Source organism: Bacteroides sp. OF03-11BH (assembly GCF_003604005.1).
Taxonomy (GTDB): domain Bacteria; phylum Bacteroidota; class Bacteroidia; order Bacteroidales; family Bacteroidaceae; genus Bacteroides; species Bacteroides ovatus.
In genome coordinates this window covers 1-50,240 of the sequence record NZ_QTMW01000042.1, presented here as the reverse complement: position 1 = coordinate 50,240, position 50,240 = coordinate 1, and the positions used below count along the sequence as shown (strand labels likewise).

At 41.5% G+C, this 50,240-nt stretch carries 30 protein-coding genes and 1 pseudogene; 11 read left to right on the top strand and 20 right to left on the bottom strand.

Translation table 11 applies throughout. From position 1 onward, the window contains the following. Positions 1-165: 165 nt before the first annotated feature. The gene (gene cysK / locus DXA54_RS22085) at positions 166-1,113 is read left to right on the top strand and encodes a cysteine synthase A (RefSeq protein ID WP_004317446.1); all 948 of its coding nucleotides are present in this window, start codon (positions 166-168) and stop codon (positions 1,111-1,113) included. Positions 1,114-1,353: 240 nt separating this feature from the next. Here the strand turns inward: cysK and DXA54_RS22080 are convergent, their stop codons facing one another. The 7 genes and pseudogenes from DXA54_RS22080 to DXA54_RS28820 all read right to left on the bottom strand — a co-directional run. Continuing rightward, positions 1,354-3,648 (bottom strand): glycoside hydrolase family 3 N-terminal domain-containing protein, encoded by a 2,295-nt coding sequence (locus DXA54_RS22080; RefSeq protein WP_120080678.1) that lies wholly within the window; start codon positions 3,646-3,648, stop codon positions 1,354-1,356. A 112-nt stretch (positions 3,649-3,760) separates the two neighbouring features. Continuing rightward, positions 3,761-5,023: a hypothetical protein gene (locus DXA54_RS22075; protein WP_120080676.1), complete on the bottom strand. Its 1,263-nt coding sequence runs from the start codon at positions 5,021-5,023 to the stop codon at positions 3,761-3,763. A gap of 20 nt (positions 5,024-5,043) precedes the next feature. Continuing rightward, positions 5,044-6,720: a SusD/RagB family nutrient-binding outer membrane lipoprotein gene (locus DXA54_RS22070; RefSeq protein ID WP_120080674.1), complete on the bottom strand. Its 1,677-nt coding sequence runs from the start codon at positions 6,718-6,720 to the stop codon at positions 5,044-5,046. A gap of 11 nt (positions 6,721-6,731) precedes the next feature. Beyond that, complete coding sequence (locus tag DXA54_RS22065; protein WP_120080672.1) at positions 6,732-9,920, bottom strand: SusC/RagA family TonB-linked outer membrane protein; 3,189 nt, start codon at positions 9,918-9,920, stop codon at positions 6,732-6,734. A gap of 20 nt (positions 9,921-9,940) precedes the next feature. Beyond that, positions 9,941-10,756 (bottom strand): family 16 glycosylhydrolase, encoded by an 816-nt coding sequence (locus DXA54_RS22060; RefSeq protein WP_120080670.1) that lies wholly within the window; start codon positions 10,754-10,756, stop codon positions 9,941-9,943. 421 nt (positions 10,757-11,177) lie between these two features. Beyond that, positions 11,178-15,149: a hybrid sensor histidine kinase/response regulator transcription factor gene (locus DXA54_RS22055; RefSeq protein ID WP_120080668.1), complete on the bottom strand. Its 3,972-nt coding sequence runs from the start codon at positions 15,147-15,149 to the stop codon at positions 11,178-11,180. 96 nt (positions 15,150-15,245) lie between these two features. Next, positions 15,246-15,431, bottom strand: a pseudogene (locus DXA54_RS28820) (helix-turn-helix transcriptional regulator); the annotation flags it as partial. A 331-nt stretch (positions 15,432-15,762) separates the two neighbouring features. On the opposite strand from DXA54_RS28820, the gene DXA54_RS22050 reads away from it, so the two are divergent. Then, positions 15,763-17,487 (top strand): hypothetical protein, encoded by a 1,725-nt coding sequence (locus tag DXA54_RS22050; RefSeq protein WP_008646743.1) that lies wholly within the window; start codon positions 15,763-15,765, stop codon positions 17,485-17,487. A gap of 436 nt (positions 17,488-17,923) precedes the next feature. On the opposite strand, the gene DXA54_RS22045 is transcribed toward DXA54_RS22050, so the two are convergent. The 12 genes from DXA54_RS22045 to DXA54_RS21990 form a co-directional block, all read right to left on the bottom strand. Beyond that, positions 17,924-20,326 (bottom strand): glycoside hydrolase family 3 N-terminal domain-containing protein, encoded by a 2,403-nt coding sequence (locus DXA54_RS22045; RefSeq protein ID WP_004312243.1) that lies wholly within the window; start codon positions 20,324-20,326, stop codon positions 17,924-17,926. A 263-nt stretch (positions 20,327-20,589) separates the two neighbouring features. Then, positions 20,590-21,069: a pyridoxamine 5'-phosphate oxidase family protein gene (locus DXA54_RS22040; protein WP_004312244.1), complete on the bottom strand. Its 480-nt coding sequence runs from the start codon at positions 21,067-21,069 to the stop codon at positions 20,590-20,592. 84 nt (positions 21,070-21,153) lie between these two features. Next, a complete protein-coding gene (rnr, locus tag DXA54_RS22035) occupies positions 21,154-23,310 on the bottom strand; it encodes a ribonuclease R (RefSeq protein WP_004312245.1) in 2,157 nt (718 codons plus the stop codon). Between the two features lie 240 nt (positions 23,311-23,550). Beyond that, positions 23,551-24,699: an FISUMP domain-containing protein gene (locus DXA54_RS22030; RefSeq protein WP_118160984.1), complete on the bottom strand. Its 1,149-nt coding sequence runs from the start codon at positions 24,697-24,699 to the stop codon at positions 23,551-23,553. 35 nt (positions 24,700-24,734) lie between these two features. Beyond that, complete coding sequence (locus tag DXA54_RS22025; RefSeq protein ID WP_120080666.1) at positions 24,735-25,868, bottom strand: fibrobacter succinogenes major paralogous domain-containing protein; 1,134 nt, start codon at positions 25,866-25,868, stop codon at positions 24,735-24,737. Between the two features lie 3 nt (positions 25,869-25,871). Continuing rightward, positions 25,872-26,912 carry a BACON domain-containing protein gene (locus DXA54_RS22020; protein WP_120080663.1) on the bottom strand — a complete coding sequence of 347 codons (1,041 nt, stop codon included), beginning with the start codon at positions 26,910-26,912 and terminating at the stop codon, positions 25,872-25,874. Positions 26,913-26,919: 7 nt separating this feature from the next. Next, positions 26,920-28,236: a DUF4302 domain-containing protein gene (locus tag DXA54_RS22015; RefSeq protein WP_120080682.1), complete on the bottom strand. Its 1,317-nt coding sequence runs from the start codon at positions 28,234-28,236 to the stop codon at positions 26,920-26,922. Positions 28,237-28,248: 12 nt separating this feature from the next. After that, on the bottom strand, positions 28,249-29,145 hold the full coding sequence (locus DXA54_RS22010) for a putative zinc-binding metallopeptidase (RefSeq protein WP_120080661.1): 897 nt from the start codon (positions 29,143-29,145) through the stop codon (positions 28,249-28,251). A 21-nt stretch (positions 29,146-29,166) separates the two neighbouring features. Beyond that, on the bottom strand, positions 29,167-30,735 hold the full coding sequence (locus DXA54_RS22005) for a RagB/SusD family nutrient uptake outer membrane protein (protein ID WP_004312250.1): 1,569 nt from the start codon (positions 30,733-30,735) through the stop codon (positions 29,167-29,169). A 23-nt stretch (positions 30,736-30,758) separates the two neighbouring features. Further along, positions 30,759-34,349, bottom strand: coding sequence for a SusC/RagA family TonB-linked outer membrane protein (locus DXA54_RS22000; RefSeq protein WP_165863280.1), 3,591 nt, complete (start codon positions 34,347-34,349; stop codon positions 30,759-30,761). 152 nt (positions 34,350-34,501) lie between these two features. Beyond that, the gene (locus DXA54_RS21995; RefSeq protein ID WP_004322945.1) at positions 34,502-35,665 is read right to left on the bottom strand and encodes a FecR family protein; all 1,164 of its coding nucleotides are present in this window, start codon (positions 35,663-35,665) and stop codon (positions 34,502-34,504) included. 62 nt (positions 35,666-35,727) lie between these two features. After that, on the bottom strand, positions 35,728-36,330 hold the full coding sequence (locus tag DXA54_RS21990; protein ID WP_004312254.1) for an RNA polymerase sigma-70 factor: 603 nt from the start codon (positions 36,328-36,330) through the stop codon (positions 35,728-35,730). 44 nt (positions 36,331-36,374) lie between these two features. On the opposite strand from DXA54_RS21990, the gene DXA54_RS21985 reads away from it, so the two are divergent. Together DXA54_RS21985 and DXA54_RS21980 are read left to right on the top strand one after the other, a co-directional pair. After that, positions 36,375-37,382, top strand: a complete 1,008-nt coding sequence (locus tag DXA54_RS21985; RefSeq protein ID WP_004302697.1) for an NAD-dependent epimerase/dehydratase family protein — start codon at positions 36,375-36,377, stop codon at positions 37,380-37,382. Further along, the gene (locus tag DXA54_RS21980) at positions 37,373-38,338 is read left to right on the top strand and encodes a phosphatase PAP2 family protein (protein WP_004312256.1); all 966 of its coding nucleotides are present in this window, start codon (positions 37,373-37,375) and stop codon (positions 38,336-38,338) included. The genes DXA54_RS21985 and DXA54_RS21980 overlap by 10 nt, the downstream gene beginning before the upstream one ends. 90 nt (positions 38,339-38,428) lie before the next feature. Here the strand turns inward: DXA54_RS21980 and dusB are convergent, their stop codons facing one another. Then, complete coding sequence (gene dusB, locus DXA54_RS21975; RefSeq protein ID WP_008646729.1) at positions 38,429-39,424, bottom strand: tRNA dihydrouridine synthase DusB; 996 nt, start codon at positions 39,422-39,424, stop codon at positions 38,429-38,431. A 124-nt stretch (positions 39,425-39,548) separates the two neighbouring features. Here dusB and DXA54_RS21970 point away from each other — a divergent pair, with 124 nt between their 5' ends. From DXA54_RS21970 to cas2, 7 genes are all read left to right on the top strand, one after another. Next, positions 39,549-40,838: a peptidase U32 family protein gene (locus tag DXA54_RS21970; protein WP_120080659.1), complete on the top strand. Its 1,290-nt coding sequence runs from the start codon at positions 39,549-39,551 to the stop codon at positions 40,836-40,838. A 45-nt stretch (positions 40,839-40,883) separates the two neighbouring features. After that, a complete protein-coding gene (locus DXA54_RS21965; RefSeq protein ID WP_004302689.1) occupies positions 40,884-41,285 on the top strand; it encodes an acyl-CoA thioesterase in 402 nt (133 codons plus the stop codon). Continuing rightward, entirely contained in the window at positions 41,282-42,406 is a 1,125-nt protein-coding gene (dprA, locus tag DXA54_RS21960; RefSeq protein WP_004322956.1) for a DNA-processing protein DprA, read from the top strand. Before DXA54_RS21965 ends, dprA begins: the two co-directional genes overlap by 4 nt. Before the next feature lie 883 nt (positions 42,407-43,289). Continuing rightward, entirely contained in the window at positions 43,290-47,822 is a 4,533-nt protein-coding gene (gene cas9 / locus DXA54_RS21955; RefSeq protein ID WP_120080657.1) for a type II CRISPR RNA-guided endonuclease Cas9, read from the top strand. Next, positions 47,819-48,832 carry a virulence RhuM family protein gene (locus DXA54_RS21950; protein WP_009001197.1) on the top strand — a complete coding sequence of 338 codons (1,014 nt, stop codon included), beginning with the start codon at positions 47,819-47,821 and terminating at the stop codon, positions 48,830-48,832. Before cas9 ends, DXA54_RS21950 begins: the two co-directional genes overlap by 4 nt. After that, positions 48,825-49,757: a type II CRISPR-associated endonuclease Cas1 gene (gene cas1, locus DXA54_RS21945; RefSeq protein ID WP_009001196.1), complete on the top strand. Its 933-nt coding sequence runs from the start codon at positions 48,825-48,827 to the stop codon at positions 49,755-49,757. Before DXA54_RS21950 ends, cas1 begins: the two co-directional genes overlap by 8 nt. Beyond that, positions 49,757-50,089: a CRISPR-associated endonuclease Cas2 gene (cas2, locus tag DXA54_RS21940; RefSeq protein ID WP_009001195.1), complete on the top strand. Its 333-nt coding sequence runs from the start codon at positions 49,757-49,759 to the stop codon at positions 50,087-50,089. Before cas1 ends, cas2 begins: the two co-directional genes overlap by 1 nt. Positions 50,090-50,240 lie beyond the last annotated feature (151 nt).

The following is a 50,240-nucleotide window of genomic DNA, read 5'->3' as shown; positions in this document are numbered from 1 at the left end:
ATTACCCAATGCTCATTTCCAATAAATTACACTCTTTTCGTAACTTCTTCTGGCAAGAAGTCAGATATATGTGGTATGAATTTACCATATATATGGTATTTACCCTGAACAGAATCCGCACTATCTTTGTCATATATTAAAACAAGAGAAATTTAAAACAGATATATGGAAAAGATAGCAAGAAAATTGACGGATTTGGTAGGTAATACTCCGTTATTGGAACTTAGTAACTATAATACAAGTAACGACCTGAAAGCTCGTCTGATTGTAAAGATTGAATCTTTCAATCCCGCAGGAAGCGTGAAGGACCGCATAGCATTGGCTATGATTGAGGATGCAGAAACGAAAGGAATTTTGCATCCCGGAGCAACTATCATTGAACCGACCAGTGGGAATACCGGTGTGGGATTGGCTTTTGTTTCGGCAGCTAAAGGCTATAAACTGATTCTGACGATGCCCGATACCATGAGCATCGAACGGCGTAATCTTCTGAAAGCTTTAGGTGCGGAATTAGTATTGACTCCTGGTGCAGATGGTATGAAAGGAGCCATTGCCAAAGCTGAAGAACTGAAAGCGGTCACTCCGGGAGCTGTCATCTTACAACAATTTGAGAATCCTGCTAACCCTGCCATGCATTTACGGACTACCGGTCTGGAAATATGGAGAGATACCGAGGGGAAAGTCGATATCTTTGTGGCCGGAGTAGGTACTGGCGGGACAGTTAGCGGTGTAGGGGAAGCGCTGAAGATGCGTGATCCGAGTATAAAGATCGTGGCAGTAGAACCTTCTGATTCTCCGGTACTCTCGGGAGGAAAACCAGGGCCGCATAAGATTCAGGGAATTGGTGCAGGGTTTGTTCCTAAAACGTACAAGGCTTCTATCGTAGATGAGATTATTCAGGTGCAGAATGACGATGCCATTCGTACGAGTCGTGAATTAGCCAAACAGGAAGGTTTGTTGGTAGGCATATCTTCAGGAGCAGCCGTATATGCTGCTACGGAACTGGCGAAGCGACCGGAAAATGCAGGGAAAATGATTGTTGCATTATTACCCGATACAGGCGAACGTTATTTATCTACCATTTTGTATGCTTTTGAGGAATATCCTTTGTAATAATGCCGCTTTCCTTCAGATAAAAACAACCGCTCCTTTGGGCTCAAACGATTGTTTTTTCATTGTAGACATACGGTCGTTTGGATCAAGAGGAGCGGTTGTTTAAATTTGGTTGAACAGCCGTTTGAGGCTGTTCAACTGGTTAGATGATAATTTGAGTTTACCACAAAGTAACGCAGTGTCTCATAGAGTTATTGTCGGGAGTGTATACATTAATAATGTGCATTTACTTATAAATGCCTACTTATAAGTAATAGTCAATACTTGATTTCCGCATTGCATACGGAAATCCCCTTGTTCCAGTACCCATTGCCCGTCAGAATTGACAAAAGCCAAGTCACTGCCTTTGATGGATAGAGTGACAGTTTGGGTTTCGCCCGGTTGTAGTTCCACCTTTTTGAAGGCTCGTAACCGACGGTTTTCGGGAGTAAGCGAAGCCACAAGATCACTGCTGAATAGCATGACAACTTCTTTTCCGGCATATTTACCAGTATTAGTTACATCTATGGAAAAGTGCAAATCATCTCCTGTGGTAAACGAAGATTTGTTCGTTTGGAAGTTGCTGTATTCGAAAGTGGTGTAGCTCAATCCGTATCCGAAAGGCCATTGAACGGAGACTACCGCATTGTAGTCATAAGCTCCTTCCATTTTGTCCATCTCTTCACTCACCCGATAATCGTAGGTAGTCAGTGCTGCTTCGTGTCGCGGATATGTGTAAGGCATCTTGGCACTGGGGTTCACGTCTCCTGCCAGAATGTTCGCTAATGCATCGCCACCATAGTTTCCGGGTAATAGAATGTCAATAACAGCATCAGCCAATGGCTCCAACTCGTTGATAATGCGGGGACGACCCTCATTGAGTATCAGGATGATCGGTTTTCCTGTAGCGGCAAGTGCCTTTACCAGTTTGCTTTGGTTGGCAGAGATGGTAAGCTCGGAAAGATTACCGGGTGTTTCGCAATATGAATTTTCACCGATGCAGGCGATAATGATATCCACGTTGCGGGCGGCGGCCACAGCTTTCTCAATCTCCGGTTCATTTTCTTCCATGTAAGCACCTTCGGGTTTGTAGGTTACGCCCTGTTCCAGACGGACATGATCGGCTCCGAATTTGTTACAGATTGCTTCGTAAATGGTGTTATATTTGTCGGCAAATCTATCGGTCAGATGTCCTTGCCACGAATAGCTCCAACCGCCGTTCAAGCAACGCATAGAGTTGGCGTTCGGACCGGTTACCAGTAGCTTTTTCCCTTGAGGAAGCGGAAGAATATTATCTTTATTTTTTAACAATACTTCCGATTCTTCAGCTGCATGAAGTGCGATAAGTGCATGCTCCTTGCTGCCGAAGAGAGGATAATCTTTCAATAAAGTGTTCGGATGATCGAACAGACCCAGACGGAATTTAAGTCTAAGCACCCTGCGGACGGCATCGTCAATACGGCTCATGGGCACTTTCTTCTCTTGCACTAACTCTTTTAGTAGTGTACAATAATTGAGATCATACGGTTCCATAGCCATGTCTATACCTGCATTGATTGCCATTTCGATGGCTTCTTTTTTGTTTGCCGCCACATGTTCGCGGGTATAAAGATTGTTGATGTCCGCCCAGTCGGTGATTAACATTCCGTCCCATCCCAAGTCTTCTTTCAGCCATTGTGTAAGGAGTTCGCGGTCGGCGTGCACAGGCTTTCCGTTGATGGAACCACTGTTGACCATTATAGTCAGTGCACCAGCTTCCACACAAGCCTTGAACGGTGCAAAACATTTCTCACGCAGTTCGGAAACCGATATATAAGCCGGTGTGCGGTCTTTACCGGTACGTGGCATGCTGTATCCCATGTAATGTTTCACGGAGGTGGCGATTCGGTCGGCGGGAATATGGTTAGGATCATCTCCTTGGAAGCCTCGGACGGCAGTGCTGCCCATAATGGCATTGACTAAACAGTCTTCTCCATAATTCTCCCATACACGCGGCCAACGGGGATCACGTGCCATATCGACGGTGGGGGAGTATGTCCAGGGACAATTGCTAGCCCTTGTTTCATAAGCCGTTACACGTGCTGCTTCGTAGGTCAAATCCGGATTGAAGGCAGCACCCATATTGATATTTTGAGGAAAGAGCGTTCCGCCCAATGTATAGGTAGTACCATGATTCTGATCCAGTCCGTAGATACATGGAATACCAATCTCCGTCATCGACAGTTCTTGTATTCGACTGATAATCTCGTTCCACTTTTCAGGGCTTTGTGCTACCGGGCCGGGAGCATTTAGAAACGAACCTACCTTGTATTCAGCAATCGCTTTGTGGAGTTTTGCCTCGTCCAATTGAAATTCACCATTTATCGTCTCTCCTAATACATCAATGGCAAGCTCGGTCATCTGTCCAATCTTGGCATCGAGGTCCATCTTTGATAGAAGCTCTTCCACTTGTTGTTCTATTTTAGCGTCTTCAGGAATGGCAGTGGGAACTGCCTGTTTGGAACAGGCAGTCATTGCGATAGATGCGGTCATTAATATAATATTTCTTAGTTTCATTATGATTTGTTTTTAAGTAGCATCGTTTATGTAATCTGTCATTCAGAGGGCTTTAACCCGAAGAATGACAGATACTTATGGTATGAATGATTTTTAAACTTACTTAGGAACATTATTTCACGGTTACCAGGTCTACATAATAGCCATGACCCGTACATAAGAATCCGTCTTCAGTTTGAATCTTATTCAGTATCTCTTGTGTCAGTACCAGTGTGTATTCACCGTTTTCCGTAAATTCTATCTTATCTGCCAGGCCAGTCCACCAACCTGTGGCAAGTTGCATCTGATGATATTCGGCAGTTGGTTCTATGGAGTAGACTACTTTCAGTGTTGATCCGGCTGTGATACCGGCAAACACATCTTTTGGAATCAGACCGAAACTCTTGTTGGGGTCACCGTCCGGCTTATCCCACGAAACGTAATGGTGTCCTGACCAAAGCGTTATTTCGGTAGATACGGTCACAGTCTGTTCGGTAGTCGTAGCATTGTCGTTCAAGAACTGCACAGCCTCTCCGCTACGGGTTTTGCCTGTCAGCGTATAGCTTCCATCAGACAAATCCGGACAAGTCAGCGTAACTTCCGTAGAAGATTGATTGCTGAATTGAGACACTGTCTGTCCGCCGATAGTTAGAGAAGCGATGTTTTCAAGATTGATACCGGAAATGGTCCAGTCCACGTTGGCAGTAGCCCGGTTAGCCCCCGAAATGACAAGGGAAGCATTGGTCACTTTCACCATGTCGGCTCCATATTCATTGCCGGCGGCATCTTGCAGAACGATACGGTAATCGCCTTCGCTTACGCCTGTCGGAACGATGTATTCCAGATAATTCTCGTCTGCCGATTCAACATAAGTAGGATCGGTGATCGTGTTTCCTCCCAAGAGGATGGCTGTTACGTTCTGTAAATTACTGCCATATAAACGGGCAGTCTTACCGGGAGATACAATTCTCTCAAAAGCTACTTCTTTAGATTGAGGGTCATCAGCCAATGGATTGACCACCACCAATCCTTCACGGGAAGTCTTCTTCCCTTTCACAGTTTCCACTTCTATTTTCAAATTATACGTACCGGCTTTCAGACTACGGTTGATTTCTTTGTCGGAGTCGGTACCCGATTCTACTTCCTGTCCATCAATGAACCAGGTTACTGTGGTGTAATCTTTCGGAGTCACGGTCAGCGCGATGGATAAGTTCGCATCCCGGCTGATGTTGGCGAATGTAGCCAATTGGCCGTTCGTCCTGTCAGGGAATACTGGGGCAAGGATATGCGGATCATCATTTTCTGTCACCGTAGCGAACGGTTCTTCCTCGGTGCATGCAGTAAATGTGGAGCCTACAGCGAGTAGGGCAAATAGTGCAATATATATCTTTTTCATAATGGATGATTGTTTAATAGTTAGTTTTCAGTATCCCACCACAGAAGGCTGTGCCAATTGTCTGTTCCTCCCATGCGCTCGATGGCTTCGTTGTAGCTCTTTTTATTATAGGAAGATTCCAATACAGGATAGCAGAGACGTACCGGAATTTCCGTTCCACCGGTGAGATATTGTCCGAACCCATATTCTGCCGGTGATTTCAACTTCGGATAACCGGAACGACGCACGTTTGCCCAACATTCGGCAGGATTGGTAAAGTGAAGAATCCAGGCCTGTGTATTGATAGCTTCAAGTTTCTGATTGTCCGTATGTCCGAACGTCCCTCTACCTTGAATGAATGCATCAAACTCTGCATCAGTAGTAGCCGTGCAACCGTAGTTGTCTGTCAGGAAATCCATAGCTGCACGCACTCCTTGCTTGTAAAGATCTTCTGCCGACACACTGCCGACATTCCATTTTTTCACGGTAGCTTCCGCCATCAGGAATTTCACTTCTGCAGAGGTCATCACTACGCCCGGATTGTCGCTTTTTAGGAAATTATTGGCAAGTTTGGGTTCCACTTCACGAGCCATAGTTACCGTAACGGAAGGATTGTTAACGGCTAATTCCTTACAAATATCGCTGTCGTATCCTGTAGGCCATGGCTCCCACGAGTAGGCACCTGGGTCGCGCGGACTGAAATCAATCCCTTTTTCAATCATCTCCTGGGTGATGTCGACACGATTGTCGGGACTGGTGGCACTCATCAGCCCGTCATAATAACAACGGGAAATTTTGAATGTACGAGGGTCACCGGATTGGCGTAGCTGATTAAAGAAAGTGGAGCAGAGGTAGCTTGGATTATTAGCGGGGTCGTTGCCGAACAATAACTGTGACAATGAATTTCCGCGATAATCAGAGTAAGCTTCTTGTCCGAAACTAAATGCGATTGTCATGTATTTGATGAGCGCATCGCTTGAGGCGTCCGTTATCACACCCCCATTGGCAACCAAAGCATTTTCAAATTCCGTTTGTGCTTTTGTAGGATTGACATTGGAGATTCGCATGGCAAAACGTAGGCGAAGCGAGTTTGCCAGTTGTTGCCATTTAGTTACATCACCGGCATAGATGAGGTCACCTGTCACTTTATCTTTGGTCGGATCGATTTTATTGACGGCATCTTCCAGCTCCAGAAAGAACGTGTTGTAAATATCTTCCTGTTTGTCATACTTCGGATTGAACTTTCCTTCGAGGAATCCCAGGCCGGCTTCACTGAAAGGAGCGTCTCCGTAAGTGTCGGTGATGATAGACATAAGATAAACCCGATAAATGCGGAGCACAGAGTTGATGTTCACTTTCTCTGCATCTTCGGCTGTGCGATATTGAGCATCAATGATATTCTTCAGGGATTGAGTGTAGAACGATGTCCAGATACGGCTCATTTCATTATTATCTAGCGTATGGCGTCCGCCGTAGTTGGTGGTGTTCCAACATCCCATCAGTTGTTGGGTGAATGCATAATGGTAGTTACGGTAGATTTCCATCATACTAAGGTCTCCGTACGTTTGCAGTTGGGCAGTGGTGAGCTGCGCATTCGGGTCGATGGTAGCGGCCTTGGAAGGGTCGGTATTCATGTTTTCCATGTATTCATCGCTGCAAGAAGCGAAAAACAGGGCACATGCCATCGTGATGATTGTGATGTATTTAGATTGTCTCATGATATATCTTTTTAGAATTTCACATTTACATTAAAACCATAGCTTCTGCGTGAAGGCAACGAACCGTATTCAAGTCCCATACCGGTGGTATTGTTGTAGTTGGAATCCGGGTCGATATTCGGGATATTCTTCCATACGATGAACGGATTGCGGGCAACGAACGAAACGGTCAGTCCGCTTACTACATTCTTCAGCCAGGATTTGGGTACATTATAACTCAACGTCAGCTCACGGCATTTTACGTATGAGTTGTCGTAAATAAACATAGAAGGTGCATTACGGCAAACGCTCATCCAGTAGTCTTCCGGATTGATGTAGATGTCGTTGGGGCGATACGTTCCATCACCGTTGTCGATGACACCTGGAGCAACGAATCCGCCTGTCGGCTTCCAGTTATCGGCTCCTTTTGCAATGCCGGCTGCCAATCTTTCTTCTTCCGAGCGATACCAGGCGTCGCGTCCTGCCAGTGTTTCCGGACTTTTACCCGATTCGTAAGCAGCACGGGCAGACATAGAATAGAGGTCGGCGCCTACTTTCACATCGAATACCGCTACCAGCGAAAGATTCTTGTAGGTAAAATTGGTGAGTAATCCACCTGTCCAGTCCCAAGAGGCATTACCTAATACGTGGTTGCTCTTGTCATATTGCGGCAGACCGGTTTGCGGGTCAATCAGAATATCTCCCTTTTCGTTCCGTTGGAAGTCCGGGCCTACAATAGAACCAAAGTTCTCGCCTACCTTAGCGGCTACCTGAACGTCGAGCCAAGATGCTTTTTCCAGTTCAAACATATCCGATTCGCCATCCAGTTCTTTTACCTTGTTGCTGTTTTTGGAGAAGTTCAGATTAATGTCCCAGGAAAAATCGCGTGTTTGAATCGGTCGTGTGCTAAGGGCAATCTCAATACCTTTATTTTCTATCTTGCCGGCATTAATCAAGCGATAGTTATAACCGGTTGTCCAGGAACTTGCCATTCCCATAATCTGGTTTTTACTGATTTGAGAATAGTAGGTGAAATCCAGTCCGATACGGTTCTTCAGAAATTTCAATTCCAATCCCATTTCCACGGAGTTTGTTTTGGTTGGTTTCAAGTCTTTGTTGGGGATGGTTCCGTTATCGATATATCCGATGGTATATCCGGGATAAGCATATTTGGATTTCGTATAGACGAGTCCCAATTGATAAGGATCGGTATCGCTACCTACTTGCGCCCATGACATACGCACCTTTCCGTAAGGCAGGAGGTCGCCCAGTTTTGTCAGCTCGGAGAATACAAAGCTACCGGAGAAAGAAGGATACATATACATGTTGTTGCCAGTGGGAAGGGTAGACGATTGGTCGCCACGCAACGTAGCATCGAGGTAAAGCATGTGTTTCCAGCCCACGTTCACTGCTCCGTAAACCGAATTAATCTGCTTGCGGTAACTGCCGGGCACTACACTGATCTCGTTGAAACTCGTCAATGAAGGGACATCGCGTATCTTCATGTCTTGAGCGGTGGTAACGGTGGTCTGGTTGTTCACCTTATATACATTGCCGCCTAACGTAGCGTTGAAATCGAAATCACCCCAATGGTTGTTGTAGAGAGCCAACACTTCAAAGTTGTACATGCGGTTGCGGAAAGCACTGTTTTGAAGTCTTCCGGCTTCGAATCCGGGAGTGGTAGGTGCTTTGTAATCATCGAACGTGAACCAGTTGAGTTCGGCGCCCAATGTTGCTTGAAGTTTCAGATGTGGGTCGATGTTCCATACGGCCTTGCCGTTCATGCGGAACAAATCTTTTTTGGATTTATTGAAGTTCTTATAGATATCCCAATACGGATTCACGTTGTAGGGATCCATACCGTTCCAGTTGGAATATTCGCCGTCGGCAGTCTGATAGGTTTGCAACCATTCCTGGTCGTAGGTGGTGGCAAGGGTCATCAGGTTTTTACCGATATTGGACTTGCTGTCGCCCAGAGCCGGACGGTTCTTCACGTCTTCCCGTGTATAGTTGACGCTGAAATCCAAGTCTACCTTTCCTGCAGACGTATTGGCGCGCAGGTTGAAAATGTCACGGCTCATGTGTGTCTGGGGAACAATGTCTTTATTGCGCATATCCGTATAGGTAAAGCGAATTCCGGTTTTTCCGCTGTTCACACCTATGATGGCGGAGTTGGTGGCGGTGATACCCGTGCGGAAGAAGTTGGACGTATTGTCGGGGACAATGAGGAAAGGGCGTTCCACGCCGTCGAAATACTTCAGCATGTTTGAACCGTCCGCTTTGGGGCCCCAACTTTTGTTTGTGTTGGATATGGCATCATAGCTATAAGTACCATTGCTTCCCATACCGTATATCTGTTGAACTTCGTCCCATTTGGCAAGTTGGGTATCGAAAGTCAGTGTTCCGTTATATTCCACGCTGATTTTATCCTTGTTGGCTCGCTTGGTTGTAATCAAGATAACACCGTGGCTGGCACGGCTACCATAAAGTGCGGATGCCGCAGGGCCTTTCAATACCGACATGTTTTCTACGTCATCGGCATTGATGCTCGAAATACCGTCGCCCAAGTCGAAGCCTCCGTTTGTGCCGGCACTGCCGAAATTAGTGTTGTCCAAAGGTACACCGTCCACTACATAAAGAGGCTGGTTATTGCCGGTCATTTCGGTACTGCCTCGCAGAATAACGCGCGTAGAACCGGAAGGACCACCGGCGGTCTGGCTGACTACCAAGCCCGGCACACGTCCTGCCATGGAGTTGATAAGATTCGTTTCTTTCGCTTTGGTCAAGGCTTCACCTTTCACTTCATCAATGCCATAGCCCAACGCTTTGCGCTCTCTCTTGATGCCAAGGGCGGTAACTACCACTTCATCCAATGCTTTGGCATCCTCTTTCAAGGTGATGTTCAAAGGACCTCTTCCCGCTTTTACTTCTTCGGATTTATAACCCACGTAGCTGACAACGAGCGTAGCTCCCGCTTTTACATTCAAACTGAAATTTCCATCCAGATCGGTAATCGTTCCGTTGGCAGTTCCTTTCTCCACTACGGAAGCCCCAATGATGGGACCTGTGGCATCGCTCACTTTTCCGGTTACCTTGTTGCTTTGTTGTTGAATAGCCTGGGAACTTGGTTCCGTTGCTGCATACACTTGCTGGAAACTTCCCGCCATCCAAAGGGCGAGTGTTCCGCAAAACAGTAGATACTTACATTTTTCCATATTCATAGCATGTATATTTAAGATTCCTATAATATTTTCACCCAGTCGATGTACATATTCACTTTCTGACCGTCTTTCAGGCCCGTCAGTTTATTAATGTCGGTAATTCCTGTAAACGCACCTCCCACGGCGAGGTTGAACAGGATGTAGAAGTTGTCGTGGAAGTATGTGTTCGAGCTAATGTCGAACGTATGAAACTTGACGTTGTCGATGGATATTGTCAGGTTGTTTTCATCCCAATCCAGAGAGTAGGTGTGATAATTGCCGTCTTGCAGGCTGTTGGCAACATTGGCTTTGTAGTATTGCTGTTCGTGAGCCGCTGCGCTAGGGCCATAGTGAATGGCGGTATTCACTTGTTTTTCCGAATCGCCCGCAGCCATTCCGCTCTGTTCTCCCATTTCCATAATGTCGATCTCCCCGCATGCCGGCCATTCTTTGTCGTTGTCTCCCATCATCCAGAAAGCAGGCCACAGTCCGCCGTTAGTCTTGGGAAGCTTGATACTTGCTTCTATCTTGCGATATTTGAAACTCTTTTTCCCTTTTGAATTGATCCTGCCGGAGTAGATTTTATTCCCTTTGCGTTCGGCGGTAAGAATCAGAACCGATTTATCCCCGTCTTTTCCTATCGATACATGGGCGGCATCGTATGCCTGTAGTTCTTGATTGGTCCAACCGGGTTCATGAGTCTCTTTCGTCCATACTTTTTCGTCGAAAAAGTTGAAATCGTCTTTAAAAAGAATGTTTTGTGGAATTTCCTCCGGTTCCGTTTCAACAGCATCCGACGAGCAGGACTGTTGCGCGAAGCAGACGGATAAAAATAGGAATAGTGCTACTTTTTTCATCGTTTTAGCATTTTAAAGGTTAAACATAATATGTGCTTTATGCTTGTAAAGCTTGGTGCAAAGATGCTAATATCAGGCTGAAACGATGGTCAGATTGCTGACATATTAGGTTTGATTGCTGACAAATCTGCTGATTTTTATCGAACTGACGTTATCTTACCCATTCTTTTTCGAAGATTGTTGCTATACAAGAATGAGGTAAACTCATACAATTATAATTCAAAAAAACTTCCGTAAACATTCTCAAGTATACTTATCACTATGAGAAAAAATACTCATAGGTATGAGAAGAAATACTCATTATAATGAGAACTTTTTCTCATTGCAGTGAGAATATACCCTTGTCAGAATAGGCTGAAACAGTTCATTACTGTACCGGAAACGAGCTAATTTTAATTCAAAACCGAACATGAATGCTTGTCTACTTCCCACTATATTTACTTGGCTGCATCCCGAATTGTTTCTTGAACAATGAACTGAAATACTTCGTGTTGACAAATCCGGTTTCGGCGGCGACATCGGTTACGCTTTTACCTTCTTTCAGCAGTTCGGCAGCTTTTTGTAGCCGGATGATACGGATAAACTCTTGCGGCCCTTTTCCCGTCAGTGATTTAAGGCGACTGTAGAATAGTGTCCGGCTCATTGCCATTTCATGGCATAAGAGATTGATGTTGAAATCGGGTTCATCCAAATGTTCAAGAACAAACCGGGTAGCTTGCATGATAAACCGTCGGTCGCCCTCGGCCATTGTTTCGCTTGCTGTCGTTACGTTTTTGTTGTCGATACTTTCATTGTTTTCATTGCTTTCATTGTCGTCACGTTTGCCGCCCGCCTCTACTTGAGCGATGGCTTGCCGCATGAAAAACTGCCGTTGCCTGTTTCGATTGTCAATCAATCCTTGTACTTTCAATTTCAGTATCTCTGTACTGAATGGTTTGGGGATATAATCATCCGCGCCTTTCTTCAATCCTTCCACTATTGCTTCGTGGTTAGCCTTTGCCGTCAGCAGAACGACGGGAATACCTGATGTGTCAGGATTTTCCTTGACCATTCTGCAAAGCTCGTCACCCCGTATGCCGGGCATCATGACGTCGGAGAGGATGATGTCCGGATATTCATTGGCAAGACAGGCGATAGCTTCGTGTCCGTCGGCAACATCAATCACCCGATAGAGGTGTTCAAAGGTCTGGCGGAGGTAGTGACGGAGAGTTTCGTGGTCTTCTACAATGAGCAATGTATTCCGGTCGTCCGGATCTTTTATTTTATCCGTTTCGTGGCTGTTATTATCCGATGTGCCGGCAAGGTGTTCGAGGGATGATTCGTGCGACACGGGTTCGGTTACGGTGGTGGTTCGCGGCAATGTTACGATGAAAGTAGTTCCCTTGCCCTCCTCGGAACAGAAAGTGATTTTTCCATGCAGCATCTTTACAATGCGCTGCACCTGCAACAGTCCGAATCCGGTTCCTTCTTCCTGTGACTGCCGGGCATTTTCGGCTCTGTAAATATCGGAGAAGATGTGCTTTTTCGCTTTCTTCGGTATGCCTATTCCGTTATCTTTCAACGAAAGGATGGCTTTGCGTTTCGTGGCTTTCAAATCCAGACTGATTTCTCCCTGGGGCATGGTGTATTTGCAGGCATTGGAAAGAAGATTGTCGAGTAACATCTCTATCAGGTGTTTGTCGGCTGAAACGAAAACGGATTCGTCGGGTTGGGTCAGATTCAGTGTCAACTGCTTCTTCTCGCAAAAAGACCGGAAGACGGAGACTTCTTTCAGCAAAACTTCATTCAGACAAAGCGGAACCGATGAAGAGGATGGCTTGTGGGCGTCTACCTTTTCAAATTCGAGCAACTGTGTGATGAGCGAATGGAGTTTCCGGGTACTTTCATGGGCCAGATTCAGGTAATAACGGGCTTTGTCCGAGAGATCCTTTTCCCGGTTCAAATCCTCTAGAGGTGCCATGATAAGCGTCACCGGCGTGCGAATGTCGTGCGCCGTGTCGATGAAGAAACGTATTTTGTCTTCGTCGTATTTCTTTTGGAGCTGGTTGCTTTTATAGCGCAGGATGAAATAGAAAACGAAGCCTATTATAAACAGGTAAATAGTCCAAGCCCACCATGAGTTCCACCATGGCTGGCTCACTTTCACTTCTAAGGTGCTTTCGGAGATAGTCTTTCCGTCGCTGCGCCGCAGGCTGCGCACCTTAAAAAGATAAGTGCCCGGCGATACCTTGGTGTAGGATGCCTTCCCCTCGGCAGACGGTTTGCTCCAGTCATTGTCATACCCTTCTAAAATATGCTGATAGACAATATCGCGCTGGAAACGATAGTTGATAGATTCAAAAGAAACAGTAAACGAGTTGTATTTATAGCCGAGCCGTACTGCACGGTCGGCAAGCATATCATGAATGGCAGGTTTCAACGATTCTTCTTCCTGGACGTTTTGATAATCAACTGTCAGTCCTGTGAAACGCAGGAGCGTCCAGTAGTCTACGGTTGAAATGTCGAGTGGCATGATAAAGACAGCGCCATCCGTGCTGCCATACACAAACTCGCCGTTCATCAACCGGGCAAATGAGGATTTGTTATATTCCTTGTCTATATTGCCCGCATAGTTGAGGTTCGACACGCGCAGGCTGTCTATCAAGGCAATTCCTTTTCCGGTGCTGACCCACAAGCGTTTCTTGTCGTCTCGCTGCAAACTATATATATCGTTGGACGGCAATCCCTCTTGAACAGTGAAAGTCTTTACCGTCCGGTTTTTCATATCATATAGATTCAATCCTCCCCCTTCGGTTCCCAGCCACACGGTTCCGTCGTCATTGAACAGCATAGAGATGATATAAGCACTGACATTCTGATTGTGAAATTCCTGGGAATTGGCATAGTGCTGTATATTCCCTGTATGTTTGTCCACCAGGAAAAAACCGTTGACCGTAGCCACCGCTACCCGGTTTCGGTCGATAGGTTCAATGGACTGTACCCAATTCACGTCGAAAGACCGTCTGCTGCCTTTTTCTTTTTCAAACATGATCAGGCATCCGTCCAGACCTCCTATCCATAAGTCTCCCTCCATGTCTTGTCTGACGGAGAAAATATAATTGGTGGTCAATTGCCCTTGTTGCTTGGTGAGATGGCGTAACACGCGTCCGTTGTTATCCAGTAGATACACTCCGTCTCCGTACGTTCCTACCCATACGTTCCCATTTCCGGATGTGCAAAGAGAAATGGTTACGATTTCTTTCAGCACGTGTTTCCAAGTGCCTGACAGGGTGTTTCGGATGCTGATTCCATCATCAGTAGCGAACCATTGGTTGCCATCCGGATTTTCTTCGATATCATTCACGTTGTTGCTGATGAGAGAATGGGTATTTCCCTTTTCGTGTGCTAATATCGAAATGGGATGTTTCAGCAGGATAGCCACGGATACACCTCCCGTATAACTACCTATCCAGATGTTGCCCTGGTCGTCTCTGGTTACGGCATATACGCCGTTTCCGCGCAGGTAAGTATCTGTGTCATCTTTGGTATTCATCAGTAAACGGGCTTTCTTGGTGTCCTTGTCTATCGCATACACACCGCCACCGTCCACGCCTATGAGTATGGTATGTACATCATAGTCTGTAATTGCCCGTATCGGATGAAGGAACGTGCTCCCTTGTCCCTCCAGCGCAAGCACTTTGGAAGTGTCGAGGTTCATCACAGACAAACCGCTGCCAAATGTGCCTATCCAGAGTTCTTTTTTCGGTTTGTCGCAGAACAATGTTTGTACATTCCACCCCTCCAGCAGCTGGCGTTTCTTACCCGGCAGGGCGTGTGACAGTTGCCAGACTCCGTTAGAAGTGCCCACAAAAAGCGACTCGCCGGCAAATGCGATGTCGTTGACATATTGTCCTTTCAGCACGGCAACTATACGATGGTCCGCTTCTTGCTTGTATAGTCCTTTATCCGCCCCCATCCACCAGGTTCCGTCACTATCCAAACAGAGTTTGTTCAAGATGACTTCTTCCTGAATCAATTGTCCCAGGTGGAGGACTTGTTCAAAATGATCCAGGATGGTGGAATATCGGTAGATTCGTCCGGTGTGGTCGTAGGCAAACAGTCCTTGTTGTGCGTCGTACAATAAGTAAAGTCTGCGTCCGGCAAGATCGCCATAATAGAAACTGCCCGGCAAATCATAGTTCTTTACCGTATGACCGTTGTATCTGTCTATTCCGGTTTTTGTAGCAATCCACATAGCACCGTCTCCATCCTCGACAATCGAAAAAACACGTTGACTACTAAGGCCTTCTGCATAGCCTACATGCCTGACATCGAACATCCGGTTGGTCAGTTCGGCTTTGACAGCCATGCTTATCATTAGTAGTAAGGTGATAACAAGATTAAAACGAACCATATTCTTTTAATTGTTGACATTACAAAGATAAAGTTTCTTTAGAAAATCCCAACAGAATAGGGGTGTGAAATTAGAAGGAATATTCAGTAAATCTTCCTATGTAAAGTCAATTAGAAAATCAACAAGATTAATATTTCCGGGAATGGCAAGTTTCTTTCTTATTCGATAGCGGGCTGTTTCTACCCCACGAATAGTAAGATTGGTGAACTGCGCAATATCTTTGGTCGATAGATTTAGCCGTAACAGTGCACAAAATCTCAACTCACTGGCTGTGAGACTGGGAACTTAAAAAAGTATCTTTTTAAAGATTTATATCCGATTTTTTATAAGGAATGATTGAAAAAATAGAGAGATAAAGTTTGTCGCTATTGGGCAAAATTGTATATTTGTCAGGTAACTATTATTTGATTATGATGTTATCTTCTTATAGTTTTTAATTAGTCTTGAAAACGTATAAGGATAAAGCTAATAATGAAGTTCATGTATTGAATATGTTAATTCTCGTAAGTGTTGATGATAGAGATATAATTGTGAAAAATGATTGGTGTTACATATTTAATATATTGAGATATAATGTATTTCTATAGAGTAAAACCTTTTAAATTTTATTATTATGAAACATGTATCTATTTTCTTCGTTATTTTATCTGTTTTTATTAATTATTCATGTACAGATGAAAGTCAAAACAATTTGTTGGATTTAGAAGTTAATGCATCGGCAATTACTAGATCATTGGCCCCTCCAAACTTTGAACAAGATTGGGAAAATCAAACATCGATTCAACTGACTGATAATAAGGTTGTTGATTTGCCTTGGGTTGAATATGCTCCTACAAGTATAATTTATGATATAAGGATGGACATAAAAAAAGAAGATGGATGGGTGTTCTTGAGTACTCCAAACAAAGATATTGGCAGTGATTATTTGATTTTTTATAATAAATATACCGGGATTTTAAAGGTGTTTTATTATAATCAGAATTCTTTCTTAAGTAATAATGCTGTTTGGGAATTTTTTGATGAAAGATTTTATGGCTATTTTAATCAGGGAACTACATTCACAGCGCCATTGGATCGGGCTTCTATTCAGCGTGTAGGTGTCAATTGTTTGAGCAATAACACCACCCTGGGCATTGACAGAGGTTGGAATTGTTTTCAGATACCGCTAACTTATACAGGAAAAACAGACGGGGGGATCAATGTTTATTCAAAAGTGTTAAATATCTCAGAACTAACTATTACAGGAAATTACAAAGACACAACAACAGGTACTATTATCGAAGATCATTATTCCTCATCTCCAAATCTTTTGCAAAAAGGTGCAAATACCATTGTAAAGGCGGGAGGAGATGCAGCTGAAAAATGGGTGAAAGGAGAGGCTGAAAAGGCTATCAATAATTCTTCATCTGGAATTTTAAAAAATGTAGGAAATGTAGTTGCTGGTGGACTGGCTGGATTAGCAAAGGGAGGAGTTTCAGGATTGATAGCTGGAGGATTGAACGCTCTCTTTGGATCATTTCTTGGTTCGAAGAAGGTTAATGAGCCCACTATACAAACGGTTGAATTATCTACCAATGGAACTATTGATTTAAAAGGACAGATGATTGGTAATAGCTCGATTCCGGTATTGCCTTTGACTGCTATAAAATATGATGAAGGATTTGGGGCCTGGAATTTAACATCTGCACCAATATTAAATATAACAGGAACTTATCATGAAATAACGGCTCGACCAGATATTGCTTCTGCATATAATTGCAAATATTCTGGGAAATATTATAGTTTATCGTTTCATCCAACATTTAATGTAGTTATTAATCCAGCCATAGCAGATGAAGTAACTTATAAAGTTAGTTCTAATGTTGTCGAATTTGAAGGAAGTGAATGGGATACTCAATTTAAGGATTATTATAATAGAACCCCTAATCCTTCTTATACAGGAGTTTATGTTTATATACCAAGTAAAAGGTCTGGATACGATTTTACTCCAACGGTTATTCAGGATGAGAAGAAAGGCACAAAGGTTAAGTTTGCATCTTATTACGAATATCCGATTGTTATAGGTGATCCTGATACTTATATTAATGGTTATTCTACATATGCAGGGACTTTCAAGTTATATTCTAATACTATATTCTCATATATGTCATCTTATAATCGTACTGAAGTCGATGCTTTTCCCCGCTCAATGTGCAATATGTGTTTAAATGGTAAACCTGTATTGTATGTAGCGAATCTTGGGGTTAATGTTACTGTTACTATGACTGTGAAGAGTACAGGGCAGGAAATAATATCTAGTAGAACATATATACCGGAGTATAATATAAAATTTAAATAAGAATTTTCTCTGAATATTGTATGTGATTCATTTCATTTGCAAATACTTTCTATAGGTATGTATAGAAGATTTGTGTTTTTTATTTGTTCTTGTTTTTTAGAGAAAGTGTAAAAAGCTTGTTGCATTATTAGTTTACTGTAGGGGCAACGTTAGTTGCCACTACAGTAATATATAAATAGTCTAACGTTCTGGAATACCAAACGCTTTTATTGCAGCATTGTTAGATCTGATAGCCAATTAATCCAGTCAAAAGTAGAAGTCGTTTTCTTCCTGTGGCAGTAAAATCATCTATAGTTGATATACAAAACAGATATAGCAATTTTATTAAGCATAACTTATAAAGATGCCGGTTTTATTTGTTTTATTAAGTATAACTTATAGCTCTATCCTAATTGGCGAAAGAGAAATAAAAGCAATGTGACTGTCTTGGATTTATTTATTGCACTTCGAAACTCCCCTTCAACCGTATATCCTGTGAAGAAGCTCCCACCATCACCGAGAAACTTCCCGGCTCTACCGTGAACCGATTATTCTTGTCCCATAATCCCAAGTCTTGAGGAGTAAGGGTAAAGTTGACAGTTTGTTCTTCTCCCGGTTGCAAGTGAATACGTTCAAAACCACGCAAAACTTTATCGTAGGTGGTAACGCTGCTGAAATCATCCCGGATATAAAGCTGGACTACTTCATCCCCTGCTTTCTTTCCTGTATTCTTTACAGTACATGAAAGAGTGATATTTTCCTGCGGACCGATCACCGGTTTAGATATTTTCAAGTCTGAATATCCGAAGGTCGTATAGCTTAAACCATATCCGAAAGGATAGAGCACACCGTCTACACGGACTTTTCCTTTGGAGTCAGAGCCCGGCTTGAATGGGAATGCAAAAGGAATCTGTCCCACTGATTTCGGGAAAGTGACAGCCAGACGTCCTCCCGGATTATAGTCTCCGAAAAGAACTTTAGCGATGGCATCCCCCATAAATTCTCCGGGGAACCAGGCATGGATAATGGCAGGAACGTATTTGTTTGCCCAGTTGATGGTTGCTGCTCTTCCGTCCACCATCACTAGAACGACAGGTTTACCTGTTGCATAAACCGCTTCCAATAATTGTTGCTGACGTCCGCAGAGGTCAAGATTGGTACGTGAGAACTCTTCCCGAACCGTTTTCTCATTTCCACCCAGTACAAGAATAGCGACATCCGAAGCTTTTGCTAATTCTACCGCTTCATGAATCATCGCCTGCTCTTGTGTATCTAATGGAACATTGTACAGTTCGCTCTCCGGGAAATACTTATCAATAATATCACAGCCTTTAACATAGCGAACTTCCGAGTTAGGCAGATATTCTTTGATTCCCTGATATACAGTCTTAATAGACGCATTGGCGGGACCATATCTGCAAGTCAACTCCTTCACTTCTTCCCCATTCGGACCAATCACAGCTATTTTGCTGAAGTTCTTGGATAACGGAAGCATCTGATTCTCATTCTTCAAAAGAACGATGGACTCTAAAGCGGCTTTCATAGATACTGCTTTATGAGCGTCGTTGTGTACCACTGTCTCCGGACGACGGTCATCACCGGGATACGGATTATCAAAAAGTCCCATCATAAACTTGACACGGAGAATTTCACCGACACGTTGATCGAGCGTGTGCAAAGAAACTTTGCCTTCGTTGATAGCACGGCGCAACGGGAGAATAAAATCTTGTGGCGGAGTAAAGTTAGTACGGATATTCAATCCTGCATTGACTACTTGTGCTGCCATCTCTTCTTCAGTCGGAGTGATACGATGTTTGGTATGCAGAAACTCTACCGCCTCACTATCCGATACTACATATCCCTTGAATCCCCATTGCTGACGCAGAATCTCCGTGAGGAAATGATAACTTCCGGAAACAGGCTCCCCGTCATAATCATTATACGAACTCATCACCCCTAGAGCACCCGCTTCCTGAATACCTTTGCGGAAAGGTTCCAGATAAAGAGTCTTCATCTCACGCGGGGCCACGTGCGGATCAGTACGCGTACCTCCGTCACGTCCACCGACCGGAATACTGTAAACGGCAAAATGTTTCGGAGTAGCAACGATACCTTCATTTTGCAGACCGAGAATCATCTGTTTTCCCAATTCGCCCACCAGATAAGGATCTTCCCCATAACTTTCCACCACACGTCCCCAGCGAGGATCTTGTGCTATATCCAGAATAGGAGAATAAATATTGGTATATCCCAATGCTTTTGCCTCATCTGCAGTGACTTTCGCAATTTCCCGGATCAGTTTTTTGTTCCACGTGGCACCTTGCCCGCATTGAGCGGGAAACATGGTAGCCCGGTCGTGACATAATCCGCGTATTCCTTCATTGGTAAAGTCCACCGGAATACCCAGTCGTGTCTGTTCCATAAACCAGCGTTGAATGGTGTGTCGGTTCTTTACGCTGTTGGCATACGGATAGGAGATTTCAGAACCGAATTTACCCAGTCCGTTCGCCTGCTCATCAATATTTCCGATACCGTCCTTCCAAATTTCCGCTGACCATCCGGCAGTAGGCCATGCATCTTTCAATACCCGTCCCGAACCGTAGAGAGTAGCCATCTGACAGGTTTTCTCTTCCAGTGTCATTTGCGAAAGCAAATCCGCGATGCGGGCTTCGATAGGAGCGGAGGGATCTTCGTATACATCCTTTATACCGTTTTTATTGAAGTCGATCCAGGTCTTTTTGTATATGTCCTTTGAGTTGTTGCCGGATTTGTTATCAGTAGGTTTGTTGTTTGCCGAGATACTTCCGGAGTAGATACTTCCGGCAGATACTAACAGGGCGAGACATAGCAGTTTCTTCATAATCTATTTTTTTGCAAGAGTACTTATCTATTTTATTTATGTTGCAAGTATACAAAAAGATTTTGATATGAGAGGATAGAATAGTCTTTATAATCACCTTTACCCTCACACCTGTAATGCCGATGGATAAAGAGATACAGACAATGGTGAGGGTGTGAGGGTAAAAGTGATCTAAACTTTTGTTTAGAGAAATTAGTTTGGAAATACTCTACAATGCTTGTTGAATACTCTACTCAAGTATTGTCGAAAGCCGGAAAACCGCTTCATGGCTTTTCGTTGGCTCGCAGACCGAAAACTTTTCCTGTCATCTGATCGATACGTACTTGCCATACTTTGACATTACGTACCGCAGGATCGGAATAGTTGAACTCACTATCCGTGTAATGACGCATGATAATATCCAATGCACGGCGTTTCTCATCTATTTCTTCGATGAATTCTACTTGCCCCCGACACATCGCGCTTTCCGAACGCATACTGTAACTGCAGGCTACCTTTTCGTGTTGGTAGACAAGTTTATGTCCAACGCTGAAAGTGATGCATACATTATTATTATGTTCCAGCATCTCCAACTTGCTGCCTTCAGGACCCGAATGAAGATATATGATGCCATTCTCATAACCGAAGTTCATCGGAACTACATAGGGATTACCTTCCAAATCAGTAATGCCTACAAAACAGGCATCGCAATGGAGAATAATGGATTCGATTCGTTGTTTATCTTCAATAATGACAGTTTTCATAATGGCTGTTTGGCTTACCACAGAGGACACGGAGTACATGAAGTCTTTTTACTTCCTGATTTCTTAGTGTACTCTGTGGTGAATTTACTTTTCTATTAATTCAAAATCCAATTGTTTCTTTTCCAGATTAGCACGAGCTACCCGAACAGTAATAGCGTCTCCCAGACTGTATATTTTGTTTTTGCGGCGTCCGCGAAGACAATAGTTCTTCTCGTCGAATTCGTAGTAGTCATCATCCAGATCACGAACAGGGACCAGACCTTCACATTTGTTTTCGTTCAGTTCTACATAAAGTCCCCACTCGGTTACGCCGGAGATTACACCGTCGTAAATCTGCCCCAGACGTTCGCTCATAAATTCCACCTGTTTATATTTGATGGAAGCACGCTCGGCATTGGCTGCAATTTGTTCCATGTTCGAGCTGTGGTCGCAGAGGTCTTCGTACTTAGCTTCGGATACGCTGCGTCCTCCGTCCATATACTTCGTCACCAAACGGTGTACCATCATGTCCGGGAAACGGCGGATGGGAGAAGTAAAGTGAGTGTAATATTCGAATGCTAGTCCGTAGTGACCGATGTTATGGGTTGAGTAACGTGCTTTCTGCATGGCACGGATGGATACGGTTTCTATCAGGTTCTCTTCTTTCTTTCCGTGTATGTCGTCCAATAAATGGTTGATGGATTTTGAAATATCAGTCTTCGTTCCGCTTGTACGCACTTTGTAGCCGAAGCGGGCGATGAACTGTGACAAGTTCTCCAACTTCTCCGGATCGGGCAGGTCGTGGATACGGTAAGGAAGCACTTTGGCTTTCTTGTTCTTTGGCACACATCCTATCTTTTCTGCTACGGTCTTGTTAGCGAGCAACATGAATTCTTCCACCAGTTTATTGGCATCTTTTGACTCTTTGAAGTAAACGCTGATTGGTTTTCCTTTTTCGTCAATTTCGAACTTCACTTCGTAGCGGTCGAAGTTGATGGCTCCTGCAGAGAAGCGTTTTTCGCGCAGTGCTTTGGCAATCGTATCTAACGTGAGTACTTCTTCTTTGAAGTCTCCTTCTTTTGTTTCTATGATTTGTTGTGCCTCTTCGTAGGTGAAGCGACGGTCGGAGTTGATAACTGTATGTACGATACGTGAGTCTCTGACTTCTCCTTTTTCCGTAATATCGAAGATAACGGAGAAAGCTAGTTTTTCTTCGTTCGGGCGGAGTGAACAAATGAAGTTACACAGCCGTTCGGGAAGCATCGGGATGGTACGGTCTACCAGATAAACGGAAGTTGCCCGCTTTTCTGCTTCCTTGTCGATGATGCTGCCTTCTTTTACGTAATGTGTCACATCGGCAATGTGTACGCCTACTTCCCACAATCCGTCCTTTAGCTTGCGGATGGAGAGTGCGTCGTCAAAATCTTTGGCGTCTTTCGGGTCGATAGTGAAAGTTGTTACCTTACGAAAATCTTCGCGTTTGGCAATCTCTTCTGCTGAAATCTCGGCAGGAATCTTGTCCGCTGCTGTCTCTACTGCTTTCGGATATACATACGGCAGACCGAACTCCGCAAGAATTGCGTGCATCTCTGTGGTGTTGTCGCCAGCCTGACCTAATATATCTATTACTTGTCCGATAGGATTCTTTGCCTTGTCCGGCCATTCGGTTACTTTCACGATGGCTTTATCTCCGGTCTTTCCACCTTTCAGCTTGTCTTTCGGGATAAAGATGTCATTGGCAAGTGTACGGTTTTCCGTCACCAGGAATGCATAGGATTTAGCTACTTCCAGCGTGCCGACGAAAGTATCGTTGGCGCGTTCCAGTATTTCTATCACTTCTCCTTCTGCTTCTCTGTTTTTCCGTTTGGCATAGAAGGCAATCTTTACTTTGTCATTGTTCATAGCATGTGCCGAATTACGTTCGGCTACAAATATCGGTTCGCCTCCTCCTTCAGGAATGAAAGAATTCTTACCATTACTTTTCCGTTGGAAAGTGCCTGTCATCTCCGTTCCATGATTGTTGAGACGGAACTTTCCTTTCTCTACTTCAGAAATATAATCGTCAGCTAAAAGGTCATGTAATATATCGACGCATAACATTTTTTGCGGATGGGTAGTGAGACGCAGTTCTGAAAAAATATATTTCATACTTAAGGTCTCGCTGGATTTGGCATGGAAAAAGTCTATTAATAACGCTGCCAGCTCTTTCTTACTCATTCTCTTGCCGGCCTTTTTCTCTTTCTTTTCTTTCTTTTTTGCCATAATGTAGTCTTTTAAAATATCTAGTTACAAAGATATATAATAAAATGGAAGAACATTCAGAATTTGTTTTATTTCGTGATATTGGATATCGACTAATTATATGTTTGAGTGAGTTGATAACTAGGTGTAAAAAGATATATTAAAAGGGAAGCATATCTCCCGACATACTTCCCTTATCTTTAAGAGAGAATTTATTAATTCTGTAATGAACTAATTGATAAATGTTTATCTATAATATAGTTAATCTTTTACGCAACGTACTGAAAGGCCACGTTTTACTTGTATTCCTCCTTTATCAGAAGAATAACCTAACCCATAACTCATATTACTGAAATATACAGTTCCTGCTCCGTAAGTAGCTTGGTCTGTGCTCCAAAAGTCTGTTCTACTCTGTGACTTAGGCGTTTCAAAACTTCCGCTCTGATAACATTGTCCGGCAGGTATAACATTAAAGCCATAGGTGTCACGTGGACCTTTAGCGAGATCAGGATTTTCATCTATCATGCCGGATTCTCCCCAACCGTCAGCATCCAGTTTTCCTGTCAATGCTGACCAGACGTTTTTACAGTCTTTATCGGAGTATTTATTTCCTTCATCATCTGTCCATACATTACCTTCAACTGGTGCTAATTCATCTGCAACAAAACTTTCTAGTTTTTTCCACTCTGCTTTGCTGGGTAGATGCCATCCGTTAGGACAGATTCCTTGAATGCCGCTTGGTATGGCATCCGCATTTCCACCGGTTGCGTTCTTTTGGTTCATAGCGGCATACCAATTATACAAGACTCCGTATGTCTTGTATTCTTTCGTGGCTTTAGCTGCATTTACATCTTTGCCATCATAGTTGAAAACAAAATAGAGCGGATCTCCATCACTGGTAGCGGCATCTTCCGGTTTGCTAACTGATGGTAAATAAGCCAAGTTCTCTGCCATCCATATTTGTTCACCAATTGTAACAATTTTGTATTCATGATTATCCCGTGGGTCAATCATCTTTCCTTCTTCCGGTTCTGGGGTTGGTTCGGTCTTTTTTAGTGTGACATTTACTTCACTTGTCGCCATGGCACCTTGATCGCCTTTGACGGTCAGTTCAATTTTTAGTGCTCCTACGGCTTGACTGGCTTCGAATGTGTATTCATAACTAAATGGAACAGAAGTTACTTCTGAAATTTGTTTGTCTCCGATTTTAAGAGTAACATTCGATATTTGACCAATGTCAACAGTTGCTTCTCCTTTGATTGTCATCTTTTCAGCTATGTCTATCGTTGCTCCTTCGGTAGGAGAAGATATGGCACATGTTACATGTTGTTCTGGAGCGGGATCATTGTTGTCATCACCGCAAGCCGTTAGTCCTAAGACTAAAAATAAAAGGAATCCTAACTTCTTCATAATTGTATTTTTATTTAGTGAGTAATAATATATGGTTAATCTTTGATACAACGAACGGGGAGTCCTACTCCCGGATTAAATTCTGCATTGGTTACAAATGTGTGGAGGTCTGACCACATACGTACGGTAATACCAAATTCTGGTCCCATTTGTACTCCCGCTGTTGAACTCCACCAACCCGCACTGTAGGCTGAATGCATCCAATCTTCGTCGCCTGCACAAGCACGGAAACCTATAGGCAGACCATTGAATAAGGTTGCATTATTCTTTTCCATCTCAACTCCAACCCAGGTTGGCTGTGGTTCTATTTCTGTGTATTCCGGCATCATCCACATCGTTGTTGAAGCTAGAGCCTTTGCTAGGGCTGTTTCATCTACTTGACCATCATTCATAATTGCTGCCATTCCGGAATCTAATACGTATTGAGATAATTTTTGCCATTCTTTTTGAGAAGGAATATGCCATCCATCAGGGCAAACTCCTTTTATTATACGTGTTTCATCGGGACCTAAAGCCGTTTCGTTTTGTAGAGCAGCAGGTAGGTTGTAGTAAGCTCCATATGCATTCAGGAAACCTTTTCCAAGTTCTGTTTTTGCATCATTATCAAACATTACGTAATATCTTGGTTCGGTTGAGGACACATCAAACTGTTGCTCTGGTAGATAGCGTAAATTTTCTGCCATCCATAACTGGTCTGCAAGTTGTACGGTTTTGTATGTATTTCCATCACGGGTATCGGTTAGCACTTCTCCATATTGAGGGGGAGCAGGCCTGTTTCCTTGTTCTGTTGTCACTGTAATAGTTGTCAAGGCACTACCTTCGTGATCTCCTTTAACTGCTAACTCAATTTTCAGTTCTCCCGGTTCGGCATCTTTGGAGAAGGTATACTCATAATAGAATGGAACTGAAGTGATGTCAGTGATAATCTCTTCCCCGACTTTCAGTTCTGCAGAAATGATTTTACCATAGTTTGTAGTCCCTTCTCCTCTGATAATCAGTTTGTCTGACATAATAACGGTTGCGCCATCAGTCGGCATAAATATTTCACAGCTTATCTGCTGATCCGGAAGTATTTCTCCTCCTCCACCTGCTGCATTATTATCATCTTTACAGCTTGCACCAAGTAATCCTAATGCTACCATAAAGCTAGTTAATAGTATCTTTTTCATATGTTATTGAATTATGTCTTCTTTAAAAAGAATACAGTTGATAAAAATGGATAGATTGTCTATAACTTTCTGCAGTTCTGCATCTTCATATACCCGAAAAACAAAACCAAAAGGATCACTCTCTTTTATTCCCGAAAAAGCGAAAACGAATGTACCGTCTGTTAACATTACAGGGCCTAATGAGATTGTTACGGAAGGGTCTTTTACATAATATAGATCAGAGCTAAGAATTTCGAATGAGAGATATAAGTTGTCCTCGAAGACTCCCAGATTTTGTCCGGCTTCAAGCGCCAGGCAGTTATCTACAGCTTTGGCTTTCAGTTTATAGGGCAAGTCAGTTAGCATGTTTGAAAGCTGATATGTTCCGTTTTCCAGTTTTTCAATCGTAACATCTTTCAAACCGTAATTCATCTGTCCGTCTGAAAACATTCCTTGCCATGTCCCAATAAGTTCGTCCACATCATATTGTATCACCTGATAAGAAGTCGATCTGTCTTTAGCTGTCACGTTGACAATAGCTCCTCTCATTTTCCCGGAAGTGTTTTCTTTTACTTTGAAGTTTATTCCTTTCGCATTCTGTTCAAATGATAACCAGCTTTGAGCTTCTGCGGGTATGTCTATTACATAATCGAAAGAACTTTGTAATTTTATAGGTAGCGTAGCTGCTTTATTGTCGGTGCGGAGCATCCACTCGTCTTTACCGAAGATGAAAACAGCTCCGGATTGATTGATATTGAACGCCTTTTTTTCTACTCCGTTACTGATTGTCAATAAAGCGTTTCTACCAGAGTATCCGGTGTTTTCTTTTACTTCGAATACTACTTCATTGGGGTTTACTTCTTTCAGCACACACCAGTCGGCATTAACATCTGCTGTTATATTGCCTGTTGCCTGAAGTTGTATATAGCCTTTTCCTCCAGTCGCTTGGAAATTAGTATTTACAGCTTTGATCTCTAACCTGGATTCGCTGCTTTCCGTATCATTGCATCCCGCTATTGCTATGGTGCAAAGTACAAATAAGAATATATTAAAAAACTTTCTCATAATTGTATTAATTACCTTCGTTTTCTTTTTCCATTAAGATTGAGTTATACCAACTCCAGTAACCCATTAGTCCTGAAGTTGAATATTCATCGGATGAATAAGCCCAGATTATCAATGACGTATTTTCTTGGCTTGCTTTATCCGCGAAGTAGAAAGTGAAAGGATTGGTTTTCACCGTAACATTTACTAATCCGCTGCGTAAGCGTGAAGGCAAACTTAATTCTGTGTGAGCATATCCTTCTACACCTGCCGCACACGCAAAGTAGTAAGACGATGAAGAAACCGGACTTATACTTTGTGAATCTAAGATCAGTTTTCCGCTGGCTTTGTCATACAGAAGAGTGAAGTTGAATCCGCCAATACTTTTCAGAGTATAACTTTCTCCTCTGACTTTAGGAGTGATGGTTACAGATTGTGAAGTTGGACCTTCATCGTAATCGTCAATCGTTGCAGTGTAGGTACCGATATAGTCTTCATATTGCAGATAGTTTTCGGGATAATACTCTTTTAATACAATATCCGTTGCATCTGCATCGGTACAAACAAATAGCCTGGACTTTTTATCCCATTTGAAGTGCTGGACTTCAACTCCGTTGACATTATATGGAGACTGTAACTTCAGCCCTTTTTCTGTATAAATATAGGGTAAACTTTCTGCACTGCTATAATCGGTGTTGTAAGCGGAGAATGTAGCCATTGTGCCATTGTCGCGTATGAAGTAGTTCAGCACTTGTCCACCTTTCTCCATACGGTATGTATTCAGAAAAGCATCTTTTTCAATGTTAATGATATCTTCAATTTGAATGCGCCATGGTATATCTTTAGGCATAGGTGTCATTTCCATTATATTCTTGTATTTTTTTCCTTGCAGAATCACCTTGTCGGGAGTTGCGCTCATGATAATAAACTCATAATCTCCTCCCACGTTCATGTTCAGGCCTAAAGGACCTGAAAACATGTGGATCAGCTGGTTGTATGAGTCGAAAGTGAGCATAGTGCTTTGTTCCGATTTAACTTGATACAGGGAGGTTATTATGGTACCCGGCTTGTAACCTTCTGCTCCTGCTTCCGACGCCATTTCTACCTGTTTTCCATCAAATTTCATTAGTAGGGTGACTGCACCTGCAGAATAGTTGCTTCCTATGTAATATTCCAGTTTCCATCCGTTCGGAACATCTTTAAGAATCTCCTGACATTTTATTACATCGGCTGTAGCTCTGTTGGCAGATGATTCGTCGAATATTTCTTCTTCAGAGAAAAGACAAGATTGTAATACAATGCAAGTCAATGCCAGAAGTGTGTATATTGATAGATATTTCTTCATAATTTTCATAGTTTATTCAATAATACTTAAGTCTACATTGCCGTTTGCTATATCATCTTGGCGGCGTAGAACGATGTCGCGTAATTCGTCCAGATTGATTCCCCAGGTTTGTTCCATGTAACTATAGACTATTTCGAATTTCTGTTTGATAAGTGCACGACCGCTTTTACCGGCATTTTGTAGCATATTATTCCAGTAGTCTTCTGTATTTGTGACGTACACCGCAATGTTTTCAACAAAATCTTCACGTGATTCACTCATTGCGTAGGAAGTGACAAATCCTTGTTGCCATGCATTGCGGTTAGCTCCCACCATATACCAGTCGCTGCCGATATAGGCATTTTCTGTGATACGATCAAATGCCGGATCATAGTTTTTGGTTTGATGCAGGATGTGGGCGAACTCATGATGCATTGTTTGGAAATAGTATTCGTTTAGCAGATTGATATCTATTTTATCAGGATTGATGTCATTTACATTGTATAATGTAATTTTCATACCACCTTCTGCCGTTCCCAATACCATGGTGCCATTGTCTTCATAGGCAGGAGAGCCGATAAAGTGAATGGTCTTGGGGATGTATTGACGTAAGAAGTCCGGATTACCGGTCGCTTCATCGTATGCTTCCAGCCATACATGTTTGATAATTTTAGCCAGTACTACGGATTTTTTATAGTCGGCAGGAGCTAATACATGTGTCATATCGCTCTCGTTATCTTCCATGCGATATTTCAATGCAATGTTGTACGGATGGGTGTAATTACCCAATATCCAGTTGTCGAATGGGCTGCGTTCTACTTCTTCTGTAGAGAAGATGCTGTTTGCTTTGTCCACGCCCTCGTCGTTGTTGCAAGCTCCCAGTCCGCAGGTTAATGATATGATTAAACTATATATGATGTATTTCTTCATATTTTTCCCTCCTTAAGTTAGTTAGTCATTTCTTGGATTTGGTTGCATACCTGCCGTAATGACACTGGCCGGTAGCTGAATTGCACGTCTGGGGTCATTCGTGTCCATCTTGTCGGTGATATTCACCAAGGTATAACCTTCATAATAGCGGCGGTAGATTACAATGCCATAGCGCTTTATATCTTGCCATCTAAGTCCCTCTTCTAAAGTTAACAGGCGTCTCGCATGTAGAATACAGTGTATCAGATTCTCTTGCATTCCTTTTTCTATTATAAAATCCGGATGCAATTCCTTTTTTACTGTCGGGGCTTCCGGTGTGTAATATTTTAATTGAGCATAAAAATCATTGATTGTCTCTTTGGACAAGGTTTGTGTATTTTTCGTAAAGGCTTTCTGCCAGGCGTCTATATCGGCTGCAGCTTCGTCGTAACGTTTTAGTAATGTGTAAGCTTCAGCCCGGCAAAGTAATGCTTCATCGGTAGTGAAAGCAGGATACAGCATATAACCGACCCAGCTGTTGCCTGATGTGAACTGCTGATAGATGACTAAACGGCGGAATCCGTTCTTGATAGAGCCACCAGGCGCAAATGGGATTTGGTGGTAGCTTGACTGGTCTCCCCATGGACCTTCGGATTTACAACTTTCCGAGGCAGTAATATTATTCATGCAGTATCTTTCACAGTTGGCATAACCCGGATCGGAAACCAATGGCCAATATGAAGCTGCTGATATTACCAGTAGATTTGCCCGATTATCTGCATCTACATAAGCGTTCGGCTGTATGTTCTTGTTGGGAGATAAAGCTCCTAATGCAGCCCAGTCACGTAAATATTGGGAAGCATTCGTGCCGAGTACTATATTGGCATAATTGATAACCTTCTGGCAGTTAGAAAAATCCGGCTGTGTGTAATATAGATAAAAGCGGGCAGCAAATGCATAGGCAGCCTTTTTATTAAAATGATATTTCACTCGTGAGTAAATATTGTCGTCGATTAGAGGCAATCCTTCTTCTAAATCGGCTGCGATATTTTGATAGACTTCAGCAACAGTTCCGCGTGAGTATTGTGGATTTACAGATGTTTCCGGTTCCTTTATGTAAGGTATACCTAGGTCTTTATCTGCATTTGTACCATACGCTTTGCAGAATGTGGTAGCTAGTACGAAATGATTATATGCGCGACATATTAGAGCTTCACCTCTTTGTGCTGACAATGATTGAGGGTTTCCCATTTGCTCGATGGCTGCCAGGGCTTGGTTGGCCGATGCAATCGAGTTATAACAATCATTCCATAAGGCATGAGGTGAGTCTTGATTCTCTTCAGTGGTTTGCTGCCAGCGATACAAGTGCTCGTTTAACCGGAAAAGATAGCTGTATGCTTTACTATTTTCATCAATGTTGTCACTGTAGAATTCGCCTATATGACAGTTGGTGGTCATTGGGTATGCAGATACCAATACTTTGGTAATGCTCTCTTCGGTAGTTAGTTCAGTTCGGTTGTCCGGCATTTCATCCAAAAAATCGCTACAGGAGGTTATTCCCAGGCATAAGGTTGAAATGACTGCTGTATATAATACGTTTTTATATTTCATCATTTTTATAATTATCTGAATGGTTAAAATCCTAATCTAAGAGTTAATGTGAACTGACGGGGTACAGGGGAGGCAACTCCACCGGTATTGAAGAATTCCGGGTCCTGTCCGTTTAGCTTCTTATCTGCGTAGATTAGGAATAAATTGGTAGCCTGAAGTTTCAAAGATAAATTGGATATCTTTGCTGATGTAATCCATGATTTTGGAAAATCATAGGACAAGGAAATTTCTTTCATACGAATAAAGTCTCCTTTGGCAATTCGTTCTGTAGAGTAATTATAGGCATTATATGCATACATCAAATCTTTATTATCTTCATATTGACGTTTGGAAATGATGGCAGGGATATTGGTATGCTTCTCATCACCCGGAACTGTCCAGCGATTTTTGAATTCACGGGGCATAGAGGATAAGTCACTGTATTGATAATTGAAGCACGGATTTAAACGTACTACATTACCAAATGAATAGGTGATAAATACATTTAGTTTGAATGCTTTATAGGTGAAGATATTACCAAAGCTACCTGTTATAGTAGGATCAGTGGGACCTTCATATTTTAGATAGTCTATATTGTCACGTGTTTGGAAATCAATATCAGTACTGGTTATTTTTCCATTGATATTATACATTGGGATACCATTTGAACTTAGGCCGACAAATGGGATAGAGAACAAACCACGCACCGGGTAGCCCTGACGCGCAAAACCATAGCCTGAAACCAGATCCATCACGCTGGAACGGGCGTTAAGCTCGGTCACTTCATTTTTTGCTTTGGAAAAGATGAAATCTGTATTCCATGAGAAGTCTTTCGATTGGATATTCTTGCTTGAGATGGTGAATTCAATACCATGTGACTTCATGGAGGCTATATTGGCATATTTATAAATAGAACCACCTACTCCTTGTGTCGGAGTTATACCAATCAGGTCATAGTTGTTGCGTTTATACCAGTCGATTGAGAAATTGATCCGGTTGTTTAAGAATCCCATATCAGCACCGATGTTTAATTCATGCTTCTTTTCGTAAGTCAATTCGCTATTTTCGGGGTCGGATACATAAAGTCCGGTTTCCTGTCCGCTGGTGAAAGGGCGAAATGGTGAATAGCTGGTGATTATGGCATGTGAATTTGTTACATATTCCGGACCTCTGTCGGCAGTTAAAGAGTAGGATGCTTTGAATGTCAAATGTGACAGCACGGAGCTGAGTGTTTCGAAGAAATTTTCTTCATGTACATTCCATGCTCCTGAAATATTCCATGTAGGTAACCAGCGGGAAGAACGGCTTTTTCCCATGCGGTTGGTGCCTTCATAGCGGAATGTTCCGTTTACTGTATAACGGCCATCATACGAATAGGTTGCATTGGCAAAACCTGCTACACTCCTTGTTGTGGTATGGTTTAATCCATAATAATTTTCACCGGACTCAATACCTTTCTTGAAAAATTCATATACGTACGATGGAATTTCGCCCATTGTATATTGCATTCCCCATCCTTGAAAATAATTCTGCATGCGTTTTAAATCATTCACCTCCATACCAGCGAAAAGATTGGTTATATGCTTTTCTGCAAATAAATGATTCCAGGATGCTGTGGCACGAAAGTCTACTCCCAGCATGCGATAGTCCTTACGCTGGTAAATACCGCCTTCCGGCAGTATGCTGATGGGTAAAGCATAAGGATTGTCGGGGTTGGTGTAGAGTAAATTATTGTTGTCACGAATAGTGGCGTCATCCATTCCTGTGCGATATGCTGTTGCCTGATTCGAGTGGTCTTTAATATTATGTTCTTGCGAAGAAGCTTGATATCTGACTGCTCCTAATGCGCTAAGCTCTAATTCTGGAAGTGCTTTCCATTTTACTTCTCCTTGGAATTTAACGTCAACTACGTTTAAGTCCATATAATTGTTATCCAATTCATGAAGGATATTGAATGGTGCGTAGTTAGCTGTATAGTTGACTGCCGGATCCAATGCGCGTGATGTGTTTAGTGCATACGAATATGGATTGATGTCAAATTGACGGGTGACTTCTCCACTAGCTGCATTCACTTCAGAACTTAGTGTTCCGGGCGCTTTCTGCTTACGGTAGGAAGCACTGGATATTAAATTTATAGATAAATTCTTATATATATTATATGTTGTATTTAAATTAGCTGTATAGCGTTTTACTTCACTTTGCTTGTACCACCCCGGGTCTGACATGGTACTTAATGAAGCATAGAATGAAGATTTTTCTGTTCCGGAAGTGATACTGACAGAATGATTTTGTGTGATATTGTTGGAAAATAAAGTATCAAACCAGTCGGTATTTCTCATTTCCGCTTCACGCAGGTAAGCGTTACGTGCTTCCGGAGTGTTGGCAAGTCCGAATTGTCCTGTAACCGGATTGTATTGATTGATTAACTGATACATACGTCCATACACTCCGCTATCTTTTGCACGGTAAGTATCGCTATTGTTGAGCCATCCTTTTTGTTCCATTTCTTTATAGATTCCCATTTGTTCCTGTGAATTCATGATATTGAATTCTTTATAACTGGGAATCATACGAGTTGTAAATTCACCGGTATAGCTGATTTTGCTGACACCGGCTTTTCCCTTTTTGGTGGTTACTACAATAACCCCTGCCATGGCTCGCGCACCGTAGATAGAGGTTGCTGATCCGTCTTTCAATATTTGAAAGCTTTCAATATCATCTGAATTCAATCCGGCAATAGCTGAACTAATCAATGTTTCGGCATCTCCTGAGGATAAGTCATCCGGACCTACGTCGATAGCATCTTCCATGATGACTCCATCTACCACCCATAGTGGCTTTGAACTACCGAAAATAGATGTAGCACCACGTACCCGGATTTTTGGGGCGGTACCAAATGTGCCGGAAACATTTTGTACAGATACGCCTGCAGCACGTCCTTCAAGTCCCCGGCTGATATCAGGCAAACCATCTAGTTTGACCTCATCTGCGGACAATTGTTTGGTTGCTCCTGTAAACAGACGTTTGTCCATTTTCTGCATACCTGTTACTACTACTTCAGATAATGTTTGTACATCAGGCATTAATGTAACATTCATATTTGGAGCAGGAGTCAGGTCTTGCGGTTTCATTCCTATATAGGAAAATTGTAACAGGGATTTATTGGATACATTTTCTATCGAGAATTTTCCATCTATATCCGTTAATACACCGGACTTACTTCCTTTGATGACAACGGTTGCACCAATGAGCGGCTGTCCGTCATCACCGGAAATAACCACTCCTTTCACATTGAATACTTTCGCCTGTTTGGAAGGACCTTTGATAGTAATTGTGATAAATTGGTCTTCAATATGATATTCCAGTGGCTTATTGGCTAAGATTATATCGAGAGTCTGCTCTATACTCTTATCCTTGACGGAGCCAGAAACGGTGAATTTCTTGACATCGTCATACGTAAACAGGATCTTATATCCAGATAGTTTTTCTAAACGTTTTAGTACGGACGGCAACCGTTCGTTGCTAATTTCAATCGTGATTTTCTTTTGCGATTGCACCTGAGCATTTACTTGGTAGGGTCGGAAACATAATACGCATAGAAAACACACAATAAGTAGGTTCCAATTATTTCTCATACGTTTGTCTTTAATAACACTATTTTGAACATGTTTATATAACTAGTTCGTATGAGAAGAAAAAATGGATACCCCTTTTGTGATTTATTTTTTAATAAAAGTGATATTTTGTTGTATTTTGCATAGATTAGTTATACTTATGCAATAAAAATCTAGTCTACAGTAAGCGTATTGCCTTGCAAGGTGACTGTCACTTTTTTCATTCTATTAAGTAATGAGATTGTATGTTCCAGGTCTTTGGTACGATCGGATATAAAGTGCATTTTATACTCCATCGCTTCTTTGTTTCTGAACTCTATGTTTACATTGTACCAACGTCCCAAATTTTGCATAATATCTTTCAATGTGACATTGTCAAAGTAGAAATAGCCGTCTTTCCAATAAACATAGGAGTCTAGATCTACTTCTGCCAGGATAAAGTTGCCATCAGATTGCAGATGTGCATCTTCTCCCGGATATAGTCTGGTATATGATCCTCCTTTGGTATTGCTGACTTCTACTTTTCCATTAATAAGCACTACATGAGTATCTTCAGGAGTATAGCTGCGTATATTAAATTCAGTACCGAGAACGCGGGTTTGCACAGTTTTGGTTTTTACGATGAAAGGTCGCTCCGGATCTTTGGCCACTTTAAAATAAGCCTCACCTTCTAAAGTGACGATACGTTCGTCGCCAATAAAGGCCGTTGGATAGACAAAGTTACTATTGGCATTGAGCCAGACCTCCGTGCCGTCACATAACACTACCTTGAAACTTTCACCGCGTGGAACAGTGAGTACATGTGTTTGAGTGGTCGTTGAAATGACTTGCCTGTAATCCAATTCTTTCTTTTCGGACTTTGAGATCATTTTCTGTGGTAAGGTTTGATTGTTTGATTGCGGTTCGTCTAATACAATCTTTTCTCCGTTATCTTTTTGCAGAGTGATATGTTGAGGGGCAGCATCCGCAGTAAATACTGTGATTGGTTCCAGGGCAGGGGTCGTCAGGGTATTGATAAGATAGTAAGTTCCAAATAGAACGGCAATCATGGCGGCTATTCCCATACTTACTTTCCAGAAGTTGGAACGCATTCTTGCCGTGTACTGTTTTTTCTTGAATCGTTCTAGCTCCATCTCTATATTGGGTAGTTCCATTCCACTTTTTTGTTGTAGGAAGAGGCTGCTATCCATGATGTCGCGACAAGCCTGCAGGGTTTCTTCATCTTTAAGCATTTCCTGCAGTTGTTCGACGTTTATTTCTGAAGAGCTCTCCATAATGTCGAGTGCCTTCTCTACAGATTTATCTGTACTATCTATATTGTCAATATCTTTATTCATCACTGTTCGACTGTATCATACTTATTTATATTACGTTTAATCATAAAATAAAGACACCTGCTTTATGATTTTTTTGCACATTCTTCACGTATCACCTGTAATGCTTTCACAATATGCTTCCTGACTGCACTGACACTAATATTTAATTCCTCTGCCACTTCCTGATATTTTTTGCGTTGAATATAACATTCTTCTAAAATATGCCTGGTATGTGGAGTCAGTTTTTCCATCGCCTTACTGATATGCATCATTCTTTCATCCTGCTCCTGATACTCCGTCTCAACATAACTTTTGGTCAGTTCGGAATAGATTTGTACGTATTGTTCGTGTGTATTCTGATGCCGCAGGAAATCAATGCTTTTGTTGCGAACGTAGACATATAGATAAGATTTAGCTGTGGCTTTATCTATTTTAGCATAATTGGCCCAAATAAATTCGAAGGCGTCGCTGACGATATCTTTGCTAGCCTCCATATTATTAATCAAATGAAATGCGTAATAATAAAGTTGAGGATAGTACTCTTTAAAAAGAAAATCAAAATCGGCCTTATCTTCCACGTGCTTTAAAAGTGTTGAATAGTAAATAAATCGCGTTGCAAATAAACAAATAATAATTGAGAAAAGCAAAATGGCTTTTATTTTATATTTATCGTATCTTTGTGGCATCATATTTTTTGAATCAATATTCATGTAGAACCAGGGAAGTAATAATGGAGAGTGTTTTAATTACAGGTGCAAGTGGTTTTATAGGAAGTTTCATCGTGGAGGAAGCGTTGAAACGAAAGTTTGGTGTGTGGGCCGGAATTCGCCCCACGAGTAGCAAGCGGTATTTAAAGAACCGGAAAATTCACTTTCTGGAACTGGACTTTGCACATCCCAATGAGCTTCGCGCCCAACTCTCCGGGCATAAAGGTACTTACAGCAAATTTGATTATATCATCCATTGCGCCGGTGTGACAAAGTGTTCTGATAAAAAGACCTTTGATTATGTGAATTATCTTCAGACTAAATATTTTATAGACACGCTGAAGGAATTGAATATGGTTCCGAAGCAGTTTATATATATTAGCACGTTGAGTGTATTCGGACCTGTACGTGAGAAGGATTATACTCCGATAAGCGGAGAAGATACTCCGATGCCTAATACGGCTTATGGATTGAGTAAATTGAAAGCGGAATTATATATTCAGAGTATTCCCGGTTTTCCTTATGTCATTTATCGTCCTACGGGAGTCTATGGTCCCCGTGAGTCAGACTATTTCCTGATGGCCAAGTCCATTCAGAAGCATGTAGACTTTTCGGTCGGTTTCCGTCGTCAGGACTTGACTTTTGTTTATGTGAAGGACATTGTGCAGGCGATTTTTCTGGGAATGGAGAAAAAAGTGGTTCAAAAGGCGTATTTCCTGACAGATGGGAAAATCTATAGAAGTCGTGCCTTTTCGGATCTGATACAAAAAGAATTGGGCAATCCGTTTGTTCTTCACTTGAAATGTCCATTAATTGTGCTAAAAGTTATATCTTTGTTCGCTGAATTCATTGCTACACGTTCCGGGAGGAGCAGTACCCTGAATTCGGATAAATATAAGATAATGAAACAACGCAACTGGCAATGCGACATATCCCCGGTAATGAAAGAACTTGGGTATGTACCCGAATATGATTTGGAAAAGGGAGTTCGTGAAACCATTGCCTGGTATAAAAATGAAGGATGGCTTTAGACTTATTTAAGCGCGTAGAAACCCGGAAAGGGTTGTTTGCTGTGGAAAAGATTACACTGATTTATAATCTGTTGACTTCCATATTGATTCTATTCCTGTTTCAGCGAATGGATCATCCATGGCACATGTTGCTGGATAGGGCTATGATCGCGGCGATGACCTTTTTGTTGATGTATCTTTATCGTCTTGCCCCCTGTAAGTTTTCAGCGTTTGTGCGCATTGTTATCCAGATGAGTCTATTGTCTTACTGGTATCCGGATACTTTCGAGTTCAATCGTTTCTTTCCGAATTTAGACCATGTATTTGCAACTGCCGAGGAGTTTATTTTCAATGGTCAGCCTGCTATCTGGTTTTGCCATACGTTTCCGCACCTTATCGTCAGTGAAGCATTCAATATGGGATATTTCTTTTATTATCCGATGATGCTGATTGTGGCATTGTTTTATTTCATTTATAAGTTTGAGTGGTTCGAAAAGATGTCTTTTGTTCTCGTCACTTCCTTCTTTATCTATTATCTGATTTATATATTCGTTCCTGTCGCGGGGCCTCAATTCTATTTCCCTGCCATCGGGATTGATAATGTATCTAAAGGTATTTTCCCTGCTATCGGTGACTATTTCAATCATAATCAGGAATTACTTCCCGGACCGGGTTATCAGCATGGATTCTTTTATAGCTTAGTGGAGGGCTCACAGCAGGTAGGCGAACGTCCTACGGCAGCATTCCCCAGTTCACACGTCGGTATTTCTACTATTTTGATGATTATGGCATGGCGTGGCAGCAAGAAATTGTTTGCTTGTCTGATACCTTTCTATATGTTGCTTTGCGGGGCTACCGTATATATTCAGGCACATTATGTGATTGATGCCATTGTAGGGTTTTTCTCTGCATTCCTATTGTATGTGGTTGTGACCTGGATGTTTAAGAAGTGGTTTGCACAACCGATGTTTAAGTAGAAAATTGGAATATACTTCTGTATTTTGAAACAGATAATCTCCATCCGCAGGAGTCAGAGTTTGCGGATGAAGATTATGATCTATGGTAGATTAAATTTCCGGATTCTCTTTACGTTGGAAAGTGATTTCTTCAAATATGCGGAAAAGCTCTTCCTTTGTTTCTGCCCGTAACATGGCAATACGCGTATTACGGAAATTAGGGATTCCTTTGAATAATGGGCTGGCAGCCAAATGACGGCGTACATGCAGAATACCTCTGCGCTCATCAAGTAGATTTACACTGTCGACCACTTCCTGGCGAAGCACCTCCATGCACCAGTCGAAACTTAGCGGTGGTAATTCTTCCCCAGTCTCCAGATAGTGTTTCACTTCTTTGAATATCCATGGACGACCAAAGCTGGCACGACCAATCATGACAGCATCTACTCCGTAATGGTCAAAACACTCTTTGCAGCGTTGAGGCGTCGTCACGTCACCATTACCGATAATAGGAATATGCATCCGTGGATTATTCTTCACTTCGCCTATTAATGTCCAGTCTGCTTCTCCGGTATACATTTGTGCACGGGTGCGGCCATGTATAGTCAGTGCAGCAATACCACAATCCTGTAACTGTTCTGCTAGCTCTACAATTACTTTGTTGTTAGCATCCCATCCTAGGCGGGTCTTGACCGTTACGGGGATTTTCACCGCATCTACTACCGCACGGGTGATCTCCAGCATCTTGGGGATATTCTGTAACATACCTGCTCCTGCTCCTTTTCCGGCTACTCTTTTTACCGGGCATCCGAAATTGATATCCAGAATATCAGGTTGTGCCTGTTCCACAATCTTGGCAGCTTCCACCATCGTTTCCGTATCTTTCCCGTATATCTGGATGGCAACGGGACGTTCGGCATCACTGATACTTAGTTTCTGCGCAGTCTTGCTGACAGCGCGAATCAGCGCATCGCTCGACACAAATTCGGTGTATACCATATCTGCTCCGAACCTCTTGCACATCAGGCGGAAAGCCGGATCAGTCACATCCTCCATCGGAGCAAGTAAGATGGGATATTTACCCAAATCTATTTGGCCTATCTTCATATATGAATCTGATATTTACTGTTTATGATTGAAGTAACTTCTTGTTTTCGCTGCAAAAATACGGAAAAAAGCCTACCTTTGTACGCATTCATTTGCTTAACTGATACAAATAAGTATATATTCTATGAGTCTTAGTTTGAAAGATTTTGAAATAATGGCTCCTGTCGGTTCGCGCGAATCTCTTGCTGCGGCTATTCAGGCAGGTGCTGATTCTATCTATTTCGGTATAGAAAACCTGAACATGCGTGCCCGTTCGGCCAATACGTTTACGATTGATGATTTGCGGGAGATCTCCCGTACGTGTGATGAACACGGGATGAAAAGTTACTTGACGGTCAACACGATTATCTATGATAAAGATATTCCATTGATGCATACCATTGTCGATGCAGCCAAGGAAGCCGGAATCTCTGCGGTGATTGCAGCTGATGTGGCGGTGATGAACTATGCCCGTCAGATAGGGCAGGAGGTACACCTTTCCACTCAACTGAACATCTCCAATGCAGAGGCTTTAAAATTCTACGCACAATTTGCAGATGTGGTAGTATTGGCCCGTGAGTTGAATCTGGAGCAGGTAGCCGAAATCTATCGCCAGATTCAGGAAGAACATATTTGTGGTCCGAGCGGTGAACAGATTCGCATTGAGATGTTCTGTCACGGTGCGCTTTGTATGGCTGTATCGGGTAAATGTTACCTCTCTTTGCATGAGATGAACCATTCTGCCAACCGCGGCGCTTGTATGCAGGTGTGTCGCCGTTCCTATACAGTCCGTGACAAAGAGACGGATGTGGAACTGGATATTGATAACGAATATATCATGTCACCGAAAGATTTGAAGACCATTCACTTTATGAATAAGATGTTGGATGCCGGTGTGCGTGTATTCAAAATTGAAGGCCGTGCCCGTGGACCTGAATATGTACGTACAGTGGTAGAATGTTACAAAGAGGCTATCAAAGCTTATCTGGAAGGAACATTTACCGATGAAAAGATTGCAGCTTGGGACGAACGTCTGAAAACAGTATTCAACCGCGGCTTTTGGGATGGCTATTATTTGGGACAACGTTTAGGCGAATGGACCAGAAACTATGGCTCGGCAGCTACGGAACGTAAGATATATGTAGGTAAAGGTATCAAATACTTCTCTAACATTGGAGTTTCCGAATTTCTGGTAGAGGCTGCGGAAGTTAGCGTAGGCGATAAACTTCTCATTACCGGACCGACCACAGGTGCTCTATTCATGACTTTGGAAGAAGCCCGTGTTGACTTGGAATCCGTGCAGACTGTGAAGAAAGGCCAGCACTTCTCCATGAAATCAGATAAGATACGCCCCAGTGACAAGCTGTATAAACTGGTATCAACCGAAGAACTGAAGAAGTTCAAAGGACTCGATATTGAGCAAAAGAGAGGCTAACTGCTATTTCTCAACTTTTAATTTTTAATCTTCAATTTTTAACTGATGAACTATATTTATGAATTGGAAATGAAGGTGCGTGATTACGAGTGCGACCTTCAAGGGATTGTTAATAATGCGAACTATCAGCATTATCTGGAACATACCCGCCATGAGTTTCTGACGTCGGTAGGCATCAGTTTTGCTGCACTCCACGAACAGGGAGTCGATCCGGTAGTGGCACGCATTAATATGGCATTCAAAACGCCGTTGAAAAGCGGAGACGAGTTTGTCTCTAAACTTTATATGAAGAAGGAAGGTATCAAATATGTATTCTATCAGGATATTTTCCGTAAGAGTGATAATAAAGTAGTAGTGAAATCCACTGTTGAAACGGTATGTGTGGTAAACGGACGTTTGAGTGACAGCGAATTATTCGATAGCGTCTTTGCCCCTTACCTGAAATGAGCAGTTCCGAGGAAGAACAGATTTATAGTATCGCCCTGACAATGGTGCCCGGTATTGGGCACATAGGGGCGAAACATCTGATAGACGGAATGAATAATGCTGTTGATGTCTTCCGTCTGCGTAAAGAAATACCGGAACGTATTCCTGAAGTGAGTCAACGGGTGGTAGATGCGTTGGATTGTCCACAAGCTGTGATCCGTGCCGAACAGGAATATGAATTTATCCGGAAGAACCGGATCTCCTGCCTGACTTTCCATGACGAGGCTTATCCTTCCCGTTTGCGGGAATGTGAAGATGCTCCTATTGTCCTTTTCTTTAAAGGAAATACCGATTTGAATTCCCTGCATATAATAAATATGGTAGGCACTCGTAATGCCACTGATTATGGTACCCGGATTTGCGCCTCTTTCTTACGCGATCTGAAAACACTTTGTCCTGATGTGTTGGTAGTCAGCGGACTTGCTTACGGAATCGATATTCATGCGCATCGTGAAGCGCTGGTCAATGATCTGCCTACGGTAGGTGTCCTTGCTCACGGTCTGGATCGTATTTATCCTTATGTCCATCGGAAAACGGCCATTGATATGCTCGAAAAAGGAGGACTATTGACCGAATTTCTGTCCGGTACGAATCCCGACAAACATAATTTCGTCAGTCGTAACCGCATTGTCGCAGGTATGTGTGATGCTACGGTTGTCATTGAATCGGCAGAAAAAGGAGGCTCATTAATCACTGCTGAACTTGCTGAAGGCTATCATCGCGATTGTTTTGCTTTTCCCGGCCGGATAAATGATGAATATTCAAAGGGGTGTAATCGGTTGATTAGAGATAATAAGGCTTCCTTACTATTATCGGCTGAAGATCTTGTACAGGCAATGGGATGGAATATACCAACAACTTCTTCCGAAAAAGTAAATGTGCAACGTAGTCTTTTTCTCGACTTGTCCGAAGAAGAACAGAAGATTGTCTCTATCCTGGAGAAACAGGGGAATTTACAGATTAATTCTCTGGTAGTAGAAGCAGATATTCCCGTACATAAGATAAATGCTATTCTTTTTGAACTGGAAATGAAAGGAGTAGTTCGTGTATTGGCAGGAGGAATGTATCAGTTATTGAATTAACTCGTATAGACTAACCTCATATATGGATATAAAAAAAGGAGCAACGCCTTGCTCCAACCTTTGTTAACCTTAAATCTAATACTATGAAAAAAATCACATGGCAAATGTAAGCGTTCAACTTATTCTTTCCAAATAATTCTGTTGTATTTGTTTCTCTTTTAAATTCTTTCACTGATTTTCACTGTTATCGGACACGACGCACTTCTAATGGATAAAGTTTGGCACTTTCATGGTAAGTAATGGAAAGAAATGCAAGCTTTCTTGAATATGTTTTCATGGTCATTCGAAGGGTTCGTGAAATAAGGCTTAAAATAAGTGCTTTGTTGGTTTAAAAGGAACGCCCCGTTGGTTTAAAACCAAGGCATCGTTCCTTTAAAACCAACGAGGTGTTCCTTTTAAAGGAAAATGTGTACTTGTATGTTGCTGTGTAATATATAGAATTATCTTTTCATAATAGCCATGGTGGATTTTTTTGCTGTCAAATTCAATGACTACCAATGAATGCTTTTATGAGAATGCTATAACACTAATGCTTGTCACTACGGAGCATAAATTTTATATAATAAAGAAAAGTGTTACGAGGACTATTGGGGAAAATCAACAAAAAGTTCTCATAAATGTATAGAAGGAGATTATGTGATTCATTCGAAGAATTTGGTGTTGAAGGATGATATAACCTATCTGCTGATATGGGATGTTTTGTTTGTAGTAGTACAAAAAAGGCGAGGCAAATGCCCCACCTTGAATGTTTTCACAACGGAATAATCCTTATTGTGATTTGCTTTTAATTAGTGTGACAAAGATAGTAATTTATTTTGTTTTAATGTCTAATTTGTGGAAAAATATTAATATATTTGATGAGTTATAATAAGATAGGGCAAATATGAAAAGAATATTAGGACTGGATTTGGGAACCAACAGTATTGGTTGGGCATTGGTTGACAGCGAAGAGCAGAGAATTTTAGGAATGGGTAGTCGGATTATTCCTATGGATCAGGGTGTGTTGGATACTTTCAGTGGGGGAAATCCGGTAGAGACTCAAACAGCTGCGCGAACGGCCTATCGTGGCACACGCCGATTGCGCGAAAGAGCATTATTACGTCGTGAGCGTCTGATTCGTGTTTTGAATATGATGAAGTTTTTACCCGAACATTATGCTTCTCAAATAGATTTTGAGAAGCGATTAGGACAATTTTTTGATGAAAAGGAGCCCAAACTAGCTTGGAAACAAAATGATGAAGGGAGGTTCGAGTTTATTTTTCAACAGTCTTTTAATGAAATGATAGAAGAATTTAAGAATAAGGGGGTGGTTAGAGAAGATAAAAAAATCCCATATGATTGGACTATCTATTATTTGCGTAAGAAAGCTCTTTCTCAAGAGATAGAGAAGGAAGAACTAGCTTGGATTTTATTAAATTTCAATCAGAAACGGGGATATTATCAATTAAGAGGGGAAGAAGAGGAAGAGAACCCTAATAAATTAGTAGAATATTATTCATTGAAAATAGTGGATGTCATAGCCGATGAAAAACCGAATAGTAAAGGTGATATATGGTATTCTTTACATTTAGAAAACGGCTGGATTTATCGTCGCTCCAGTAAGATTCCGTTATTTGGATGGAAAGATAAAACACGTGATTTTATTGTTACTACAGATTTGAACGACGACGGGACGGTTAAAAAAGATAAGGAAGGAATAGAAAAGCGGTCTTTTCGTGCGCCAAGCGAAAATGATTGGGTATTGTTGAAAAAGAAGACGGAGAGTGATATAGAAAAGTCTCATAAAACAGTTGGTGCGTATGTCTATGAGACATTACTGCAAAATCCTATGCAAAAAGTTCGTGGAAAGCTTGTACGGACAATCGAACGTAAGTTCTACAAGGATGAACTGAAACAAATTCTTGAGAAACAAAGAGAGTTTCATCCCGAATTGAGAGATGAAGATTTATACAACGACTGTGTAAGAGAGTTATATCGGAGTAATGAGACGTACCAATTTATTTTAAGTAAAAGAGATTTTGTTTATTTATTCTTGGACGATATTTTATTTTATCAGAGACCATTACGGAGTCAGAAGTCTGCGATAGGTGATTGCATACTTGAATTTAAAACATACAAAGATAAAGATGGAAATAATATTAAAGAGTATTTGAAGGTCATTTCAAAATCCAATCCTCTTTATCAGGAATTCCGTATATGGCAATGGCTGTACAATTTGAAGATATATCGGAAGGAAGATGACGAAGATGTTACTTTGCAATTTATTGCAAACATTGAAGATAAAGAACAGCTATTTGATTTCTTAAGTAATAGGAAAAGTATAGAACAGAAACCTTTGCTTGAATATTTGATAAAGGCAAAAGGTCTGAAAAAACAGGTAAAGACAGAGGCATATCGATGGAATTATGTTGAAGATAAGATATATCCTTGCAGTGAAACAAAAACGATGATTTCTACACGTTTGGCTAAAGTAGAAAATATTCCAGATAATTTCTTTACAAAAGAAATAGAACAAAAACTTTGGCATATCATTTATTCTGTTACAGATAAAAATGAGTTTGAGAAAGCGTTGAGAACTTTTGCAAAAAAGTATGATTTAGATATTGCTTCTTTTGTAGATAATTTCAAGAAAATTCCTCCTTTTAAAAATGAATATGGATCATTCTCCGAAAAAGCAATAAAGAAACTGTTACCTTTGATGCGTTTGGGGAAATACTGGAAATGGAATGATATTGATAATAATACCCAAAATAGAATATCCAAAATAATCACAGGCGAGTATGATGAGGAAATTAAGGATATAGTTCGTGAAAAGTCTATTGCTTTAACTAATGAAAACGATTTTCAAGGTTTACAGTTATGGTTGGCTCAATATCTTGTTTATGGGCGACATTCAGAAGCAGATATTGCAGGAAAATGGCATTCGGTTGCTGATTTAGAAAAGTATTTGAATGAGTTTAAACAGCATTCCTTACGTAATCCGATTGTAGAACAAATAATTACGGAAACTTTACGGGTAGTGAGAGATATTTGGCGAAAATACGGACAAGGAGCAGAAAACTTTTTTAGTGAAATCCATGTTGAGCTTGGACGTGATATGAAGAACACTGCTGACGAAAGGAAAAAAATAGTTAATGTTGTAACAGAAAATGAGAATACCAATTTGCGAATCAAAGCATTATTAATGGAATTAAAGAATAATTCTGATGGCAAATTGGAGGTTGAAAATGTCCGTCCTTATTCACCCACGCAACAGGATATTCTGAAAATATATGAAGAGTATGCAATTAGCACTGGGCTTGATAACGAAAAGGATGAAAAGGTAAAGGAAGATATAAAGAAAATAAGCAGGGTTGCACAACCCACAACGACAGAACTACAACGCTACAAACTATGGTTGGAGCAAAAATATTGTTCTCCATATACGGGTAAGGTCATCCCGTTAGGGAAGCTCTTTACCGAAGAATATCAGATTGAGCATATCATTCCAAAATCTCGTTACTATGATGATAGTTTCAGTAATAAAGTAATTTGTGAGGCCGCTGTAAATAAATTGAAGGATAAATGTTTAGGGTTGGAGTTTATAAAAAACTACCATGGGCAGATTGTGGAAACAGGCTTTGGACAAAAAGTAACTATCTTTGATGAGGAGGCGTATCAGAATTTTGTAAAGCAGCATTATGCTTATAATCATTCCAAGAGGACAAAGCTTCTATTGGAAGAAATACCTGAAAAGATGATAGAACGCCAAATGAATGATACACGTTACATCAGCAAATTTGTTCTCCCTCTTTTGTCAAATCTTGTACGTGCAAAAGAAAATGACAATGGAGTAAACTCAAAAAATGTACTTCCTGTAAATGGCAAGATTACAACTATGTTGAAACAAGATTGGGGGTTGAATGATGTTTGGAATGATTTGATTCTTCCTCGTTTTGTGCGGATGAATGAGTTGGCAAAGACTATCGCATTCACCAGTTGGAATGAACAACATCAAAAATATTTGCCTACTGTTCCATTAGAACTATCAAAAGGGTTTCAAAAGAAGCGTATTGATCATCGGCATCATGCAATGGATGCTTTGGTAATAGCCTGTGCAACTCGTGACCATGTCAATCTGTTAAACAATAAACATGCAAATACAGATACAATTCGATATGATTTACAACGAAAATTACGATTGTTTGAGCGAGTGACATATATTGACCCGCAAACAAAGAACAATGTAACAAAAGATATTCCGAAAGAATTTAAAAAGCCATGGGATAATTTCACTGTTGATGCCCGTAATAAATTGGAAAAAATTATTGTTAGCTTTAAACAAAACCTGCGTATAATTAATAAGGCAACCAATATATATACGAAATATGAAAACGGTAAAAAGATAAAGGTAGGCCAGAAAGGTCTTAATTGGGCAATTCGTAAACCTCTACACAAAGAAACTGTATTTGCAAAAGTATCACTTCGTAAAAGAAAAACCGTGCGTTTGAGTGAGGCTTTAAAAGATTGGAAAAAGATAGTCGATAAAAAGCTAAAACAAGAAATAAAACGGCTTACCTGTCAATATGGTAAATTTGATGTGGATACAATCTTGCGATATTTTAAAGATCGGAAGTACCAGTTTGGAGAAGTAGATGTATCAAAAGTAAAAATGTATTATTTTGATGAAGAAAATGCGGCGGTGCGAAAAAATGTAGATACATCTTTTACAGAAAAGTTTATTCAAGGATCTGTAACAGACACTGGCATACAAAAAATCTTGCTTAATCATTTAGAGGCAAAAGGGAATAAGGTTGAAATTGCGTTCTCTCCTGAAGGTATTGAGGAGATGAACAAGAATATCATTCAGCTTAATGAAGGGAAGTTGCATCTTCCAATATTTAAAGTTCGTGTTTATGAAACAATTGGTAATAAATTCTCTGTTGGAGTAAAAGGAAACAAGAAAGACAAATATGTGGAAGCGGCAAAGGGAACCAATTTGTTCTTTGCTATATATGTAGATGAAAATGGTATTCGTTCTTATGAAACTATACCTTTAAATATCGTAATAGAACGTTTAAAACAAGGATTAAGTGTGGTTCCGGAAAAAAATAGAAAGGAACATAGTCTATTATTTTATTTATCTCCTAATGATTTGGTATATGTGCCTATAGAGGATGAACGAGAAAACATTCACGCTGTTAATTTGGACCAACTTAATAATGAACAACGGAAGAGAATTTATAAAATGGTAAGTTGTACAGGTTCAGAGTGCCATTTTGTTCCTTATTATGTAGCAAGTCCTATAGTAAACAAAGTTGAATATTCGTCATTGAATAAGATTGGAAGGAGTCTGACTGGCGAGATGATTAAAGACGTTTGTATAAAACTAAAAGTTGATCGATTAGGAAATATTAAAGGAATATCTGGCTTATGAATAAAAACAATAACACCCCAATTCCCTCTGATTTCTTTCTTTACAAAGACAGTAATGGAGAAGTGAAAGTCGAAATCTATATTTTTAATGAAACAGTTTGGCTGACACAGGATAAGATTGCGCAATTGTTTGGAGTAGATAGAAGCGTAGTGACAAAACATTTGAAGAATATCTTTCAAACGGCTGAATTGCAGGAGGATTCAGTTAGTGCAAAAATTGCACTAACTGCTGCTGATGGTAAAAAGTATCAAACGAAGCTATACAATCTTGATGCTATCTTATCCGTAGGCTACCGTGTCAACAGCATTCAGGCCACACATTTTAGAATCTGGGCAAACAGCGTACTGAAAGAATATTTGATTAAGGGTTTTGCCATGAACGACGAGCGATTAAAAAATCCACAAATGCTATTCGGCAAAGATTATTTCGAGGAGCAATTGGCTCGTATTCGTGATATTCGTAGCAGTGAACGTCGTTTTTATCAGAAGATAACTGATATTTATTCGCAATGTAGTGCTGATTACGAAGCTGGTAGCGAGGTGACAAAGACGTTTTTTGCAACTGTTCAGAATAAGTTGCATTGGGCAATTTCCGGACAGACGGCAGCGGAGATAATTGTTGCCCGTGTGGATGCAGAGAAACCTAATATGGGATTGACTACTTGGAAAAATGCGCCTAACGGGATGATTCGTAAACCGGATGTATCCATCGCAAAGAACTATCTCAATGAAACTGAAATGGATGATTTGAATCGTATTGTTTCGATGTATTTGGATTATGCAGAACGTCAAGCGAAAAAAGGACAGGTGATGTATATGAAAGATTGGGTGAAGAAGCTAGATGCATTCTTGCAATTTAACGAAGAAGCGGTATTGCAACATAGTGGGCAGGTGAGCCATGAGGTCGCCAAAGCATTGGCGGAACAAGAATATGACAAGTTTCATACTAGGCAACTTCGGAATTACGAATCGGACTTTGATAAACTTTTGAAAGGAATGAATCATGATTAAGAAAACACTTTATTTCGGAAATCCGGTTTATCTGTCGTTGCGCAATGCGCAGTTAGTTATTAAATTGCCTGATGTGGAAAAAGCAACGGCCTTACCGGAAGTATTGAAAAAGCAGGCGGAAGTGACAAAACCTATAGAAGACATTGGCATTGTAGTTTTGGATAACAAGCAAATCACCATCACTTCCGGTGTGTTGGAGGCTTTGCTTGAAAACACTTGCTCTGTAATCACTTGCGATAGTAAGAGTATGCCAGTTGGACTGATGCTTCCTCTTTATGGAAATACAACGCAGAATGAGCGTTTTCGTGAACAATTAGACGCTTCGTTGCCGTTGAAGAAACAACTTTGGCAACAAACTATTCAGGCGAAGATTAACAACCAAGCATCTGTGCTCAAAGATTGTATGAATGAAGAGGTAAAGTGTATGCGCGTGTGGGCAGCTGATGTACGTAGTGGCGACCCTGATAATTTGGAAGCACGTGCTGCTGCATATTATTGGAAATCTTTATTTGCAGATGTTGACGGTTTTACGCGAGATCGTGAAGGTATTCCTCCAAATAACCTATTAAACTACGGATATGCAATTCTTCGTGCAGTGGTAGCACGTGGGTTGGTAATAAGTGGATTACTTCCTACTTTGGGTATCCATCATCATAATCGATACAATGCTTATTGCTTGGCGGATGATATTATGGAACCTTATCGTCCTTATGTGGATGAATTAGTATTTAGCTTGATACAGGAGTATGGAATGGGTGTGGAGCTAACGAAAGAGGTGAAAACGCGATTGCTTATTATTCCGACATTGGAAGTAATAATTGGAGGTAAACGCAGTCCGTTGATGATTGCTGTGGGGCAAACTACTGCCTCACTTTATAAATGTTTCAATGGAGAGCTTCGCCGAGTTGCCTATCCCGAACGGTAATGGATCGTCTTAGTGAATATCGTATAATGTGGGTGCTCGTTCTTTTTGATTTGCCAACTGAAACGAAGAAGGAAAAGAAGGCTTATGCGGATTTCAGAAAGAATCTGCAAAAAGATGGTTTTACGATGTTTCAGTTTTCCATTTATGTACGTCACTGTGCTAGTAGCGAGAATGCAGCAGTACATATAAAAAGAGTTAAATCTTTCCTTCCGGAACTAGGGCATGTTGGAGTCATGTGTATTACGGATAAACAATTTGGGGACATAGAACTTTTCTATGGAAAGAAGGCGCAGAGTGTCAATACACCAGGGCAGCAATTGGAATTGTTTTAGAACACAAAATCTCGCATTAATGCGAGATTTTGTGTTGGGAACAGTCTTCTTTTTTCTTTTCTAATCTTCTTTGTAACTAATTGAATTACATCTTATTATATGAAATGTATTGTTCCCAATGGTTCAAAGATACTAATTTGAAAGCAAATCA

Bases quoted from the DNA above. Each gene is read 5' to 3' on its own strand.
- DXA54_RS22070 (WP_120080674.1), bottom strand. From the start codon at position 6,720: ATGAGACAATCTAAATACATCACAATCATCACGATGGCATGTGCCCTG.
- DXA54_RS22030 (WP_118160984.1), bottom strand. From the start codon at position 24,699: ATGAAGAAGTTAGGATTCCTTTTATTTTTAGTCTTAGGACTAACGGCT.
- DXA54_RS22000 (WP_165863280.1), bottom strand. From the start codon at position 34,349: ATGAGAAATAATTGGAACCTACTTATTGTGTGTTTTCTATGCGTATTA.
- DXA54_RS22005 (WP_004312250.1), bottom strand. From the start codon at position 30,735: ATGAAATATAAAAACGTATTATATACAGCAGTCATTTCAACCTTATGC.
- DXA54_RS22080 (WP_120080678.1), bottom strand. From the start codon at position 3,648: ATGAAACTAAGAAATATTATATTAATGACCGCATCTATCGCAATGACT.
- DXA54_RS22040 (WP_004312244.1), bottom strand. From the start codon at position 21,069: ATGAAAACTGTCATTATTGAAGATAAACAACGAATCGAATCCATTATT.
- DXA54_RS22025 (WP_120080666.1), bottom strand. From the start codon at position 25,868: ATGAAAAAGATACTATTAACTAGCTTTATGGTAGCATTAGGATTACTT.
- cas9 (WP_120080657.1), top strand. From the start codon at position 43,290: ATGAAAAGAATATTAGGACTGGATTTGGGAACCAACAGTATTGGTTGG.
- DXA54_RS22050 (WP_008646743.1), top strand. From the start codon at position 15,763: ATGAAACATGTATCTATTTTCTTCGTTATTTTATCTGTTTTTATTAAT.
- DXA54_RS21970 (WP_120080659.1), top strand. From the start codon at position 39,549: ATGAGTCTTAGTTTGAAAGATTTTGAAATAATGGCTCCTGTCGGTTCG.
- DXA54_RS21965 (WP_004302689.1), top strand. From the start codon at position 40,884: ATGAACTATATTTATGAATTGGAAATGAAGGTGCGTGATTACGAGTGC.
- DXA54_RS22020 (WP_120080663.1), bottom strand. From the start codon at position 26,912: ATGAGAAAGTTTTTTAATATATTCTTATTTGTACTTTGCACCATAGCA.
- DXA54_RS22065 (WP_120080672.1), bottom strand. From the start codon at position 9,920: ATGAATATGGAAAAATGTAAGTATCTACTGTTTTGCGGAACACTCGCC.
- DXA54_RS22045 (WP_004312243.1), bottom strand. From the start codon at position 20,326: ATGAAGAAACTGCTATGTCTCGCCCTGTTAGTATCTGCCGGAAGTATC.
- DXA54_RS22015 (WP_120080682.1), bottom strand. From the start codon at position 28,236: ATGAAGAAATATCTATCAATATACACACTTCTGGCATTGACTTGCATT.
- DXA54_RS21995 (WP_004322945.1), bottom strand. From the start codon at position 35,665: ATGAATAAAGATATTGACAATATAGATAGTACAGATAAATCTGTAGAG.
- DXA54_RS21980 (WP_004312256.1), top strand. From the start codon at position 37,373: ATGGCTTTAGACTTATTTAAGCGCGTAGAAACCCGGAAAGGGTTGTTT.
- DXA54_RS22010 (WP_120080661.1), bottom strand. From the start codon at position 29,145: ATGAAGAAATACATCATATATAGTTTAATCATATCATTAACCTGCGGA.
- DXA54_RS22075 (WP_120080676.1), bottom strand. From the start codon at position 5,023: ATGAAAAAGATATATATTGCACTATTTGCCCTACTCGCTGTAGGCTCC.
- cas1 (WP_009001196.1), top strand. From the start codon at position 48,825: ATGATTAAGAAAACACTTTATTTCGGAAATCCGGTTTATCTGTCGTTG.
- rnr (WP_004312245.1), bottom strand. From the start codon at position 23,310: ATGGCAAAAAAGAAAGAAAAGAAAGAGAAAAAGGCCGGCAAGAGAATG.
- DXA54_RS21985 (WP_004302697.1), top strand. From the start codon at position 36,375: ATGGAGAGTGTTTTAATTACAGGTGCAAGTGGTTTTATAGGAAGTTTC.
- dprA (WP_004322956.1), top strand. From the start codon at position 41,282: ATGAGCAGTTCCGAGGAAGAACAGATTTATAGTATCGCCCTGACAATG.
- dusB (WP_008646729.1), bottom strand. From the start codon at position 39,424: ATGAAGATAGGCCAAATAGATTTGGGTAAATATCCCATCTTACTTGCT.
- DXA54_RS22055 (WP_120080668.1), bottom strand. From the start codon at position 15,149: ATGGTTCGTTTTAATCTTGTTATCACCTTACTACTAATGATAAGCATG.
- cysK (WP_004317446.1), top strand. From the start codon at position 166: ATGGAAAAGATAGCAAGAAAATTGACGGATTTGGTAGGTAATACTCCG.
- DXA54_RS22060 (WP_120080670.1), bottom strand. From the start codon at position 10,756: ATGAAAAAAGTAGCACTATTCCTATTTTTATCCGTCTGCTTCGCGCAA.
- cas2 (WP_009001195.1), top strand. From the start codon at position 49,757: ATGGATCGTCTTAGTGAATATCGTATAATGTGGGTGCTCGTTCTTTTT.
- DXA54_RS21990 (WP_004312254.1), bottom strand. From the start codon at position 36,330: ATGCCACAAAGATACGATAAATATAAAATAAAAGCCATTTTGCTTTTC.
- DXA54_RS21950 (WP_009001197.1), top strand. From the start codon at position 47,819: ATGAATAAAAACAATAACACCCCAATTCCCTCTGATTTCTTTCTTTAC.